Annotated in this window: 63 protein-coding genes and 1 riboswitch (1 of these 64 only partly in view); of the genes, 54 read left to right on the forward strand and 9 right to left on the reverse strand. The window is 45.6% G+C overall.

Annotated features, from left to right (window positions below; genetic code table 11):
* Positions 1–412 precede the first annotated feature (412 nt).
* From BUB85_RS02930 to grdA, 5 genes are all read left to right on the forward strand, one after another.
* Complete coding sequence (locus BUB85_RS02930; protein ID WP_073104786.1) at positions 413–1,786, forward strand: alanine/glycine:cation symporter family protein; 1,374 nt, start codon at positions 413–415, stop codon at positions 1,784–1,786.
* 11 nt (positions 1,787–1,797) lie between these two features.
* A riboswitch (glycine riboswitch) is annotated at positions 1,798–1,901 on the forward strand.
* Between the two features lie 205 nt (positions 1,902–2,106).
* Positions 2,107–2,478, forward strand: a complete 372-nt coding sequence (locus tag BUB85_RS02935) for a GrdX family protein (protein ID WP_073104790.1) — start codon at positions 2,107–2,109, stop codon at positions 2,476–2,478.
* 49 nt (positions 2,479–2,527) lie between these two features.
* On the forward strand, positions 2,528–3,811 hold the full coding sequence (locus tag BUB85_RS02940) for a glycine/sarcosine/betaine reductase component B subunit (protein ID WP_200803536.1): 1,284 nt from the start codon (positions 2,528–2,530) through the stop codon (positions 3,809–3,811).
* A 20-nt stretch (positions 3,812–3,831) separates the two neighbouring features.
* Positions 3,832–5,142 carry a glycine reductase complex selenoprotein B gene (grdB, locus tag BUB85_RS02945; protein WP_084533891.1) on the forward strand — a complete coding sequence of 437 codons (1,311 nt, stop codon included), beginning with the start codon at positions 3,832–3,834 and terminating at the stop codon, positions 5,140–5,142.
* Between the two features lie 68 nt (positions 5,143–5,210).
* Positions 5,211–5,684, forward strand: coding sequence for a glycine/sarcosine/betaine reductase complex selenoprotein A (gene grdA / locus BUB85_RS02960; protein WP_084533892.1), 474 nt, complete (start codon positions 5,211–5,213; stop codon positions 5,682–5,684).
* Between the two features lie 1,094 nt (positions 5,685–6,778).
* On the opposite strand, the gene BUB85_RS02965 is transcribed toward grdA, so the two are convergent.
* The 3 genes from BUB85_RS02965 to BUB85_RS02975 form a co-directional block, all read right to left on the reverse strand.
* A complete protein-coding gene (locus BUB85_RS02965; RefSeq protein ID WP_073104808.1) occupies positions 6,779–7,822 on the reverse strand; it encodes a PTS sugar transporter subunit IIC in 1,044 nt (347 codons plus the stop codon).
* 211 nt (positions 7,823–8,033) lie between these two features.
* Complete coding sequence (locus tag BUB85_RS02970) at positions 8,034–8,885, reverse strand: response regulator (protein WP_073104812.1); 852 nt, start codon at positions 8,883–8,885, stop codon at positions 8,034–8,036.
* Entirely contained in the window at positions 8,882–10,177 is a 1,296-nt protein-coding gene (locus BUB85_RS02975; RefSeq protein WP_073104815.1) for a sensor histidine kinase, read from the reverse strand. Before BUB85_RS02975 ends, BUB85_RS02970 begins: the two co-directional genes overlap by 4 nt.
* Positions 10,178–10,574: 397 nt before the next feature.
* On the opposite strand from BUB85_RS02975, the gene BUB85_RS02980 reads away from it, so the two are divergent.
* A complete protein-coding gene (locus BUB85_RS02980) occupies positions 10,575–11,777 on the forward strand; it encodes an FprA family A-type flavoprotein (protein ID WP_073104818.1) in 1,203 nt (400 codons plus the stop codon).
* 25 nt (positions 11,778–11,802) lie between these two features.
* Positions 11,803–12,261, forward strand: coding sequence for a YaiI/YqxD family protein (locus tag BUB85_RS02985; protein WP_073104821.1), 459 nt, complete (start codon positions 11,803–11,805; stop codon positions 12,259–12,261).
* A gap of 103 nt (positions 12,262–12,364) precedes the next feature.
* On the opposite strand, the gene BUB85_RS02990 is transcribed toward BUB85_RS02985, so the two are convergent.
* Positions 12,365–13,186: a hypothetical protein gene (locus tag BUB85_RS02990; protein ID WP_073104824.1), complete on the reverse strand. Its 822-nt coding sequence runs from the start codon at positions 13,184–13,186 to the stop codon at positions 12,365–12,367.
* A 209-nt stretch (positions 13,187–13,395) separates the two neighbouring features.
* On the opposite strand from BUB85_RS02990, the gene BUB85_RS02995 reads away from it, so the two are divergent.
* The 6 genes from BUB85_RS02995 to rsmI all read left to right on the forward strand — a co-directional run bounded on the left by BUB85_RS02995 (position 13,396) and on the right by rsmI (position 19,556).
* Positions 13,396–14,949, forward strand: a complete 1,554-nt coding sequence (locus BUB85_RS02995; RefSeq protein WP_073104827.1) for an aminotransferase class I/II-fold pyridoxal phosphate-dependent enzyme — start codon at positions 13,396–13,398, stop codon at positions 14,947–14,949.
* A complete protein-coding gene (locus BUB85_RS03000; protein WP_073104830.1) occupies positions 14,942–15,526 on the forward strand; it encodes a nucleoside/nucleotide kinase family protein in 585 nt (194 codons plus the stop codon). The genes BUB85_RS02995 and BUB85_RS03000 overlap by 8 nt, the downstream gene beginning before the upstream one ends.
* A gap of 163 nt (positions 15,527–15,689) precedes the next feature.
* Positions 15,690–16,685, forward strand: coding sequence for a DNA polymerase III subunit (locus BUB85_RS03005; protein ID WP_073104833.1), 996 nt, complete (start codon positions 15,690–15,692; stop codon positions 16,683–16,685).
* A 5-nt stretch (positions 16,686–16,690) separates the two neighbouring features.
* Positions 16,691–17,599, forward strand: coding sequence for a PSP1 domain-containing protein (locus BUB85_RS03010; protein ID WP_073104836.1), 909 nt, complete (start codon positions 16,691–16,693; stop codon positions 17,597–17,599).
* Complete coding sequence (locus tag BUB85_RS03015; protein WP_073105159.1) at positions 17,589–18,341, forward strand: tRNA1(Val) (adenine(37)-N6)-methyltransferase; 753 nt, start codon at positions 17,589–17,591, stop codon at positions 18,339–18,341. Before BUB85_RS03010 ends, BUB85_RS03015 begins: the two co-directional genes overlap by 11 nt.
* Before the next feature lie 372 nt (positions 18,342–18,713).
* Positions 18,714–19,556, forward strand: coding sequence for a 16S rRNA (cytidine(1402)-2'-O)-methyltransferase (gene rsmI / locus BUB85_RS03020; protein WP_073104839.1), 843 nt, complete (start codon positions 18,714–18,716; stop codon positions 19,554–19,556).
* 190 nt (positions 19,557–19,746) lie between these two features.
* Here the strand turns inward: rsmI and BUB85_RS03025 are convergent, their stop codons facing one another.
* On the reverse strand, positions 19,747–20,460 hold the full coding sequence (locus BUB85_RS03025) for an ABC transporter ATP-binding protein (RefSeq protein WP_073104842.1): 714 nt from the start codon (positions 20,458–20,460) through the stop codon (positions 19,747–19,749).
* Between the two features lie 292 nt (positions 20,461–20,752).
* Here BUB85_RS03025 and BUB85_RS03030 point away from each other — a divergent pair, with 292 nt between their 5' ends.
* Positions 20,753–21,169 (forward strand): HIT family protein, encoded by a 417-nt coding sequence (locus tag BUB85_RS03030; protein ID WP_073104845.1) that lies wholly within the window; start codon positions 20,753–20,755, stop codon positions 21,167–21,169.
* A gap of 77 nt (positions 21,170–21,246) precedes the next feature.
* Positions 21,247–21,786 (forward strand): RNA polymerase sigma factor, encoded by a 540-nt coding sequence (locus BUB85_RS03035; protein ID WP_073104848.1) that lies wholly within the window; start codon positions 21,247–21,249, stop codon positions 21,784–21,786.
* Positions 21,787–21,840: 54 nt separating this feature from the next.
* Here BUB85_RS03035 and BUB85_RS03040 read toward each other — a convergent pair whose 3' ends face one another.
* Positions 21,841–22,908 (reverse strand): undecaprenyldiphospho-muramoylpentapeptide beta-N-acetylglucosaminyltransferase, encoded by a 1,068-nt coding sequence (locus BUB85_RS03040; RefSeq protein WP_073104850.1) that lies wholly within the window; start codon positions 22,906–22,908, stop codon positions 21,841–21,843.
* Between the two features lie 96 nt (positions 22,909–23,004).
* Between BUB85_RS03040 and BUB85_RS03045 the strand changes: the two genes are divergently transcribed.
* Both BUB85_RS03045 and BUB85_RS03050 read left to right on the forward strand, forming a co-directional pair.
* A complete protein-coding gene (locus BUB85_RS03045; protein WP_073104853.1) occupies positions 23,005–23,868 on the forward strand; it encodes a DUF4367 domain-containing protein in 864 nt (287 codons plus the stop codon).
* Positions 23,869–23,936: 68 nt separating this feature from the next.
* Complete coding sequence (locus BUB85_RS03050) at positions 23,937–24,425, forward strand: DUF6147 family protein (protein WP_073104856.1); 489 nt, start codon at positions 23,937–23,939, stop codon at positions 24,423–24,425.
* 251 nt (positions 24,426–24,676) lie between these two features.
* Here the strand turns inward: BUB85_RS03050 and BUB85_RS03055 are convergent, their stop codons facing one another.
* Complete coding sequence (locus BUB85_RS03055; RefSeq protein WP_073104859.1) at positions 24,677–24,919, reverse strand: TIGR03905 family TSCPD domain-containing protein; 243 nt, start codon at positions 24,917–24,919, stop codon at positions 24,677–24,679.
* Between the two features lie 404 nt (positions 24,920–25,323).
* Between BUB85_RS03055 and BUB85_RS03065 the strand changes: the two genes are divergently transcribed.
* From BUB85_RS03065 to BUB85_RS03130, 14 genes are all read left to right on the forward strand, one after another.
* Positions 25,324–25,740: an RrF2 family transcriptional regulator gene (locus BUB85_RS03065; protein ID WP_073104865.1), complete on the forward strand. Its 417-nt coding sequence runs from the start codon at positions 25,324–25,326 to the stop codon at positions 25,738–25,740.
* A gap of 1 nt (position 25,741) precedes the next feature.
* On the forward strand, positions 25,742–27,109 hold the full coding sequence (locus BUB85_RS03070) for an FAD-dependent oxidoreductase (RefSeq protein WP_073104868.1): 1,368 nt from the start codon (positions 25,742–25,744) through the stop codon (positions 27,107–27,109).
* A 412-nt stretch (positions 27,110–27,521) separates the two neighbouring features.
* Entirely contained in the window at positions 27,522–28,217 is a 696-nt protein-coding gene (locus BUB85_RS03075) for a 5'-methylthioadenosine/adenosylhomocysteine nucleosidase (protein ID WP_073104871.1), read from the forward strand.
* Positions 28,218–28,349: 132 nt separating this feature from the next.
* Positions 28,350–29,069: a hypothetical protein gene (locus BUB85_RS03080; RefSeq protein ID WP_073104874.1), complete on the forward strand. Its 720-nt coding sequence runs from the start codon at positions 28,350–28,352 to the stop codon at positions 29,067–29,069.
* Positions 29,070–29,336: 267 nt separating this feature from the next.
* Positions 29,337–31,628, forward strand: a complete 2,292-nt coding sequence (locus tag BUB85_RS03085) for a hydratase (protein ID WP_073104877.1) — start codon at positions 29,337–29,339, stop codon at positions 31,626–31,628.
* Between the two features lie 267 nt (positions 31,629–31,895).
* Complete coding sequence (locus tag BUB85_RS03090) at positions 31,896–32,426, forward strand: RNA polymerase sigma factor (protein WP_073104880.1); 531 nt, start codon at positions 31,896–31,898, stop codon at positions 32,424–32,426.
* 13 nt (positions 32,427–32,439) lie between these two features.
* A complete protein-coding gene (locus BUB85_RS03095; RefSeq protein WP_073104883.1) occupies positions 32,440–34,503 on the forward strand; it encodes a beta-propeller domain-containing protein in 2,064 nt (687 codons plus the stop codon).
* Positions 34,504–34,623: 120 nt separating this feature from the next.
* Positions 34,624–35,394, forward strand: a complete 771-nt coding sequence (locus tag BUB85_RS03100) for a TatD family hydrolase (RefSeq protein ID WP_073104886.1) — start codon at positions 34,624–34,626, stop codon at positions 35,392–35,394.
* A gap of 94 nt (positions 35,395–35,488) precedes the next feature.
* Positions 35,489–36,373 (forward strand): 16S rRNA (adenine(1518)-N(6)/adenine(1519)-N(6))-dimethyltransferase RsmA, encoded by an 885-nt coding sequence (rsmA, locus tag BUB85_RS03105; protein ID WP_073104889.1) that lies wholly within the window; start codon positions 35,489–35,491, stop codon positions 36,371–36,373.
* A 20-nt stretch (positions 36,374–36,393) separates the two neighbouring features.
* Positions 36,394–36,579 carry a chorismate--pyruvate lyase gene (locus tag BUB85_RS03110; RefSeq protein WP_073104892.1) on the forward strand — a complete coding sequence of 62 codons (186 nt, stop codon included), beginning with the start codon at positions 36,394–36,396 and terminating at the stop codon, positions 36,577–36,579.
* Between the two features lie 35 nt (positions 36,580–36,614).
* Positions 36,615–37,394: a ZIP family metal transporter gene (locus BUB85_RS03115; RefSeq protein WP_073104895.1), complete on the forward strand. Its 780-nt coding sequence runs from the start codon at positions 36,615–36,617 to the stop codon at positions 37,392–37,394.
* 103 nt (positions 37,395–37,497) lie between these two features.
* Positions 37,498–37,974 (forward strand): C-GCAxxG-C-C family protein, encoded by a 477-nt coding sequence (locus BUB85_RS03120; RefSeq protein ID WP_073104898.1) that lies wholly within the window; start codon positions 37,498–37,500, stop codon positions 37,972–37,974.
* 63 nt (positions 37,975–38,037) lie between these two features.
* Positions 38,038–39,225 carry a DUF2974 domain-containing protein gene (locus BUB85_RS03125; protein ID WP_073104901.1) on the forward strand — a complete coding sequence of 396 codons (1,188 nt, stop codon included), beginning with the start codon at positions 38,038–38,040 and terminating at the stop codon, positions 39,223–39,225.
* Positions 39,226–39,310: 85 nt separating this feature from the next.
* Positions 39,311–39,886, forward strand: coding sequence for a xanthine phosphoribosyltransferase (locus BUB85_RS03130; protein WP_073104904.1), 576 nt, complete (start codon positions 39,311–39,313; stop codon positions 39,884–39,886).
* 266 nt (positions 39,887–40,152) lie between these two features.
* Here BUB85_RS03130 and BUB85_RS03135 read toward each other — a convergent pair whose 3' ends face one another.
* Positions 40,153–43,200: a mechanosensitive ion channel family protein gene (locus BUB85_RS03135; protein ID WP_073104906.1), complete on the reverse strand. Its 3,048-nt coding sequence runs from the start codon at positions 43,198–43,200 to the stop codon at positions 40,153–40,155.
* A 280-nt stretch (positions 43,201–43,480) separates the two neighbouring features.
* On the opposite strand from BUB85_RS03135, the gene BUB85_RS03140 reads away from it, so the two are divergent.
* The 4 genes from BUB85_RS03140 to BUB85_RS03155 all read left to right on the forward strand — a co-directional run bounded on the left by BUB85_RS03140 (position 43,481) and on the right by BUB85_RS03155 (position 45,749).
* The gene (locus tag BUB85_RS03140; RefSeq protein ID WP_073104908.1) at positions 43,481–44,419 is read left to right on the forward strand and encodes a DMT family transporter; all 939 of its coding nucleotides are present in this window, start codon (positions 43,481–43,483) and stop codon (positions 44,417–44,419) included.
* 167 nt (positions 44,420–44,586) lie between these two features.
* Positions 44,587–44,820: a hypothetical protein gene (locus BUB85_RS03145; protein ID WP_073104910.1), complete on the forward strand. Its 234-nt coding sequence runs from the start codon at positions 44,587–44,589 to the stop codon at positions 44,818–44,820.
* Positions 44,821–44,840: 20 nt separating this feature from the next.
* Complete coding sequence (locus BUB85_RS03150; protein WP_073104912.1) at positions 44,841–45,023, forward strand: DUF6472 family protein; 183 nt, start codon at positions 44,841–44,843, stop codon at positions 45,021–45,023.
* A 405-nt stretch (positions 45,024–45,428) separates the two neighbouring features.
* On the forward strand, positions 45,429–45,749 hold the full coding sequence (locus BUB85_RS03155) for a hypothetical protein (protein ID WP_073104914.1): 321 nt from the start codon (positions 45,429–45,431) through the stop codon (positions 45,747–45,749).
* Positions 45,750–45,860: 111 nt separating this feature from the next.
* On the opposite strand, the gene BUB85_RS03160 is transcribed toward BUB85_RS03155, so the two are convergent.
* On the reverse strand, positions 45,861–46,721 hold the full coding sequence (locus BUB85_RS03160; RefSeq protein ID WP_073104917.1) for a class I SAM-dependent methyltransferase: 861 nt from the start codon (positions 46,719–46,721) through the stop codon (positions 45,861–45,863).
* A 1,438-nt stretch (positions 46,722–48,159) separates the two neighbouring features.
* On the opposite strand from BUB85_RS03160, the gene rpsJ reads away from it, so the two are divergent.
* The 19 genes from rpsJ to rpsE all read left to right on the forward strand — a co-directional run.
* Positions 48,160–48,477: a 30S ribosomal protein S10 gene (rpsJ, locus tag BUB85_RS03165; protein WP_059067884.1), complete on the forward strand. Its 318-nt coding sequence runs from the start codon at positions 48,160–48,162 to the stop codon at positions 48,475–48,477.
* A gap of 134 nt (positions 48,478–48,611) precedes the next feature.
* Positions 48,612–49,292 (forward strand): 50S ribosomal protein L3, encoded by a 681-nt coding sequence (rplC, locus tag BUB85_RS03170; RefSeq protein ID WP_073104919.1) that lies wholly within the window; start codon positions 48,612–48,614, stop codon positions 49,290–49,292.
* Between the two features lie 27 nt (positions 49,293–49,319).
* On the forward strand, positions 49,320–49,940 hold the full coding sequence (gene rplD / locus BUB85_RS03175) for a 50S ribosomal protein L4 (RefSeq protein ID WP_073104922.1): 621 nt from the start codon (positions 49,320–49,322) through the stop codon (positions 49,938–49,940).
* Positions 49,940–50,239, forward strand: a complete 300-nt coding sequence (gene rplW, locus BUB85_RS03180; RefSeq protein ID WP_073104926.1) for a 50S ribosomal protein L23 — start codon at positions 49,940–49,942, stop codon at positions 50,237–50,239. The genes rplD and rplW overlap by 1 nt, the downstream gene beginning before the upstream one ends.
* Positions 50,240–50,447: 208 nt before the next feature.
* Positions 50,448–51,290, forward strand: coding sequence for a 50S ribosomal protein L2 (rplB, locus tag BUB85_RS03185; RefSeq protein ID WP_073104931.1), 843 nt, complete (start codon positions 50,448–50,450; stop codon positions 51,288–51,290).
* Between the two features lie 26 nt (positions 51,291–51,316).
* The gene (gene rpsS / locus BUB85_RS03190) at positions 51,317–51,598 is read left to right on the forward strand and encodes a 30S ribosomal protein S19 (RefSeq protein ID WP_073104937.1); all 282 of its coding nucleotides are present in this window, start codon (positions 51,317–51,319) and stop codon (positions 51,596–51,598) included.
* Between the two features lie 25 nt (positions 51,599–51,623).
* Positions 51,624–52,010 carry a 50S ribosomal protein L22 gene (rplV, locus tag BUB85_RS03195; protein ID WP_073104943.1) on the forward strand — a complete coding sequence of 129 codons (387 nt, stop codon included), beginning with the start codon at positions 51,624–51,626 and terminating at the stop codon, positions 52,008–52,010.
* 11 nt (positions 52,011–52,021) lie between these two features.
* Positions 52,022–52,678 carry a 30S ribosomal protein S3 gene (gene rpsC, locus BUB85_RS03200; protein WP_073104948.1) on the forward strand — a complete coding sequence of 219 codons (657 nt, stop codon included), beginning with the start codon at positions 52,022–52,024 and terminating at the stop codon, positions 52,676–52,678.
* 2 nt (positions 52,679–52,680) lie between these two features.
* On the forward strand, positions 52,681–53,118 hold the full coding sequence (gene rplP / locus BUB85_RS03205; RefSeq protein WP_073104954.1) for a 50S ribosomal protein L16: 438 nt from the start codon (positions 52,681–52,683) through the stop codon (positions 53,116–53,118).
* Positions 53,108–53,311: a 50S ribosomal protein L29 gene (gene rpmC, locus BUB85_RS03210; protein WP_073104961.1), complete on the forward strand. Its 204-nt coding sequence runs from the start codon at positions 53,108–53,110 to the stop codon at positions 53,309–53,311. The genes rplP and rpmC overlap by 11 nt, the downstream gene beginning before the upstream one ends.
* 128 nt (positions 53,312–53,439) lie before the next feature.
* Entirely contained in the window at positions 53,440–53,694 is a 255-nt protein-coding gene (rpsQ, locus tag BUB85_RS03215; RefSeq protein ID WP_408607064.1) for a 30S ribosomal protein S17, read from the forward strand.
* Positions 53,695–53,736: 42 nt separating this feature from the next.
* A complete protein-coding gene (gene rplN, locus BUB85_RS03220; protein ID WP_073104967.1) occupies positions 53,737–54,105 on the forward strand; it encodes a 50S ribosomal protein L14 in 369 nt (122 codons plus the stop codon).
* Between the two features lie 12 nt (positions 54,106–54,117).
* Entirely contained in the window at positions 54,118–54,429 is a 312-nt protein-coding gene (rplX, locus tag BUB85_RS03225; RefSeq protein ID WP_073104974.1) for a 50S ribosomal protein L24, read from the forward strand.
* 23 nt (positions 54,430–54,452) lie between these two features.
* The gene (gene rplE, locus BUB85_RS03230; protein ID WP_073105165.1) at positions 54,453–54,992 is read left to right on the forward strand and encodes a 50S ribosomal protein L5; all 540 of its coding nucleotides are present in this window, start codon (positions 54,453–54,455) and stop codon (positions 54,990–54,992) included.
* Between the two features lie 15 nt (positions 54,993–55,007).
* Positions 55,008–55,193 carry a type Z 30S ribosomal protein S14 gene (locus BUB85_RS03235; RefSeq protein ID WP_073104981.1) on the forward strand — a complete coding sequence of 62 codons (186 nt, stop codon included), beginning with the start codon at positions 55,008–55,010 and terminating at the stop codon, positions 55,191–55,193.
* A gap of 72 nt (positions 55,194–55,265) precedes the next feature.
* On the forward strand, positions 55,266–55,667 hold the full coding sequence (gene rpsH / locus BUB85_RS03240; RefSeq protein ID WP_073104986.1) for a 30S ribosomal protein S8: 402 nt from the start codon (positions 55,266–55,268) through the stop codon (positions 55,665–55,667).
* A 212-nt stretch (positions 55,668–55,879) separates the two neighbouring features.
* Positions 55,880–56,422, forward strand: a complete 543-nt coding sequence (gene rplF / locus BUB85_RS03245) for a 50S ribosomal protein L6 (protein WP_073104989.1) — start codon at positions 55,880–55,882, stop codon at positions 56,420–56,422.
* Between the two features lie 17 nt (positions 56,423–56,439).
* Positions 56,440–56,808, forward strand: coding sequence for a 50S ribosomal protein L18 (rplR, locus tag BUB85_RS03250; RefSeq protein ID WP_073104992.1), 369 nt, complete (start codon positions 56,440–56,442; stop codon positions 56,806–56,808).
* A gap of 14 nt (positions 56,809–56,822) precedes the next feature.
* Position 56,823, forward strand: partial view of a 30S ribosomal protein S5 gene (gene rpsE, locus BUB85_RS03255; protein ID WP_073104995.1) — a 1-nt sliver only. 509 nt of this gene lie beyond the right edge of the window; just 1 of its 510 coding nucleotides falls inside the window; the start codon is cut by the window's right edge — 1 of its three bases falls inside, at position 56,823; its stop codon lies off the right edge, out of view.

Genomic DNA, 56,823 nt, shown 5'->3' on the forward strand with positions numbered 1-56,823 from the left:
GAACTTAAGCAGACAATAAAAAATACATCTTCAGGGCTACTGGAAAGTTTTCGCGGACTGACAGTAACGAATGAAGATGTATCCTACATTTTTAAGTACACAACAATGTACTTGGAATAACAAGGTTATTTTAGCACAGGTGGTGGTTAAATGAAAGACGAAATAACTGAATAATCCACATTTTTTTAGGATTGGCTTCGTGGACCTATACGAAGTGCATAACAAAAGGCGTTAACAAGGAAAATGTGGATAAAGTGCTAAAAAACATACACAGTAGATGAGGGATAGACACAATTAAATTTATTCCTCAACGCTGTCACTAAAACTATTGACTTTACCACCCGAGTTCGTTATAGTATAAACATACCAAATATACTTATAGGAAAACTGAATAAAGGGGGCAATACTGATCATGGAAGTATTAAACAACATTGTTACAGCAGTCAATGGCATCTTATGGGATAAGAACATTCTGCTAGTCTTACTGGTTGGAACGGGAATTTGGTACACCTTCCAACTGAAATTTATCCAGGTTAGAGGCTTTGGAGAGGGCTGGAGACGAACTTTCGGAGGTATCTTCAAAAAAGGCGGAGATGCCGGAAAAGATGGAATGTCTCAGTTCCAGGCACTTGCAACTGCAATCGCAGCGCAGGTTGGTACTGGTAACCTTGCCGGTGCAGCTACTGCAATCGCAGTCGGCGGACCTGGCGCAATCTTCTGGATGTGGATCAGCGCGTTCTTCGGAATGGCAACGATTTACGCCGAGGCAACCATGGCACAAAAGTACAAACAGGTCGATGACTCTGGTGCAGTTACCGGTGGACCGGTTTACTACATAAAAGGTGCTTTTAAGGGAACTTTTGGAAAGGTATTAGCTGGCGTATTCGCAGTATTCATCATTTTCGCGCTTGGATTTATGGGTAATGCAGTACAGTCCAATTCAATTGCGTCCGCATTTGATACAGCCTTCCATATTCCACCGATTGTCATGGGTATTATTCTTGCAGTAATGGCATTTGCGGTATTCTCTGGTGGTATTAAAAGAATTGCAAAAGTTACAGAGACAGTTGTACCGGTTATGGCTCTTTTCTACATTATTGGAGCATTGGTCGTTATCTTCGCTAACTTTAAAAACATCCCACTCGCTTTCGAAGAAATCTTCGTTGGTGCTTTCGCTCCTCAGGCTATCGCCGGTGGTGTTGTAGGTGCTACGATCCAGAAAGCTATGAGCAAGGGTGTTGCAAGAGGTTTGTTCTCTAACGAAGCTGGTATGGGTTCTACACCACATGCACATGCAGTGGCAAAGGTAAACCATCCTGCAGAGCAGGGATTCGTTGCTATGATGGGTGTATTTATTGATACATTCGTTATCCTGAATCTTACAGCACTCGTTATTTTGACAACCCGTTCATTAACACCAGATGGTTCAATAACTGGTACAGCTCTTACACAGGCTGCATTCCAGTCCGTATTCGGAAAATTTGGACCGATCTTTATCGCAATATGTATGTTCTTCTTCGCATTCTCAACCGTTATCGGCTGGTACTTCTTTGGTGAAGCAAATGTGAAGTATTTATTCGGAACAAAAGCAGTTAAGATTTATGCAGTATTAGTTTGTGTATGTGTACTTCTCGGTACATTGGGCGAAGTTGAAATCGTCTGGAGCGCAGCTGATATGTTTAACGGATTGATGGTAATCCCGAACTTAATTGCATTACTTGCATTGACAAAAGTTGTTAAACAGGTTAATAGTGAATTTACAATTCCAAAGAGAAAGAAAAACTAAAAAAGGTAGGTTGATACTTTGTAAGAGAGAGTCGTAAGACCACCGAAGAGGAAACATTGAAGGGCCTGGTCGCCATTCAGTCGAAACTTTCAGGTAAAAGGACTACAAAGAGGACTACACTTTGAAGGGACGGAGCAGTCTACCCGACAGAGAGCGACTAAATTAGAGCACCACTATGTTCTAAATTAGTCGCTTTTTTAATCTTAGATGGCCCGGTTCAGAAACGAGCATAACAGATAGTTAATATCTGTGTGTATATTAGGAAAACCTAGAGTATATTTGGGTACGAAACAGGATTTCCGAAAAAAAGGAGCAAAAGGATGGATTTTCAGATTATAACGAACAACCCTAAGGTAAAAACTGAATTAGAAGAGACTTGCAATGTCAATTATTTCGAGATTTCTTATCGCGAGATTTTGGAAAAGGTGAGAGACATGTGCCACGGTGGTTATAAGTTATTATCGCATCCGTTGTCAGGCAGTGTAAAACCAAATGAGACTCCATACAAGTCAGTAATGGTATCTGCTCGAAAGGGCAATGCAGACTCAGAATCAATTCATATTATTGAGAACTGCATGATTGCTTTTGACAAGTTTCCCGATTTAGGCAATAAGTGGACCCCCAGCGTTTTGGATGATTTCCAGGTGATCGATTTTTATCTGATCAGCGGCGCAGTTGGTTCAGCTATTTAACAACAATGTGGCGTGAGCTACATTACACACAAAAAGGAGGAATTATATTTTGAAACTTGAGATGGGATACATTGACATTAAAGACATCCAGTTTGGCGCAGAGTCCAAAGTAGAAAATGGTGTTTTATATGTAAATGCAGATGAAGTAAAAAAATTAGTTTTAGACAATGAAGAAAAAATTAAAAACGTAACACTTGATATCGCTAAACCAGGTGAGAGCGTTCGTATCACTCCAGTAAAAGATGTCATTGAGCCACGTGTAAAGGTTGAAGGACGCGGAGGAATTTTCCCGGGCGTTATCAGCGGTGTTGACACAGTTGGATCTGGTAAGACATATGCTCTTCGTGGATCAGCAGTTGTTACAGCTGGTAAAATCGTAGGATTCCAGGAAGGTATCATCGACATGTCAGGTATTGGAGCGCAGTATACTCCATTCTCAAAATTGAACAACCTTGTTGTTGTATGTGAGCCGGTTGACGGACTGAAACAGCATGAATATGAAGAAGCAGTTCGTTTCTCAGGTTTCAGAGTAGCTTGCTATCTCGGAGAACTTGCAAGAGAACTTACTCCTGACGAGACAAAAGTATATGAGACATGCACAATCAAAGAAGGACTTGAGAAATACCCAGATCTTCCGAGAATTGCATACGTTCAGATGCTTCAGAGCCAGGGACTTCTGCATGACACATATGTATATGGCGTAGATGCTAAGAAGACTCTTTCTACTATTATGAACCCAACAGAGATCATGGACGGAGCTATTGTTTCCGGTAACTGTGTATCTGCTTGTGATAAGAACCCAACTTATGTTCACATGAACAACCCGGTTGTACATGACTTATTTGAAGAGCATGGAAAAACAATCAACTTTGTATGCCACATCCTTACAAATGAGAACGTATACCTTGCAGACAAACAGCGTTCTTCTGACTGGTCAGCTAAGCTTTGTAAGCTGTTAGACCTGGATGGAGTTCTGATTTCTCAGGAAGGATTCGGTAATCCGGATACAGACCTTATCATGAACTGTAAGAAGATTGAAGCTGAGGGTGTTAAGACAGTAATTATCACAGATGAATATGCTGGACGTGACGGAAAATCTCAGTCACTTGCTGATGCTGATGTAGCTGCAGACGCTTGTGTAACAGGCGGAAATGCAAACGAGTACATTACTCTTCCTGCAATGGACAAGGTAATCGGAACAACTGATTATGTTAACACAATCGCTGGCGGTAATGAGCACAGTCTGCATGCAGATGGAAGCATTGAAATCGAGATTCAGGCTATCACAGGCGCTACTAACGAAACAGGATTCAATAACTTAAGTGCTAGATAGTGAAGGAGGAAAACAAACGAATGAGTAAATTAAGAGTAGTTCAGTATATCAATCAGTTCTTCGCTAATATCGGTGGAGAGGAAAAAGCTGATATCGCACCAGAGATCAGAGTTGGTGAGATTATCGGACCAGGACAGGCTTTCGCAGCAGCATTTGGAGATGAAGCAGAGATCGTAGCAACAGTTATCTGTGGTGACTCTTATTTCAATGAAAACTTAGATTCAGCAAAAGCTACTATCCTTGGATGGGTAAAAGAGCAGAATGCAGATCTTTTCCTTGCAGGCCCAGCATTTAACGCAGGACGTTATGGTGTTGCTTGTGGTACGATCTGTGACGCGGTTCAGGAAGAATTAGGAATCCCGGTATTGACAGGTATGTACGAGGAGAACCCTGGTGCAGACATGTTCAAGACAAAAGTATATATCGTTCCTACAAAGAACAGTGCTGCAGGTATGAGAGGCGCAGTGAAAGTTATGGCTCCTCTTGCATTAAAGCTTGCTAAGAAAGAACCAATCGGAGCTTCCAGCCAGGAAGGTTATATGCCTAACGGAATCCGTGTTAACTTATTCGAAGAAGAGCGTGGATCTAAACGTGCTGTTAAGATGCTGTTAGCTAAATTAAATGGCAAACCTTATACAACAGAGTATCCAATGCCTTCATTTGACAGAGTTGATCCTAACCCGGCTGTAAAAGATATCAAACATGCAAAGATCGCTCTTGTAACATCTGGTGGTATCGTTCCAAAAGGAAACCCAGATCACATCGAGTCTTCAAATGCTACACACTACGGTGAGTATGATATCGCAGGCGTTATGGACTTAACAGAAGCAACATATGAGACAGCTCATGGTGGATACGATCCAGTATACGCTAATGAAGATTCCGACCGTGTACTTCCAGTTGACGTATTGAGAGATATGGAGAAAGAGGGAGAAATCGGAGAACTTCATCACTTATTCTACACAACAGTAGGTAACGGTACTGCAGTTGCATCTGCAAAAGCATTTGCTGCTGAATACAGCCAGAAGCTGCTCGCTGACGGCGTAGACGCTGTTATCTTAACCTCCACTTGAGGTACCTGTACACGTTGCGGTGCAACGATGGTAAAAGAAATAGAGAGAGCTGGTATTCCTGTAGTTCATATGTGTACAGTAACACCTATTTCTATGACAGTTGGAGCTAACAGAATTGTTCCTACAATTGCTATTCCTCATCCATTAGGAGATCCAGCATTGGAGCCAGAAGATGAGAAGAAACTTCGTCGTAAATTAGTTGAGAAAGCACTTGTTGCTCTTACAACTGAAGTTGACGGACAGACAATCTTTGAGTAATTTTGATATTTCATATCAATTTACTATATAAAACAAAAATAAAATAGGCGAAAGGAGGTATATCGATAATGGGAATGTTAGAAGGTAAAAAAGTAATCATTATTGGTGACCGTGATGGTATCCCGGGTCCAGCTATTGAAGAATGTGCTAAGACCGCAGGTGCCGAAGTGATTTTTTCGTCCACAGAGTGCTTCGTCTGAACGAGCGCTGGGGCGATGGATCTTGAAAATCAAAAGAGAGTAAAAGAATTTGCTGACCAGTATGGTCCAGAGAACATTGTAGTTCTTCTTGGAGCAGCTGAAGGTGAAGCATCAGGTCTTGCGGCTGAGACAGTTACAGCCGGCGACCCGACTTTTGCAGGTCCATTAACAGGGGTCCAGTTGGGACTCACGACTTATCACGTATGTGAACCAGAGATGAAAGCTGAATTTGACGAGGCAGTATATGAAGAGCAGATCAGCATGATGGAAATGGTATTAGACGTTGACGATATCGTTGACGAAATGAAATCTATTCGTGATGAATACTGTAAGTATCTTTAATACGAAGTAGTTACATGATTTAAACCTTTGAAAAAAGAAGTGCCGCACCTGTTTCGGGTGTGGTACTTCTTTTATAAAAATGAACGCTGTGCAGAATAGAAAATTCCGATGAGAATGAAACTATTCAGAACAGAAAGCTTCATCCAGCGAAGCTGTCTGGAAGTGTGCCCCCATTACACCTCATTGCACCCCATCGCGTCTTATCGCGTCTTATCGCGCCTCGCTGCATCCCCATCGCATCTTCAATATATCTCGTTGTTTTTCAAAGCATCTCGATGCACTTCATTGCACTCCATCGCGCCTCATTGCACCCCATCCATCCTTGATACATCACATTGCCTTTTAAAGCATCTCAGCACATCTCAATGCATCTTAACAACTTATCACACCTCGAAGCGGTATATTGGGGGAAATGCTCCAGTCTCAATGTCCAGTCTGAGGGAGAGGAGGATTGCCTCAGAAAGGGCAACATATCACTTCCCGGAAAGCTGCGAAGCTGCGGGATGCCATGGATAAGTGGTAAAGCGGATAGTGAGTCCTCCGCTTCTATGCCCTTGTTTCCTACCTTGAGAAGGAATGAACACATTTCCTTGCATAAACTGGAATTAATGTTCAGCGGCTCAGAAAAAAGCTCTGTATCGGTTTATTTTGCATGCTGACAGAACTTGACATCATCAGGCAAGGCTCGTGCTTCAGGTACAAAGAGTGCTAAGCACTAAGCTGTGGATAAGGAGTTTACACTAGTACATCGTAAACTAAATAACTACCCAGAAAGCACAGGATAGATTTTCGAGAGTGACAGCCAAAAAACGCATGCGTATTGGGCTGCACTGAGGCTCTTTGTCTAGTGCTATCGAAATATGGACAGGCTTAATGTGGTAGGTATTTAGGGGGGGGATAAGCAGCGATGGCGGCTATAGGGGGATGGGCGAGTAGTCGAGTGGATTCTGCATATCCGCGTTGACCGCAAACAAAAACCAGGCAGGATTAACCTGCCCGGCTTTAGAAAGGAATTTAACCATAAAACCATAATTAAACGATTATTTTAACTTCGCAGCAACTTTGATTACTTCGTGAACTGCGTTTTCAAAAGCTTATTCAGTAACAGCTTCAGGTACAAGTGCTACATCAGGATGAGCAGATGTCTTGACTGCTTTGTTCTTGAATACGATACTACCGACCAAACCAGCAACTGTTCCGCCGATGACTGCGAATACGAGTGCTCCGATTACTTTCAGTGGAGGGTTGAAAGCAAAAGGTGCGAGCAGTCCAGGAATCGGTGAAGCAGTGCCTGGTGCATTGTTGATGATTCCGAATGCAGCCGCTGCTATACCAGCGAAGCCACCTCCGAAAAAGTTGGAACAATAGATCGGTATCGGATTGGCAGTAATAATATCTGCCTGCGTTAAAGGCTCCAGCATAACGGAAATTACGTTGCTGCTGTCTCCTAATTTCAGCCGTTTAAAGATTATACCATTTGTAAAGGAACCGCCGACACACGCAATTGCTGCGATACCCATTGCCAGGCCGTTAAGACCAAGCATGGCGGTCAGTGCCATGGAACTCAGCGGTGAAGTACAAATCATCTTGATAATACCACCGAGGATGAAGCCCATGATAAGTGGAGACTGTTCTGCAGCTGCGGAGATTGTTCCGCCGATTGTTGCCAGGACTGCATTCACTCCAGGATTTACAAATATAACGATTGCTCTTGCAAGTGGAGCGATGATCAGCGCGCCTGCAATAATGTTTACTCCGTTAGGAAGTTTTTTCTCAATGATCGGAGCAATAAGACCAACAAGATAACCTGCGATAAAACCAGGAAGTATTCCGTATCCGCCACAGGCAACACCTGCTACGACTGCGAGAACCGGATTAGCACCCATACAGATAGGAACCATGATTGCAGCGGCTACACCGCCCATGCTTCCGGATGTAACACCAACTTCTTTGAAAAATTCGAGACCGAATAAATCACCGGTGATATAACTGTGTATCGCTTCTACAAGAAATGTTGCGATTGCCGCATTTGCCATACCTGACATTGCATCCTGACCTTTTGGCATCTTCAAACTGAATATTGAGAATGCTGCAAGGGTTAATAATAATAAGCCTACTCCAGATAAAATTGTTATCATTTTTCCACCTCATACCTTTTTGTTTTTTTGGGTTGTCATAGTTTCGTCGATCAATGGGACACGTTCACTTACAAGGGTTTTGAATCGACATATTTAAGATGATGTTATATTAAATACAAAGTTTCAAAATATTACATCAGGTTTCAAACTGGGTTTTAAGTTTGTGACATTTCAACAAAAAAAGCACCGCCCTTAGGGAGGTGCTTTTTTGTTAGTTTTTACTAAAAGCGACTAGTGAGTTGAGGAAGTTTTTAACTTTTACGTTCCCGTGACGATCACTTTTTCCACGAATATAGTCCATTTCTTTCTTTACCTGTTCAAAGTTATAAAGAGAACTTGCATATTCGATAAAGGTATCGTTCGAATAATCTTCGATTCCAAGGTTAGCCAGATTGACCATTCCGGCATTGGCTGCACGGCGTATTCGCTGCTCGACGGACTTGGGGGAATCGCTGAAGTGGCTGCACAGATCATGGAGTGTGCTGTCGCCGACGTGCTCACTGTTTACGACCAGATAATCGACCAGCGCAATAATGTCCTTGCTGCCGTTGTCACCGAGAAGACCGAGCCTTTGCAGAATCTGCTGAACCTTCTTGATGTGTCCCTGATCATCGGATTCTGTCTGGGATGCGGCGGGGGCGGCAGGTGCACTAACTGGTGTCATAAGAGACTGGAGCTGGCGGAAGGTCTGGTTCATGGTTACGCTCTGGATTACTTTGGTGAGTATCGAAACAACCTCGATTCCATTGATTGGCTTTTGAATGTAAAATTCAATTCCGAACTCGTAGGCCTTGGCGATCATATCTTTTGAAGAGACCTGGGACAGCATGATGAAAGCGATGTCCGGGTAAAGTGGCTTTATCTTCTTGACCAGAGAGATGCCGTCGATCTCTGGCATCAGGAGGTCTACCATGATGATGTCGGGACGAAGATCAGGCAGATCTTCAAACGCATCGTTTCCATTCTGGTAAGCACCGCAGACTGTACCGAGCTCCTTATCCGTGATAATTAATTTTAAAATATTCAAAATACTTTTATCGTCATCTATGAGTAAAATTCTCATACTTTTTGTTCCTCCAGTCGATTTTTATTCAAATGGATATAAAAGGTTGTCTTCCCGGGCCGAGATTCGACCCGTACACTGCCGTCAAATGCGGTCTCCACGATATCCTTTAACAGGCAGAGGCCGAGTCCGCGGTTGACTTCCCCGGTATCGTAGTTGATCTTGGTCGAGAAGCCCGGAGTGAAAATCTCTTCCATATTATCTGGTGAGATACCAGAACCGTGATCTGTGATTTGAAACAAAAGAGTATCATTCTGTTCTGACTGGGTAATCGTCATCTCGGTATGATTTTCTTTTGAAGCTTCCATGGCGTTCGTGATCAGGTTATTAAATACAGAAATCAGATAATACTGTTTATTGGTATAAATCGATTTATCACATTGGATATCGAGCGAGAGTATATGTCCCTGTGCATGGGCACTTCGAATCTGCATATCAGCGAGCAGACCGAGCATCTCAGAGACGTACATACCTTCGTCGTTCAGGTCCTCGCTCATGGCTTCGGAGATCCCACGCATGATCAGCGCATAGTCCTTTTTGATTTCATGGATATCCTTGGCAATTTCCAGTGCCGAGTGGGTGTACGCACTGTCGGGAGATTCCTCCTTCAGTTCGTTGTACAGAGTATAACAGCGGCTCATGGTGTGTTCCACGAGATCCGTGTTTTTCTGCATCCAGACAATTTCACTCTGAAGTTTTGCAATAAGCATCAGCAGTTTTTTGTAGCGTTCGGCATGTTCCTGATTCATCAAGAAAAATCCATAGGAATCAAGGCCGGTCAAAAGCAGCCAGATAAACAATGTACGGATAACCGCGGCCAGCAGGATACTCAGCTGGGTAGCGGTGCCGAAGGCTCCGGTCTGCACACGGCACAGCACTTCTACCAGATTGGACAGGTAATCCATCAGAAACAGCGGAATAAATGCCGTATTCTTCTGGAAGGTCCGGTTTGTCTTCTGCAGGAGACGAACAAAAAAGAAGAACAGGATTCCGTAAGTCAGATAGAAAAAGGATTCCGGGTAAAAATTGTGAATCTCGGACAACCGTACTCCGTCGATACACCAGGCATAAAGGACTCTGGAAAGGAATACACCCACAGCAGAGCAAAGCGTAACCGGAATGATCGGAAAATCAGGCGTGAGAAACAGAAACATCGAAAATGCGATGATTCCGATGGATATTTTAAAATTGCTGATGATGATAGTCAGATTCAGGTTGATCTGGGCAAGAAAGATAATCATCAGACTGAAAAACAGAACCCGCAACACGGATTTTTTTCTGCTTGGTTTCATGGGCCACCTCTTTTGGTATCAATATTGCGCTTGGTGCTTTGTATGTTGCAGCGTGTCGTTCGCCGTTTGTAGTATTATGTCATCCGCAGTGCTGTTCGATTCCGCGCTGCTTCATCTCACTCGCGGACATTCGCCCTATCAGAAGGTGACGACAACTGTTTACTTATGTGCAAGCACAACGTAAACACTTGCCTTCACCTTCTGGCACTGCTCTTTGCTGTCGCGTACAGTATACCATATTTCCCATATGGTTCGGGTGATTTATCAGGTTTTTCTATTAGAATTTTGTGAACTGTATTTTCATTTTTGAAGATTGTGTTATACTTAGAAAGTGTGCAGGTCATAAATCTTCAATTGATGACAGGTGACAACATAGGATTTACAGGAGGAGAATTACATGCAGTGTACAAGAAAAATAACAGAAGATATCACGTGGGTTGGATGCAATGACAGAAGGCTGGCGATGTTCGAGAATATTTTCCCGATTCCGCGTGGGGTGTCTTATAATTCTTATCTGATTATGGATGAGAAGGTGACGCTGATGGATACAGTGGACGCTTCGGCGACACAGCAGTTTATTGAGAATATTGATTACGTACTTGGTGGCCGCGCGATTGACTATCTGGTGGTGCAGCATATGGAGCCGGACCACTGCGCAAACATACTGGAGATGATGCGAAGGTTTCCGGAGATGAAGATTGTGGCAAATGCCAAGACAGAGCAGATGATTCACCAGTTTTTTGAGGTGGAGACGCAGGAGCGGATGATGACGGTCAAGGAGGGCGATACGCTGTCGACGGGAGCGCATACACTTCATTTCGTGATGGCACCGATGGTGCACTGGCCGGAGGTCATGGTGAGCTATGATGAGAAGGATAAAGTGTTGTTTGCGGCGGATGCATTTGGCACGTTTGGCGCGCTGAATGGAAACATTTTTAATGATGAGATTGATTTTGAGCGGGACTGGCTTGCGGATGCGAGAAGGTATTACACGAATATTGTGGGTAAGTACGGCGTGCAGGTGCAGGCGTTGCTGAAGAAGGCGGCAGGGTTGGATATTCAGATGATCTGCTCACTTCATGGTCCGGTGTGGAGAAGTGATCTTGATTTCTTCATTGATAAATATGATAAATGGAGCAGATATGAGCCGGAGGATCAGGCGGTCGTTATCTTTTACGGTTCGATTTACGGGCATACGGAGGCGGCGGCCAATGCATTGGCGGTGCAGCTTGCAGAGCAGGGCGTGAAAAAGATTGCGGTGTATGATGTGTCAACGACGGATGTGTCGGATATGATTGCGGAGGCATTTCGCTGCAGCCACATTGTGCTGGCATGCTCCACTTATAATGGAGGTATTTACCCGCCGATGGAGAATCTGCTGAGCGATATGAAGGCTCTGTCAGTGCAGAAGCGCACGGTTGCAGTTATGGACAACGGAACCTGGGCACCGACGGCTGGCAAACAGATTATAAAGAAGCTGGAAGAAATGAAAGAGATGACGGTTCTGGAACAGACACTTTCGATCAAGTCTGCGCTGAAGGATGAGCGCGCGGATGAGCTGGAGGCATTTGCAAAGCAGATTGTGGATAGTCTGCAGTAGAAGCTGCGGGAGAAAAGGAATCAGAATGAGAATATTAGTGGATGCAGATGCCTGCCCTGTCACGCGGATCGTGGAACGGACAGCGGCACAATACCAGATCCCGGTCGTGCTGCTGTGCGATACCAATCATGTACTTCAATCAGATTACAGTGAGGTGCGTGTGATCGGCGCGGGAGCGGACGCGGTGGATTTCGCCCTGCTTGGAATCTGTCAGGCGGGCGATATCGTGGTGACGCAGGATTACGGTGTGGCTGCGATGATTCTTGGAAAAAGAGCGTATGGCATACACCAGAGCGGGAAGTGGTATACGGATGACAACATCGATCAGATGCTGATGGAGCGTCATCTAGCCAAAAAAGAAAGAAGATCCGGGAAAAAGAAGCATACGAAGGGACCTGCGAAGCGAACCCAGGAGGACGATGAGCGATTTGAAAAATCTCTCATCCGGCTGCTGGACAAAGCGGTAGATTCAGCGGAAAACTGAAAGGGGACAGGTCAAAACAGCAATTGGGGACGTAGCAAAGTGATCACTTTGCTACGTCCCCAATTGCTGTTTTGACCTGTCCCCTTTCACTGAGAAGGCTGTTTTATTGTTCTTTGATCTCGTAACTGCATGTTTTGTACATTGTCATGGCCGCGGCCGGATCGTCATTCTCGTACTGTACGACTTCCACTTTGTGCGTTCCAGAGCTGATCGCGGTAGACTGGATATCCAGTGTTCCCTCAGATTCTGCTAACTGTGCCTTGGAGTTCAGATAGCCGTCAATATAAATATAGGAAAGACTTCCGCCGTTGATACCGGATGCGGAATAGCTGATTTCAGATAATGTCTCGGCCGCGCTGACGTAGAGTACCGGAACACTTCCATCTGCGGAGGAGCCGCTTGGCGTGGACACAGAGAAGAATCCCTCGCCGGTGTCGGCGTAGTCGCCTTCCGCAAGATCCCTGGTTACCAGAGCAGCGGAATCATCAGTGCCGTTGGTGGTGTCCGTAGTATCGGTCTTTTGGGATTTATCGGTCGTGGTGGTGGTCGTCGATTTGGACTTGGTCTCGTTGTCCTTGCTCACTTTGGTGTATACAATGTAGACTCCGACTCCGACGATGGCAACGGCCAGCAGGATGATGACCGCGCTCAGGATGGTACTTCCGATCCCCTGTTTCTCGTTCTTGATGGCCAGAAGATCGTCATAACCCTGACGCATCTCCTTTTCGCGGGAGCTGCGCACCTTGGATGGTGGAAGATTGGCATATTTTTTCTTGTGGCTGTCCGTGCTGCTGTCGTACATGTCGTCTGTATAGTAGCCTTCCTGCTGCTTGATCTTGAAACGCTTTCGGCAGTTATCACACAAGCCGTAGCTTGGGTCCTTTTTGCTGATTCTAAGTTTTTGTCCGCATCTTGGGCAATTCATATATTTTCCTCCTCAGTTATAATACTGGTAGATAAAAGCTTATGTTAAATGATTGTTTCGATTTTTTATCTCAATAATTTACATTATAACTCATAATATGACTATTTGGAATAGCTGATTTCTTATAGTTTTGTGAAATTGACAAAAACTATAATCAAAGGTAGAATTATTATAGGTATAAATAGATGCTGCCAGAGAAAGGAGTCAGGATGAAATCTTTATATGATAAGTTAGTTTCATACAGTGAATCAGACTACTATGGTTTTCATATGCCGGGGGACAAGCGGAATATGAGAATGATGGACGCGGATCTTCCTTATAATATTGATATCACTGAAATCGAAGGGTTCGACGATCTCCATCATGCGACGGGGATTTTGAAACAGGCACAGATCCGGGCGGCAAAGCTTTATAAAGCGGAGAAGACCTGTTTTCTGGTAAATGGAAGTACAGGGGGAATCCTGAGTGCGATTCTGGGGTGCACGAAAAAGGGAGATCGGATTCTGGTTGCGAGAAACTGCCACAAGTCTGTATACCACGCCATTTTCCTGAATGAGCTGATCCCGGTTTACGTCTATCCGACGTTCTATCCGGAGATGGAATTAAACGGGGAAATTGCTGTGGAAAAGGTAGAGAAAATGCTGGCGCAATACCCGGATGTGAAGGCGGTGGTCATCACTTCTCCGACATATGACGGCGTGATCTCAGATGTGGAAGGAATCGCAGCGGCGGCCCATGCGGCGGGAGTTCCATTGATTGTGGACGAGGCGCATGGCGCGCATCTGGGCTTTCATCCGTATTTCACGGACAATGCAAACACAAAGGGGGCAGATCTTGTAATCCACAGCCTGCATAAAACGCTGCCGGCGCTGACACAGACGGCACTGCTCCACATGAACGGCTCCCGGATTGACAAAAAGCGCATCCGCAGCTATCTGGATATGCTGCAGACGAGCAGCCCATCCTACGTGCTGATGTCCAGCATTGACGTCTGCATCGAGCTGCTGGAAAAGCGCGGGGATGAAGTGTTTGCCGAGTACACGAAGCTGCTGGATGCAGTGCGGGCGGAACTGGCTCAGATGAAGTGTCTGAAGCTTCTGGAGACAACACATTACGACCGATCCAAGATCGTGATCTCAGTCAAGGACACCGACTATACCAGCGGTCGGCTGTACCGGGAGCTGCTCGACACCTACCATCTGCAGATGGAGATGGTGGCCGGATCCTATATTCTGGCAATCACCACCATCGGGGATACGGAAGACGGTATGAGGCGTTTTGTCACGGCGCTGAAAGAAATCGACCAGAAGATTTATGATGATGAGGTGCTTCACAATGATGAGGTACTTCGTAATGATAAGGCGCTCTATAATGACAGGCTGGGAAATGACCAGGCTGGAAAATGCAGCACTGTGGGAACGCAGCAGACCACAGAACAGCCCCGAGCGGCGGAAAAGCCGTCACATTACGCCATCCCCAAGACTGAGGTGGTACACAGCAGTGCGGTGATGGCCAAGATGGTCAACGAGGCTGTAGTGAACGCAAGAAAGGGAACGGATGTAAAGACGTTTCCGTGGAACCAATGCGTCGGACACATTTCCACGGAGTACGCGTACCTGTATCCGCCGGGATCGCCGCTATTGGTGCCGGGCGAGCGCATTTCGCAGGAGGTAGTGGACATGCTGGAATGCTACAGGGAGCAAAAATTCCGAATAGAAGGCTTGGAGACGGAAAACTCCGTCGAGGTGTGGATAAATGAGTAAAATTTACTATATTATGGGGAAAAGTTCCTCCGGGAAGGACACGATTTTCAAGGAACTGGTCAAACGGTTTCCTGCGTGCAGGACAATCGTGCTCTACACGACGCGCCCGATTCGCGCGGGAGAGACAGAGGGTGTAGAATATCATTTTGTGGGAGAAGAGGCACTGCAGAAGCTTGAGCAGGCCGGCAGGGTAATCGAGCTGCGCGCATATAACACGAAGCACGGAATCTGGAAATACTTTACAGCGGATGACGGGCAGATCGATCTGCAGAGCGCGGACTATCTGGTAATCGGCACGCTGGAATCTTTTCGGAAAATGTGCCGGTTCTACGGTGTGGATGCGCTGGTTCCAGTGTATATCGAGGTGGAGGACGGACTTCGTCTGGAGCGCGCACTGGCGAGAGAACGGCAGCAGGAACAGCCCAAATACGCGGAAATGTGCCGAAGATTTCTGGCGGATTGTGAAGATTTTTCGGAGGAGAATATCGTTGCGGCGGGAATCGGAAAAAGATTTCAGAATGTGGATATTTCCGAGTGTTTATCAGAGATTGAGGTATATCTTCGCGGGAAAATGTGATATACTATGATAGATTATTTGTAACTGTTCAGAATCAGACAGTGCCTGTCGAAAGAGCGTTCGGAACGCTCGGAGTTTTCGGGTACTGCTTTGCCGGAGCTCTGTCCGGTACATCAGGTTCTGGACAGCGGCTCAAAACTAAAAAGGGTAACGGGTGGATGCTATGAGCGGATTTAAGGATGTTGTAGGACATAATGATATAATTCAATATATTCAAAATGCGGTGGTAAAGGATAAAGTGTCGCACGCATATATTTTAAATGGAGAGAAGGGTTCCGGTAAGAGGCTGCTGGCCAAATTATTTGCCATGAGTCTGCAGTGCAGCGACCGCGAGACGGACGGGGATGCATGCGGACGTTGTCAATCCTGCAAGCAGGCGGTGAATGACAATCAGCCTGACATTATACGGATCACACACGAGAAACCGAATACGATCAGCGTGGATGATATCCGGCAGCAGATCGTCAATGATGTGGACATTAAGCCGTACAGCAGTCCTTATAAGATCTATATTATTCCGCAGGCGGATATGATGAGTGTGCAGGCACAGAATGCACTGCTCAAGACCATTGAGGAGCCGCCGGAATATGCGGTGATTTTTCTTCTGACTGAGAACGCGGAGGTTCTGCTTCCGACCATCACGTCCCGCTGTGTTATGCTGAAGCTTCGCAACATCAAGGATACGCTTGTGAAGAAGTACCTGATGGAGCAGATGGAGATCCCGGATTACAAGGCGGAGATCTGCGTCGCATTTGCCCAGGGGAACATGGGGCGCGCGATCATGCTGGCGACCTCTGATCATTTTAACGAGATCAAGGAGGAGGCGATTCAGCTTCTCAAATATATCAATGAGATGGAGCTGACGGAGATCGTGAATGCGATCAAGAAAATCCAGGAATATAAGCTGGATGTCAGCGATTATTTTGATATCATTGCAATCTGGTACAGGGACGTACTGATTTATAAGGCGACGAGGAATGTGGACCGGGTCGTGTTCTCGGATCAGTTGAAATTCATCAAAGAGCAGGCACGTAAGAGCTCCTACGAGGGGATTGAGCTGATTCTTGAGAGTCTGGAGACGGCAAAGGCCCGCCTGAAGGCAAATGTAAACTTCGATCTGGTGATGGAGTTACTGTTATTGACAATAAAGGAGAACTAGGACATATGACAAAAGTAATTGGGGTGAGATTCCGGACTGCGGGGAAAATTTATTTTTTTGCGCCGGGGAATCTTCATATTAAGCACGGTGATCATGTCATCGTGGAGACTGCCCGCGGAATTGAGTTCGGCAATGTTGTGATGGGACCGAAGGAAGTGAAGGATGAGGAGGTCATCCAGCCGCTGAAGTCCGTGATCCGGATTGCTACGGAGAAGGATAAGAGAACCGAAGAAAAGAACCGGGAAAAAGAGAAAGAAGCGTTTAAAATCTGCCTGGAGAAGATTCGCAAGCATGGGCTTGAGATGAAGCTGATCGATGCGGAATATACATTTGATAATAACAAAGTACTGTTTTACTTTACCGCAGACGGAAGAATTGATTTCCGCGAACTGGTGAAGGATCTGGCAGCAGTGTTCAGAACGAGAATCGAGCTGCGTCAGATCGGTGTGCGTGATGAGACAAAGATCCGCGGCGGAATCGGAATCTGCGGAAGACCGCTCTGCTGTCACACTTATCTTTCGGAGTTTGCAGCAGTGTCGATCAAGATGGCAAAGGAGCAGAATCTGTCTCTGAATCCGACGAAGATCAGTGGAGTCTGCGGAAGATTGATGTGCTGTCTGACCAACGAGGAAGAGACGTATGAGGAATTGAACAGTCAGCTGCCGGCGGTCGGCGATTCGGTGACTACCGCGGACGGACTTCGCGGAACAGTTCGCTCACTGAGTATTCTGCGCAAGCAGGTCAGCGTGATTGTGACGCTGGAGAATGACGAAAAAGAAGTGCGGGATTATCAGGTGGAGGAGTTGAAGTTCAAGCCGAGACGTAAAAAGGCGAAGGTTTCCAAGGAAGAGATGAAAAAGCTGGCGAAGCTTGAAAAAGACGGAGGAGAATCGAAACTCGATGATGTCAAATAATCTGAGGCCGGGGGAGAGACTGGATGATCTGCAGATCAGGGGATACGGGATCATTCAGGATCCGGCGAGATTCTGTTTCGGGATCGATGCGGTGCTGCTGTCCTCCTTTGCGAAGGTAAAGGCGGGCGAGCGCGTGCTGGATCTCGGAACGGGAACCGGAATTATACCGATTCTTCTGGAGGCAAAAACTCCGGGAGAGCATTTTACAGGACTGGAAATCCAGCCGGAGAGCGCGGATATGGCGCGACGCAGTGTGGCACACAACCATCTGCAGGACAAGATAGAGATCGTAGAAGGTGATATCAGAGAGGCGGCGAGGATTTTTGAACCTGCCTTTTTTGATGTTATCACGACAAATCCACCTTACATGATTGGGCAGCACGGGCTGGTGAGCAGTTCTGATGCCAAACGGATCGCGCGCCATGAGGTGCTGTGTGATCTGGATGATGTGCTGCGGGAGAGCGCCCGCATGCTTCATCCTGGTAAGGGGCGGTTTTATATGGTTCATCGTCCGTTTCGTCTGGCGGAGATCATGAGTAAGATGAGCAGCTATGGTATTGAGCCGAAGCGGATGCGGCTGGTGCATCCTTATGTGGATAAGGAACCGAACATGGTTCTGCTCGAGGGGATGCGCGGCGGGAAACCGAGGATCACCGTGGAAGCGCCACTGATCGTGTATGAGAAGGACGGCAGTTATACGCGGGAGGTGCGGGAAATGTACGGGCTGGATGCGGAGAAATAGCCGGATCAGCGTTCATGAGACGCAGAGCTGGGTGACGAGACCGCAGGCATGAGGTGCTGAGCTGGGTGACGTGGCAGCAGGCATGAGGCGCAGAGCCGGGAGACGAGGCAGCAGGCATGAGGTGCTGAGCTGGGGAGACGAGGCAGAATGTGGAGGTCTGTTCTGATGATGGGGACAGGTCGGCGGGCATAGGCGAATAGTGGCAGAAGATGTTAGTGTAAAAAGCAAGTATGAAAAGCAAGTATGAAAAGCAAGTTTAAAAAGAAAGTGGAAAAGTAAGTGAAAAGAGCAAGCATAAAGAGCAAGCAAAAAAAGTAAGTGCAAAATACAAGTGCGGAAATTTCGGAAAGCGGAAAATGGGAGGGAATCAACATGGCAGGAATCTTATATTTATGTGCGACACCGATCGGCAATCTGGAGGATATGACATTTCGTGCGGTGCGTGTGCTGCAGGAGGTGGATCTGATTGCGGCGGAGGATACCAGAAACAGCATCAAGCTGCTGAATCATTTCGAGATTAAGACTCCCATGACCAGCTATCATGAGTACAATAAGTTCGAGAAGGGCGAGAAGCTGGTGGAAAAGCTGCGCGATGGAACCAATATTGCACTGATTACCGACGCCGGAACGCCGGGGATCTCGGATCCGGGAGAGGAGCTTGTGAGGATGTGCTATGAGGCGGGAATCGAAGTGACCTCCCTTCCCGGTGCATGCGCCTGTGTCACGGCACTGACGCTGTCCGGTCTGTCGACCAGACGGTTCGCGTTCGAGGCATTTCTCCCCACGGAGAAAAAAGAGCGCCAGAAGGTACTGAACGAACTGAAGGATGAGACCCGCACCACGATTCTCTACGAGGCACCGCACAGACTGGTGCGGACGTTGAATTTACTGCTTGCACAGCTTGGGAACAGGAGGCTGACCGTGTGCCGGGAACTGACAAAAAAACATGAGACTGCATTTGCAACGACTCTGGAGGAGGCATATGCCTACTATGAGGAGCATGCGCCGAAGGGGGAGTGCGTGCTGGTGCTGGAGGGCAGAAGCCGTCAGGACATCGAGAGCGAGGAACAGGCAAAGTGGGAAGAGATGCCGCTGGAAGATCACATGGAGCACTATGAGAAACAGGGGATCAACCGCAAAGAAGCCATGAAAAAAGTCGCGCTGGACAGAGGAATTTCGAAGCGGGATGTGTATCAGGCACTGCTGGAGAAGTAAGGACTGCAAAAACGGTGTGATATATGGAAAGACAGGTTCATGAAATGTCTTCCGGGAGTCAGATATTGTAATCTGATTCGTGGAGGACGGCTCATGAACCTGTCTTGTTGTCTGCGGCTGCAGTTTTTGAGGTTCTGCCCGGCAGTTAAAGAAAATATTCGTAATTGACTCCGAGACTTGCCTGATGCGGCTAAATGTTTCCGTCTGCGTCGACAGGGCTGATCTTCTGATAGTCGGTCAGATTTGCCTTATCGCGGATATCTGTGATCTCACCGTCCTTCATGAGAACGATGGTGGTACCGTACTTCACAGCTTCTTCATAGTTGTTGGTGACATAAAGGATCGTCATATCCAGTTCCTCGTGCATCCGCCTCAGATCTGAGAGCATCTGTACGCGCAGCATCTCATTCTGGCGGGAGAAGTCCTCGTCGATCAGAAATACCTTTGGGTGGCAGACCAGTGCACGACCGAGTGCGACTCTCTGACGGTCGATCTCGGAGAGCTTACGCACCTTCTTGCTCATCAATTCGGAAATACCGAGGAAGACGGCAGCCTTCTTTACCCGAAATTCAATCTCGGGGCGCGGCAGTTTGCGCAGCTTCAATCCCAGAGCAATGTTCTCGTGAACATTCAGTTCTTTGTACAGCTTATAATTCTGAAAGGCCATGGCCAGCGGACGGTCTCGGGGGGGAATATTGCTCAGCAGCTCGTCATCCAGCCAGATCTCACCGGAAGTAATGGACTCTAATCCACCGATCATACGGAGAATCGTAGATTTCCCGCAGCCGTGAGGGCCATAAAAGGTGACCAGCTCCTTGTCCTTGATTTTAAGTGACACATCCTTTACGGATACAAATCCGTTGGGGTAGATCTTTCCCAGGTTCTTTAACGTTATGTCAGCCATAACACATTCCTCGCAATCTATTTTGATGATATTATTTATTATGCGTGATTTTATCGTATATATTTGCAGTCCTATAATCTTACAAATATAGTATCACATATGATGGATTTAGACAAAGGATTTTATGGGACGGCAGAGGAATCAGGCAGAGTGTATACAACGAATCAAAGGTAAAATAGCAACAATTTGTTACGTTTGCCGGAGGCGGAGGCGGTTACCTATTGCCCGTAACTGGAAAATAATGTAAAATGAGAGCACGTAAATGAGTAGAAGCAGGAAAGAAGGTACTGTTATGAAAGATGAGAATTGTATTTTTTGTAAGCTTGCAGGGGGGGATATCCCCACGGCGACATTATATGAGGATGAGGAGTTTCGCGTGATTCTGGATGCCAATCCGGCGTCAAAAGGCCATGCTCTTATTATCCCGAAGGAGCATTATGCCAATCTGTATGAACTGGATGATGAAGTGGCGGGAAAGGCAATGATCCTCGCGAAAAAAATGATCAAAAAAATGACCAGGGCTCTCGGGTGTGATGGCTACAATGTGGTGCAGAACAACGGAGAGACCGCAGGACAGACGGTATTCCATTTTCACATGCATCTGATTCCGCGCTATGAGGGAGACAACGTCGGGCTTGGCTGGCATATGAGTGAGCTGTCTGACGAGGATCGAGACGAGATTCTGGAGAAAGCCTCTAAAGTGGAGTAACATTTTGCAGCACCGGCTGCAAAGAGCAGCGATAGAAACACTATAAAAAACTATAAAACTGAACCCGGAGAAAAGCGTTGACTGGAAATCAAGAGTTTGACGAGTTATATTATAAGTACAGAAATCTCGTCCTGAATGTAGCATTCGACTATTTGCATGACCGCGACCTGGCAAATGATATTGCCCAAAACACATTTCTTCAGCTGTTTATCTTCTATGACAAGATGGAACACAATAACATCAAGTCATGGCTGTATACAACAGCAAAGCACTTTGCACTGAATTATCAGAAAAAGTATTCCAGAGAAGTTGTAGAGCTGGATGAAACGATTGCGGAAAAGAGCCTGATGTATCCGGATGTGGAGATCATCGTGCAGGAGAAGGAAACAGAACTTGCGCGCGAGAATCTTCACACGGAGATATTTGTAAATATGCTCAATAAAAACGAGCGCTGGTATGAGGCGATGTCGCTGGTTTACCTGGCGAAAGTTCCGCAGGCAAAGGTTGCTGAAGAAATGGAGATCAGTCTGGAAAGCCTGCAGAGCATGCTTCACAGAGCGAGGTCATGGATACAAAAGAATTATAGCATCGAATACGAAGAGACGCGTCGGGAATAGAAAAACAGGTGTCTTTTCGACACCTGTTTTTCTGATGTGTTGCACACGGCAACGTTATTTGGACGCCGCTTCTTCGATCAGAGCGATGATCGTGTCGATCGAGTTCTGCTGGCTGGAGCCATTCATAGCTTCAATAAAGGTATTGCGGTTGTCGTAGAGCCTGAATACATTTTCCAGGAGAGACTCTTTTGTGAGTTCTTCCTCCTCGATGACCATGCTGAAGCCCTGACGCTCAAAGGAGCGGGCATTGAGGATCTGATCACCGCGACTGGCGTTTGCGGAAAGCGGAATCAGGAGATTCGGCTTATGTAATGCAAGCAGCTCGCAGATGGCGTTGGCTCCGGCCCTGGAGATGACGATGTCCGCGAGGGCGAAGATGTTGCGAAGCTCAGCTTTGACATACTCGAACTGTACATAGCCCTTGAGGCCATTTAGAGACTCGTCCAGTTTGCCTTTGCCGCAGAGATGAACAACGTGAAATTTTTCAAGAAGCTCGGGCAGCGCAAGGCGGACGGCGTTGTTGACAACGACAGAGCCAAGACTTCCACCGATGACAAGGATGACTGGTTTGTCTTCCGTGAACCCGCAGAATTTGCTGGCGGCCTTTGTATCACCTGTCAGGAGCTCCTGGCGAATCGGGGAACCGGTGAGAACAGCCTTCTCGGCAGGAAGGTGCTCGATCGTCTCAGGAAAGTTACAGCATACCTTTGATGCAGAGGGCATGGCAAGTTTGTTGGCAAGCCCCGGTGTCATATCAGATTCATGAATGATCGTGGGAACTTTGTTCCGCTTCCCGGCAATCACGACGGGAACGGAGACGAAGCCTCCTTTTGAAAATATAACGTCAGGTTTTAACTTCCTGATGAGTTTGTTGGCTTCGCTGAAGCCCTTTAAAACACGGAAAGGATCGGTGAAATTCTGAACGCTGAAATACCGACGGAGCTTTCCGGAAGAAATACCATGATAAGGAATGCCAAATGGCTCAATCAGTTCCTTCTCAATTCCTTTGTAAGAACCGATGTATTCGATTTCATAACCAAGTTCTTTCAAACGGGGAATCAGTGCGATGTTAGGGGTGACATGGCCGGCAGTACCGCCGCCGGTAAGTATGATTTTTTTCATATAAAACCTCCACAAGTGTACTCAATACATATGTTTCATATTAAACTGATTTAGGAAAATGTCAAGATAATAAGCGCAAAAACAAGAGGTGCAGACATGAAAAAGTACGAAAGAAGATCAATGGAAGAAGAGATGCATCGGGAGGCTGAGCAGATTGAAAAAGAAGTTTTCTCCGATGAAAAAAAGGAGAGGATTGAGGCAACACCCGAGATGGATGCTGCGCTTTTGGCGAAGATTCAGGCATATGAACAGAAAAAGAAAGCGCGGGAGCGGGATTCTAATATAGAAGATGTTCTTTCGGATGAGGATAAAGAGGCACTGCGGATCGGCCGGGAAATGCTGGAGAAGAAAAATGCGCGGAAAAAGGTGCGGAAGATGCCGCGGCGGCGGAAAGTATCGATTGCGCTGGTCGCGGTGATGGTTCTTGTGTTTGCGTTTGGGATGACGAGTCTGGGGAGCAAGTCTTATTTGAAGGCGTTGTGGGAGCGGATGATTGGGAGCCAGAAGGTTGAAGTGACGAATGTGGAGGATATGGATAGTAAGGAAATAGAAGATGAAAATGTATTAGATATTTATAAGGAAATTAAAAGAAAGTTAGGATTCAGTCCTGTGCAATTAATTAAAAAACCGAAGGATATGATAGTTGATAATTATGAAATAGATGAATATTCAAAACAGGCAAAAATATTATATGTATATAAAGGTTCTGTTGTTACATATAGTATTTATGCAAATCAGAGGGATTCTTCATTGAGTCAAAAAAAAGACGATAAATTAATAAATACCTTTATTGAAGAAAGTGAGTATGCAACAATTGATGTGGAAGAGTATAAAATTCCAAATAAAGAACAAAAACGATATGTGGCAAAATTTGAATATAAAGGGATAAAATATCAGCTTATAGGTATTATGGAGAAAAGCGAATTTATAAATATTTTAAAAGAATTAAAATATTTATAAAAAAAACGAAAGTTTTTCTTTCTAAGATTGTTTACTTAGTATAGGGAATACAAAAGAGGAGGAATAAAATGAAAAGAATTATTTCATTATTGTGTGCAGTTGCGATTTTGGGAGGCATTACCTTTGTAAGTGGGAGTAAGGTCATAGCAGCGGACACAGACTATGTGGATGGTTCGTATCTGACAGAACAAGAAGAATCCTATGGTAGTAGCAGAAATGCACTGACAAGAGGAGAGTTTTTGTCAACAGGAGATTGCTCCATTAGTAAAGCTGGTAGAGGGCGAGTTTACGTGTATGGATCAACAACAGCCAATTCAACTGTTGATTATATTTCAGTTACTATGTCGGTAGAACAGTATAATGAAAAAGATAATGCATGGCATCAAATAGATTATTGGGATACAGAGAAAACAAACACGTATTTTGTAAGTACATCCAAAAGTATAGTTGTAGAACGTGGATACTATTATCGAGTACATGCGATGCATTACACTAAAATGAACGGGGTAGAAGGTGACTTTGGAGACTCCGTAACAGACGGAATCATGATTCCATAACAAATAAAACATTTCATCATTCCCGGGGGCCTGTGCAGGCTGCTGTAAACACACACCCGCAGCGCACGCATGGAAACTATTAACTAAGAAATTAGATTAAAGGACACCTGCACGAGAGAAACGACCACAAACCGCTCGCAAGAGCAAAAAGTCGCTGCGGTTACAGCAGTTTGCAGAGGCCCTCGGGGATAATAATAAGAGTAACCAGTAAATTAAAAGCAAAAAGAAGCCTATATAAAAAAACAACCGGTTTATTTGCCGGTTGCTTTTTTTAATGCCTGCGCTAACTGATCAGGACAGGATGTTCCTTTGAATCCGCACTGGATGCCGTCGATTTTCGCGATGGCTTCGTCCACGTTCATGCCTTCGATGAGACGGGCAACACCCTGAGCGTTACCGGCACAGCCGCCAACAAACTCCACGGATTTGATCGTGTCGCCGTCCAGCTCGAAATTTATTAGCTTAGAACAGACGCCTTGTGGATGATACTGCATGGTTATTTCCTCCTTCTGTCAAAAATTGCAGCCGTTCGCGGACAAGCAGCGAAGAGGATTGCGAGTGTCCGTTTCCTCTGTTGTACAGAAAATTCTGTACAACAGAACAGATTTTACAGAATATATTTTCAAAAAGCCAACAGACTGTTATGTTGGGCAAATGATTTTTCTAAAGTATCTAATCTCGTACTGTCTTTTATAATTACATTTTTTACAATTCCCATATCTGTGTTTAATTATCCACTGTTTCGGCAGCAGCTTTATATCTATCATATGTAGAAGTATATCCGCATTCTATTGTTTCAAGGAAAATATATTGTTTTTGCTTGACAAATCAAACTGTATCTGATATTGTTACAGATACAAACTGTAACAGAAAAAATTACAGAAAGGAGAGGAACAAAATGGACGGCATATATAATATCGGTGTTCATGCGCTGGTATACTTGAATCATAAAAACTGCAATTTATCGAGCGAGGAACTGGCTGGGAATATCTGTACGAATGCTGCGCGGGTAAGAAAAGTCATGGCGAAGCTGAAAAAGTCAGGTTTGGTCGAGACGAAGTCAGGTGTTGACGGAGGGTATCGTTTTAGCAAAGAGGCGAAGGAGGTTTCGCTGGCTAAGGTAGCAGAGGCGCTTGAAGTGCGGTTCGTGGAGGCATCATGGTATAGCGGGGACATGGATATGGAGTGCCTGGTGGCCTCCGGGATGTCTGAGATTATGGAAGATATTTATCAGGAACTAGATAAACAGTGTAAGAAGAAGTTAGAAACTATTACGATTCAGGATATTGATAATCAGATTTTTGGAGGGAAATGATATGAAAAAATACGATCACATTATGATAGGTTTTGGAAAAGGCAGCAAGACTCTGGCCGGGGCACTTGCGTCAAGAGGCGAGAATGTTGCAATCATAGAAAAATCAGAAAAAATGTTTGGAGGAACCTGCATCAATGTAGCCTGCATTCCGACAAAATTTCTGGAAAATCAGGCACGCATTTCAAAACAATCTGGCGGCAGCCAGGAAGAAAAATCGGCTCGTTATAAAAAAGCAATACAGGACAAAAGAGAGCTTACCGCAAGACTGCGGGAAAAGAATTATCAAAAGGGCATTTCCCAGGGCGTAGACGTCATTCTGGGAAAGGCGGCATTTTTGGATTCACATCAGATTCAGGTCACGAATCAGCAGGAATCATTTGTTCTGTACGGAGAACATATTTATATCAATACGGGGGCGGCGCCATTCATCCCGGAGATAGAGGGAATCAAAGCGAGCGAACATGTCTACACGAGTGAAACCATGATGGAATTGGAAGAACTTCCGAAAGAGCTTGTGATTATCGGAGGTGGATATATTGGTCTGGAGTTCGCATCGTATTATACCAATTTTGGTTCTAAAGTGACGATTATTCAGGATGGAAATCGTTTTATTCCGAGAGAGGATGAAGAAATTGCACAGGTGGTGTATCAGAATCTGACAGACAGGGGAATTGATATTTTATTTGAAACGCAGGTGCAGTCCATTGCAGATGAGGGCGGCAGCGCAATCGTGAGCATCAGGAATAAGCAGGGTGAAACAACGCTCAGAGCGGAGGCCGTTCTTGTCGCGACGGGGAGAAGACCTAATATAAAGAGTCTGAATCTTGCAAATGCAGGAGTAGAGGTGACAGAGCGTGGAGCAGTCTCGGTCAATGAATATCTGCAGACTTCTATGCCGCATATATGGGCAATGGGAGATGTGACGGGAGGACTTCAGTTTACTTATATTTCGCTGGATGACAGTCGTATCGTGAAATCACAGCTTCTTGGTGATGGAAGCAGAAGCACGAAAAACAGGGGAGAAGTGCCTTATACCGTGTTTCTTGATCCACCGCTTTCCAGAGTGGGACTGACAGAAAAACAGGCTTTGGATAAGGGATGTGCAATCAAGACTGCAAAGCTTCCGGTTATGGCAATTCCCAAAGCACAGGTGCTGCAGAAACCAGAGGGAATGATGAAAGTGATTGTTGAACAGGATACGGACCGGATTCTGGGTGCACACTTATTTGCAGTAGAGTCGTATGAACTGATTAACTTAATTAAGCTGGCAATGGATCAAAACATTCCATATCAGGTGCTGCGGGATTCCATCTACACGCACCCGACGATGAGCGAGTCCCTCAACGATCTGTTCGGCATGATTTCGTGAGCGTAAGAGAGCCAAGCGCGTGCATTTGGCGAATGACGATCATGAATTTGTACTTCAATTCATGATTTAATGTACGCGACAGCAAACAGCAGTGCCAGCAGGTAAATACTTGTCGCTGCCTGCTGATAGGGTGAAAGCCCGTAAGTGAGATGAAGCAGAGCGGAATCGAACGGCACTGCGGCAGATCCAGAGGTGAAATTTATGCAGTCCCTTCTCATGCGGGTGGTAGAAATGCAGCAGGATTCGTGCTATACTTGAGCATGTAAGAGAAAAAAGAGTATAAGAACAAAAAGAGTATAAAGACAAAAAGAGCGTAAAGACAAAAAGAGCGTAAAAATAAAAGGCGTAAAAATAAAAGGCATAAAACTATAAGACACAACAAAAGCAACAGGACTAGAAGGAGCAAAAACAAATGATAGGAATTATCGGAGCAATGGAAGAAGAAGTAGCAGATTTAAAAAAGATGATGATCGTGCACGACACGGTGGAGCAGGCATCTATGACGTTTTTTCGCGGCATGCTCTGCGAGCGTGAGGTTGTGATCGTGCAGAGCGGCATCGGCAAGGTGAATGCGGCAATCTGCGCGCAGATTCTGATTGACAAGTTTGGGGTAGACACACTGATCAACACCGGCGTGGCGGGCTCGCTGAATGCGGAGATCAACATTGGAGACATGGTGATTTCTTCGGACGCGGTGCATCATGACATGGATACCTCAGTGTTTGGGGATCCGGTGGGACAGGTCCCGCGGATGGATACATTTGCATTCCCGGCGGATGAGGCACTGGTGGAGCTGACGCGGGTGGTGAATGAGGAAGTGAATCCGGATATCGGAACGTTTGTGGGACGTGTGGTCAGTGGGGATCAGTTCATCTCATCCCAAGAGAAGAAGGAGCAGCTCGTGCGGCTGTTCGGCGGATACTGCGCCGAGATGGAAGGGGCGGCAATTGCACATACGGCCTATGTGAACGATGTTTCGTATGTCATCATTCGTGCCATTTCGGACAAAGCCGACAACAGCTCACACATGGATTATCCGGAGTTCGCACGTCGCGCAATCGACCATTCTATGCGGCTTCTCGTGAGCCTGATTCCGAGAATTTCTTAAGGTATCTCGACATTTTCCGGGAGCCGCGGCTGCCCGGGAGTCGTTTTTTGGAGAACGATAATCGAACCGGACCGACCTCATCTGCGATATACTGTATGTAAATTTATAGCAGATGAAGGAGGTCCTTTTTTAATGGTACAATTTTTAGCAGAGTCGAATTTGATGATTTACCTGATGGTGCTGACCGGAGTGGTGGGGGTATTAACGAAGTTTATTCTCCACATTACGCTGCGGCGTCTGGTCAAGGCATCCGCCAACATGGCAAAGAGCACGCATCGCCTGATTAAGCTGGTGAGAGCGAAGTACGAGCACGCCTGTATGGTTTACGACAGGGTGGAGAACACGGAGAGCTTCGTGGAGAAGTATATTTCCGAATACCGGGCAGCAGGCCTGCGCCTGCACACGCTGAGACAGCTGGAGCGGCAGACGATCGTTTTCTGTGGGATTCTTGGAGCGATCGGTACATTTGCCAGATTTTATTACATAGGCGGGTTCGGTGAGAGCGTTTACCAGATGGGTGCCATGACGCTGGTGGAGATGATGGCGCTGTTTGTGCTGTGTCAGATGACGGATGAGAAGTACAAGCTGGAGACCATCAAGGTCTACATGATGGATTATCTGGAAAATGTATGTGCCCATCGTTTCCAGAAAATCAAAAAGAGCGAGAAGGAAAAGATAAGTGTCATCAGCCCGGAGGCAATACCGGCGCAGGAAAACAAGGAACCTCTTCCCATCAGCATCGAGGGGGAGCCGAAGCTGGCCGTGCACGAAGCAGGGCGCGTTCATGCGGATGAGCAGCCGGCACTGAAAGAAGATGCGATCCGTCAGATTCTTGAAGAGTTTTTAGCCTGATTGTCTGTGGAAATACTCCTGCTTTACAAACGCACTTTAGTTTGATAAACTGTAGGCAGTGGAAGTGAAAAGAATATCTGAAACAGAGAATAGAGTTAGTCAGAGAAGACACCGGAACGGGCGGTGGGACAGGCGTTGTGCTGCCCCGGCAAACCTGAAAGTTCCAGTGTCTTTTTCTCTGGAATTGTTCGGATACACTTTTCCCCATTGCATTATCAAAGCGGAAAAGATATAATAATTACTTATAAGATAAGAAGGAGGAATATGATGGTTAAATTATATGATAATGGTGTGTATCTGTTGAACGGCACCGAGATAATTGAAGATACAGCGGACGGCGTACAGCAGCTGGCTGCAAAGGGTGTAGGTACAGCGAGGGAAGAGGCGGCGAAAAATTCGATGGCCTACAATATTCTGGCGGCACATAACACCTCGGGCAATATGGATAGATTACAGATCAAGTTCGATAAGATGACGTCCCACGATATCACTTTTGTCGGAATCATCCAGACGGCGAGAGCTTCCGGACTGGAGCGATTTCCGATTCCTTACGTTTTGACAAACTGCCACAATTCATTGTGTGCGGTCGGCGGAACGATCAATGAGGATGACCACATGTTTGGTCTTACCTGTGCGAAAAAATATGGCGGAATTTATGTGCCGCCTCATCAGGCGGTGATCCATCAGTTTGCCCGTGAGATGCTGGCGGGCGGCGGCAGGATGATTCTTGGATCTGACAGCCATACCCGTTACGGTGCACTCGGTACGATGGCGATGGGCGAGGGCGGACCGGAGCTTGTAAAACAGCTGCTGAATAAGACCTATGACATCAAGATGCCGGGCGTGATCGGAATCTATCTGGACGGGGAACCGGCAGTCGGTGTGGGCCCACAGGACGTGGCGCTGGCAATCATCGGGGCGACTTTCGGATGCGGTTATGTGAACAATAAGGTAATGGAATTTGTGGGACCTGGTGTGGAGAAGCTTTCCGCTGACTTCCGTATCGGAGTCGATGTTATGACGACAGAGACTACCTGCCTCTCTTCTATATGGAAGACAGACGAGAAGATCAAAGAGTTCTACGACATTCACGGAAGAGTCGAGGAGTACAAGGAACTGAATCCTGGCGCGGTGACCTATTACGATGGCATGGTTTATGTAAATTTGAGCGAGATCAAACCGATGATCGCGATGCCGTTCCACCCGAGCAACGTCTATACCATCGACGAGGTGAATGCGAACCTGAAGGATGTGCTGCATGACGTGGAGCAGAAAGCTCTGGTCAGCCTGGACGGACAGGTGGATTACTCTCTGCAGGACAAGATCGTAAATGGAAAATTATATGTGGAGCAGGGGATTATCGCCGGATGTGCCGGTGGTGGATTTGAGAATATCTGCGCGGCGGCGGACATTATCCGCGGCAAAAATATCGGATCGGATGAATTTACATTCAGCGTATATCCGGCCAGCACACCGATCTATATGGAGTTGGTGAAAAATGGTGCAGTTGCGGATCTGATGGCAGCAGGTACGATCGTGAAGACTGCGTTCTGCGGACCGTGCTTTGGCGCCGGAGATACACCTGCCAACAATGCGTTCAGCATTCGCCATTCGACCAGAAACTTCCCGAACCGCGAGGGCTCGAAGCTGCAGAATGGCCAGATTTCATCGGTTGCACTGATGGATGCACGTTCCATCGCAGCGACGGCGGCAAACAAGGGATTCTTGACCTCCGCAGCGGATCTGGATGTGCAGTACAAGGGACCGAAGTATCATTTTGACAAGAGCATTTATGAAAATCGTGTATTTGACAGTCATGGTGTGGCAGATCCGGGCGTGGAAGTAAAATTCGGACCAAACATCAAGGACTGGCCGGCGATGTCCGCATTGCCGGAGAACCTGATTGTCAAAGTGGTTTCCGAGATTCATGATCCGGTTACGACGACAGACGAGCTGATTCCTTCCGGAGAGACTTCTTCTTATCGTTCCAATCCGTTGGGACTGGCTGAATTTGCGCTGTCCCGCAAGGATCCGTCTTATGTCGGAAAGGCAAAGGCAATCCAGAAGGCACAGAAGGCCATCGAGGCAGGAACATGTCCGATGGATGCTGTGGAAGAATTAAAACCGATTATGAGCAAGATCAATGAGGTTTATCCGGAGGTCGGAGAAGGAAATCTGGGAGTCGGAAGTGCAATTTTTGCAGTGAAGCCGGGAGACGGCTCTGCGCGTGAGCAGGCAGCGTCCTGCCAGAAAGTACTCGGCGGATGGGCGAACATCGCCAATGAGTATGCGACGAAGCGTTACCGGTCAAATCTGATCAACTGGGGGATGCTGCCGTTCATCACAGACGAGGATGACAAGGCGCTGTCCTTCAAAAACGGAGATTTCGTGTTTGTTCCAGAAGTAAGAAAAGCCGTGGAAGAGAAGGCGGACGTGATCAAAGCGTACGTTGTGAAGGAAGACGGATTAAAAGAGATGGATCTGAAGCTCGGCGACCTGACGGATGCGGAGAGAGAGATCATTCTCAAAGGATGTCTGATTAATTACTATCGCGGATAGATGTGGCACTGGTGTGATTAAAAAGTAATGTTTATAGAGAGGAGTGGTGGTGTGGATACGCATCATCACTTCTCTCGCTATAAAAAGAACTTTGTTTTACCGCCTTTAAGCAGTCCTCCAGGTTCAGGAGCACAGAGCGTCAGGAGACGGCCAGGCGTGCGCTGCGGACGAAAAAGTTTGAAAAAGTAAAAATAAATGCAACACCTGGAGTGATTTTGGACTCTAATAATAAAAGAGGATAAAACGTGAGGGGAAGGAGGAATGCCGATGTTTGACTATGAGAGTAGTTCGGAGCAGGTGCTTGTGAAGCGGGCGAAGCGTGGGGATCGGAAAGCTTTTGCAAAATTGTATGAGAAGATTTATATTGATCTGTACCGTTTTGCTTTCTATACGCTGTGCGGTCCGCAGGATGCGGAGGATGTGGTGAGTGAAGCGGTGATTGCGGCGTTTGAGAATATCGGGAAACTGAAGAAGACGGAGAGTTTCCGCAGTTGGATGTTTACGATCGTGGCGAATAAGTGCCGGAAGAAAATCCGTGGGTATCAGGAGGCGCGTGATCGGGAGTCCGGGGATGCGGGTGACATGCCGGAGATAGGGCAGGAGCCGGATCTGGCGGGGAATCATGATGTACATATGGCTTTTTCGAAGCTTGGGGAGGAGGAGAAGCTGATCATCTCAATGACGGTACTGGGCGGTTATAACAGCCGGGAGGTCGGGCAGATGATGAATCTGAATGACAATACGGTGCGCTCTAAGCGGAGCCGTGCACTGGAAAAAATGAGGCAGTTTCTGGCATAGTGGAGGTGAGTATATGAATCAGAATGAAGAATTACACAATGAAGATCAGGGAATTGATGCGATCAAAGAACTTCAGGAGAATATCCAGGCGGAGGACGTCCCGGTTCCGGAGTCTTTGAAGCCGGAGAATATCGAACTGATTCTCGAGCCGAAGAGGACGAAGAAATGGAAGAATGTGTATGCTTATGCGGCAGCTGCGGCGTGTGTGTGCCTTGTGGCAGGCGTTGCGGCGGTCGGCGGTCTGGGGAATAAGAACACGGATGGTCAGAACCAGGTGGCTTCTGGCAGGGCAGGAAAGTCAGCGGAGGAGAGCACGTCTTCAGCGGACGCAGAAGGGGAAACGACTGCGGATGGTGACGCATCACAGATCGAGACTGCTTCGGGTTATGATAAGATATATGAGTATCTTCAGAAGCAGAACGATAACAGCGCGAATGGAAAAGCAGCCATGTATGCGGAGAATGCCACCGCAGCGACAGCAGACTCTTCCGCGGCCACGACAGAAGCGGGGCAGTCTTCCAGTGGAGCGGTGCAGTCATCGGAGATGATTTCCGGAGCGGATTATTCTGAGACGAATGTGCGGGAAGATGGCGTCGGGGAAGGCGACATTGTGAAAACGGATGGGAAATATCTGTACGTTCTGACTGGTGGAAAGGTACGGATCGTGGATATTCAGCAGCAGGACATGAAGGATACGGCGCAGATTACTGCGGGAGAGAACGTGCAGATTTCCAATATTTATCTTCAGGATGGAAAGCTGTTTACGTTCTATTCAGAGACGAAAACTACAGATGGGAAGGATCTTGATTATGGCAGTTCCTATCAGGAGTATACTACCGTGAAGACTTATGATGTCGGCAATCCGGCAAAACCGAAGGAGATTGGTGCCATTACACAGAGCGGCAGCTATTATACCATGCGCGCGGTGGGCGACTATATCTATCTGTTCAGTGAATTTTATGCAAGAGGAGGCGCAAAGGATGATATCGACGCGTATGTGCCAAAGATTCAGGGGGAGTCCATCTTGAGCGATAACATCCTTCTGCCTCCGTACGATGTGGGGAGCCAGTATATGGTTGTGTCCACATTTGACCAGAGCAGACCGGATGAGGTTCTGGACAGCAAGGGGATTTTTTCACGGGGCGGACTCTGTTATGTGAGTTCGGAGAATATCTACATGTGCGAGAGTCTGTATGATTCGAGTCAGGATTATGATCAGACGGCGATCCGTAAGATTGGCTTTAAGGATGGACATCTGACGGCTGTGGGCCAGACGAAGGTGGACGGTGTGCTGAACGATTCATTCAGTCTGGATGAATACGAGGGAAATCTGCGCCTTGTGACAACGATCACACCGACGCGGAATGATGAGACGATTGTTCTGTTTGGAGATTCTGCATCGGACAGTGCCGTGGAGGAAGAAAACAGCAAAGAAACGAACGCGCTTTATGTTTTAGACAAGAAGCTGGGGCAGCTGAGCAGACTCGATAACATCGCAGAGGGAGAAACCGTGTATTCTGCAAGATTTATGGGAGATACGGGATATTTTGTGACTTATAAGCAGATGGATCCCCTCTTTTCGGTGGATCTGTCAGACCCCGGTAATCCAGAGATTATCGGAGAACTGAAGATACCGGGATTCTCGGAATATCTTCACCCTTATGGTGAGAATCTGCTTCTGGGAATCGGAATGGATGTGGATGAGACCGGAACCACGACAAATGGAGTGAAGATCTCCATGTTCAACATCGAGGATGCAGCGAATGTCAGCGAGGAACAGAAGTCTGTGCTGGAGAATATGTATTCATCGGATGTGTTTTACGATTACAAGGCAGTTCTGATTGACGCAGAACGGAATCTGATTGGATTTTCAGCCTATGGAAACGGTGCGCATTATCTGGTGTATGCATATGACAGGCAGGCCGGTTTTACCTGTAAGCTGGACCGGGAGATCAGCAATACATCCGGCAGTATCCGGGGCGTCTATGTAGATGATACGCTCTATATCATCGAGGGAAATGCGGTGGAGGCATATGATCTCACAACATTTGATAAGTTGGACGATATTGTGTTATAGTAAGAAAGAGTGGATCGCGGCCTGAACATTGGATCGCGGCAGTTTTACCAACATAGAAGATTACCAACATAGCGGGACTTAGACCCGGCCTAATACTTAGATACCAGGAGGAACAGATCAATGATAATCGACACACACGCGCACTATGACGATGAACAATTTGATACAGACAGGGAGACTCTGATGGATTCCATGAAGAAGAATGATGTTGGAATTATCATTAATTCCGGTGCATCGCTGGAGTCCTGCAGGAGTACGATCCGTCTCACGGAGCAGTATCCGTTTGTATATGGTTCTCTGGGGATTCACCCGGATCAGGTGGGTGAACTGAATGAGGAGAGCTTCTCGTGGCTGAGAGAACAGTGCGGGCGTGAAAAGATTGTGGCGGTCGGTGAAATCGGCTTGGATTATTATTGGGATAAGGAACACCATGACCTGCAAAAGCAGTGGTTTGTCCGTCAGCTTGAGCTTGCAGGGGAGCTGAATCTTCCAGTCGTGATCCACAGCAGAGAGGCGGCTGCGGACACAATGGAAACTATGAAAAAACATGGCATGGGGCTTGGCGGGACGATCCACTGCTACTCATACTCGGTGGAGATGGCGCGGGAGTATGTGAAGATGGGGTTCCACATCGGAGTCGGAGGAGTCGTTACATTTAAGAATGCGAAAAAGCTGAAAGAGGTAGTTGCGGAAATTCCGCTGGAGCGGATCGTTCTGGAGACGGACTGCCCGTATCTTGCCCCGGTTCCAAACAGGGGGAAGAGAAATTCTTCACTGAATATAAAATATGTAGCGGAAGAGATTGCCCGTATCAAGAATATCGGTTATGATGTAGTGGTGGAACAGACAGAGCAGAATGCGAGAAGTCTGTATCGGCTGGATGCGGAATAAATAATGATAACGGTTCAGAGCCAGACTATAAAATATGCAGTTTTATTATCTGGTTTGGAACCGTTACAGATAACAGGAATTAACAGGAGCGTGTATGAGAGAACCAACTTTGGGGAATCCCCAGAACACAATAGCAGTATTGCAAAAATATAATTTTTCATTTCAGAAGAAATTTGGACAAAACTTTCTGATAGACAGTCACGTGCTGGACAAGATCATTGATTCTGCAGAGATCACAAAAGATGATTTCGTGCTGGAGATTGGGCCGGGAATCGGAACTATGACACAGTATCTGGCATGTGCGGCCGGCCAGGTTGTGGCGGTGGAGATTGACAAGGCACTGATTCCCATTCTTGAGGACACATTGTCCTCATATGAGAATGTATCGATCATCAACAATGACGTGCTGAAAGTGGATATCGCGAAACTGGCGCGGGAGGAGAATGAAAACAGACCAATCAAGGTAGTGGCAAATCTGCCCTACTACATCACTACGCCGATTATCATGGGTCTGTTTGAGAGCCATGTTCCGATTAAGAGCATCACGGTTATGGTGCAGAAGGAAGTGGCGGACCGGATGCAGGTGGGTCCCGGAACGAAGGATTATGGTGCCCTCTCTCTGGCGGTACAGTATTATGCGAAACCGTATATTGTGGCCAATGTTCCGCCGAACTGTTTTATGCCGAGACCGAAGGTCGGATCGGCGGTGATCCGACTGGATCGCTACGAGGAGTCACCGGTGCAGGTGACAGATGAAGGGCTGATGTTCCGGATTATCCGCGCATCGTTCAACCAGAGAAGAAAGACGCTGGCAAATGGCTTGAAAAATTCGGCAGAGCTTGATTTTACCAAAGAACAGATACAGGCAGCGATTGAGAAACTTGGAAAACCCGCCAGTGTGCGCGGAGAGACCTTGACGCTGGAGGAGTTTGCGGAGCTTGCGAACATTCTGCATCAGTCTGCGGAGACGCTGCAATAGCTCGCAGGGAGGGAGACAATATGTTTACGTGTACATATAAAGTGGTGCAGATCGATGGCGATTATGCGTATTTGCAGCAGACAGGCACTCCGGATGCAGAGCCCAAACTGGTGGCCCGGGCATTGCTGCCGCCGGAGATAGAGGAAGGCTGCTATTTGTTGTATGAATGGCTGCAATATCAGATTGTTGACGAGCCACTTGCATAAGATAATATAGAAGTTGATATACTAGGAGACATAATATGGATAATATTTACATAGGATTACTGATTCCACTTTTAGGAACCGTGCTTGGCGCGGCGATGGTATTTCTTTTGAAGAATGATTTGGGAGATAAACTGAAGAAATCGCTGCTTGGATTTGCATCGGGGGTGATGATTGCGGCATCAGTATGGTCGCTGATCATTCCGGCGATTGATATGGCTGAGGAACAGAACCAGATTGCATGGGTTCCCGCTGCAGTGGGATTTTTGTTTGGAATAGCATTTTTGCTGGTGCTGGATATGATTATTCCCCATTTGCACACGACAGATGACCAGCCGGAGGGAATCAAGGCAAACTTAAGGAAATCTACAATGCTGGTGCTGGCGGTGACGCTGCATAACATTCCGGAAGGGATGGCGGTCGGTGTTGTGTTTGCCGGTGTGATAATTGGAAACACAGGAATTTCCATGGCTGGGGCCATCGCTCTGGCGGTTGGTATTGCAATCCAGAATTTCCCGGAGGGCGCAATTATCTCGATGCCTTTGCGAAGCGAGGGGCTCTCGAGAAAAAAAGCGTTTATGTATGGTGCTCTGTCGGGCGTGGTAGAGCCGGTTGCAGCTGTGATCACAATCCTGCTGGCAGACCTGATAGTTCCGATTCTTCCCTACCTGCTTTCTTTCGCAGCGGGAGCCATGATATACGTTGTAGTTGAGGAACTGATTCCTGAGTCACAGAGCGGGAAACACTCGAACATTGGCACCATCGGTGTTGCAATTGGATTTACGATGATGATGATTCTGGATGTGGCACTGGGATAAAGTACCAGATTTTAAAGGTACTGCTCCAACGTTTACAAGAAAAAGGCAGAGTGGACTGTAAGTGTCCGCTCTGCCGGGTACAATAGAAAAGAGGTAGAGGTACATGACGATAGACATTGAAAATAGTGTGCGCGCACAGGAGGCAATGAATCTGTTTCTCGAAGGCTACAATTGCGCACAGGCGGTGACTCTGGCTTTTCAGGATATGTATGAGGCCGATCCGCAAACTATGGTGAGAATGAGCTCCTCCTTTGGAGCGGGGATGGGAAGACTGCGGGAGGTCTGCGGAGCCGTGAGCGGAATGTTCATAGTTGCGGGGCTGCTGTATGGGTATGATGATCCGAAGGCAAAGGAAGAAAAGAAAAAACATTATGAAAGGATCCAGGAACTGGCGGGAAGTATGACCCGGGAGAACGGGTCAATTGTCTGCCGTGAGCTGCTGGGTCTTGGCAAAGGCAAGGACGTTCCGACTCCGGAAGAGAGAAGCCCGGAGTATTATAAAAAGCGCCCATGCAGGGAGTTGATCGGCATGGCAGCGGCTGTGATGGAGCAGTACATTAGGGAAAATCCACCAGAGTAGGAAGTGTGATGTGTTCCGGAACGGTTGCGGAAGTAACCCCGAATGCTCTGGAAGGAGGTAGCTATGGGAACGATATTGGATTACATGGACTGGCGTGGCGATCTGTCGTTTCGTCAGTCTGAATTTAATGAAGTGGATAATTTGATTCTGGCGATGCTCTCTTATGTTGAGCTTGACGGAATTGTCCCCGGAGTAGGGAAAAATGCATTTGTCACTGTAGAGCAGGCTGCACAGAGGTATTTTGAGGAACATACAGCAGAGGAAATCCGTGCTGAGATTTCGTTTACACATCTGTCGCCGTTTGTGCTCAGGAAGATGGGAGAGTGCCGCCGTTTTAAGAACGCGAAGCTGTCCAAGTATGTGAATCAGATCGATGAACGGCTCCAAAAGCAGTTTTCCGCGCTTCATATTGAATTGGATGACAAGAGCATATATGTTGCATTCCGTGGGACGGATGATACAATCATCGGATGGCAGGAAGATTTTAACATGAGCTTCATGACGGTTCCGTCGCAGACTGCTGCGGTGGATTATCTGAAAGCAACATTGAGAACTTTTGGAAAGAAGTACCGCGTAGGCGGGCACTCCAAGGGAGGAAATCTGGCGGTATATGCAGCTGTGATGAGCAGTAAACATGTGCGCAGCAAGATTCGGGAAATCTATAATAACGATGGCCCGGGTTTTACGAAAGCGTTTGTTGCGATGCCGGAGTACGAGGAAATCCTGCCGCGGATCTATTCTTTTGTACCGGAATCATCGGTCATCGGTATGCTTTTGGAACACAGGGAGGAGCGCAAGATTGTGGCGAGCGCTGAGACTGGGATCATGCAGCATGACGGTCTGACCTGGCAGGTGCTGGGGAATCATTTTGAATATAAAACGGAACGTACCAGGGAAAGTGTTCTTTTGGATGAAACACTGAAAAGCTGGCTGAGCGGGCTGGATGCATCGCAGCGTGAGTCCTGCATTAATTCGTTGTTTAGTGTACTGAGTGCAAATGGTGATGAAACATTGACGGATATTGCAAATGGTGGAATCAAGAGCCTGGGGGCAATCATGAAGTCTATTACTACCATGGACGAAAAGACGAAATCCATCATTAGTGAGCTGATCCGTATGCTTCGAAAGGAATACGGCAAAGAGGTTGTAACGCCTATCATAGAAAAGCTGGTTCCCAAAAGAGGGGGAGTCTCAAGAAAAAGCAGATGGGGAGAAAACAAAAATGGTCCGGACAACGGGGAGAAATCATAAATGTGGTCTTGTATATCTGTTCAAATACGATTATAATAAATGAAAATCACAAAAAACCGCACAAAAGAGGGAGAGGACGGCATTTATGAAGTTATTACAGGAGCGTATTCGCAGAGATGGAATAGTGAAGGATGGAAATGTATTGAAGGTGGACAACTTTCTCAATCATCAGATGGATATAGAGTTATTTAATGAGATGGGGAAGGAATTTAAACGCTTGTTTGAGGTAAACCGGATTGACAAGATCCTCACGATAGAAGCTTCGGGAATTGGGATTGCCTGTATTGTGGCGCAGTATTTCAACGTTCCGGTGGTATTTGCAAAGAAGAGCCAGAGCATCAACATCGACGGCGAGGTCTATGCAACCAAGATCGAATCATTTACACATAAAAAGGTTTACGACGTTATCGTGTCTAAAAAGTATATTTCTCCGGGGGAACACATCCTGATTATTGACGATTTTCTCGCGAATGGCTGTGCGGTTGCCGGACTGATCGATATCATCCAGAATGCAGGAGCCATTGTGGAAGGCGTGGGGATCGCAGTGGAAAAAGGATTTCAGCAGGGGGGACAGCTGCTTCGGGACAAAGGCGTCAGAGTGGAGTCACTTGCGATTATAGAGAGTATGGATGCGGCAGCGGGAACGATAGAATTTAGATAATGATTACCAGAAGACGGATGACGGTTTGTTGTCTGTCTTTTTTGTGCTTTACGCATCTGGGCATGGGCAATAAAACAGACCATATATTTTACCGAAGCTTCGAAATGAAGTGGCTGATAAAATGTATGGTCTGCGTTGGTGGATACTTCGGGTGATCTGCCGATATCCATGGGTTACATATTTACAGATATTCTTGTGAACATTATAGAGCTGTTCTGCTTAATGCTGCAGTATTTGTTGCATTTTTACAAACATCCCTGGCAACATTACTGTGGTTTGATATCTTTTGTCTTTTCTTTCTGGTCCGCTACAAAATTAGATGCTGTCATTTTTTCATAATCAGAAGCCGTTCCGTGGAGAGCCGGCTGGTTCACAACCACCTGCGGGAACGGAATGTTGATATGATTACGGTCAAAAATCAGCTTGATCTCCCGGTTCATATCGCGGGTGAGCTGGACACGCTTTAATTCCTGACATTGTGCGAGGATTCGAATCACAACGCACGAATCGGCAAGCGACACAACGCCGCGGTAGAATGGTCCGGACTCAATTTCAGGAAGACGCTCTTTCATAAGTGGCAGTTCACGTTTCAAAACGCTTTCCACCCGCTCCAGAGATTCGTTATACTCAATTCCCACGTCACAGAAGGCGTAGGAGTACTTTTTGGTCATGTTCACGACACCGGTGATATCTGAGTTATTGAAAATCTTAATGTCCTGGCTAAAATCTTCGATCTTCGTAGAGCGGATACCGATTTCCAGAACCGTTCCGCGGAAAGTTCCGATGGTTACAATGTCGCCGACCCGGAACTCGCCTTCAAAAACAATGAAGATTCCTGCGAGGATATCGCTGATCAGCGACTGTGCACCAAGGCCGACGACCAGAGACATCAGACCGGCTGAGGCAAGCAGCGTGGAGGTCTTAATTCCCACAAAGTTCAGGCAGTAGAACACGGCGCCGATCACAGACATGTATTTGATGAAATTGCAGGCCAGTCTGGCAACTGTCTCAGCTCGCGCTCCCATATTATCTACCAGAAGCGAGATGAGCTTCATTGTGACATTGGCAAGGATAATCGTTTCCAGCATAATAATGGCAATGTATGTGAGAGAGAAGATATTTGGTACTTTTTCCCAGTGCTTATGCAGGATATAGGAAATTACGGAGGTGCTGTCGTATGTATCCGCATTGAGGTACATGTACAGCAGAAGGTAAATGCCGAGCAATGCGGTAAACAGCGACATAACACGCCGGATTTTCTGCTCGGCGGAGAGATCGCTCCAAAGCGATTTGCTGCTCCAACGGCTTAAAACAGATTCAACACGGTATACCTTTCCACTTCCGGTTACAACGTCGAACATGCCTTTTGGCTCTTTGCGGGGCTGATCACTTTCGTCTTCAGGCTCATGCTGAAGCACCTTGCGTGGGTCTCCGATCAGGGAGAGGAGCGCAATGAACAAAAGAACAAAAAATCCGGTGCCGGTAATCAGCAGCGCAATCACCAGACGGCCTGAGGTGACGGCGGTTACCGGAACGACGATATAGATATAGTCGTCGTTGTACTGCATGGAGGAAAGAGAGCACTTCACGCCATCCAGTGTCTGATACCCGATATAGCTGTCGGATAGAGCATTCTTGTTCAGCCCGATTTTAGAAGCGGAACGTCCAATCCAGTCAGAATCCGGATAATATACGATTTTCTTTGTTTTTGAATCGACAGCCATTGTAAATCCATTGTTTTCCACGGCAATGTTTTGAAGCACATGCTCTGTCTGCACGGCACGCAGTCTGTTCTGCAGGCGTTCCGGCGAGATGGCGAGCTGAACCATGCCTTTGGCATCCTGGCGTTTGACGCCAATATACTGAATAAAGAGGTGCTCGGAGGAATCATCCGCCCGTGCCTCCTGGACCAGAGCGTCCTGATGGCCTTTTACCACATTCCAGAATGCATAAGATTGAGAAGAATCATCCTGACTGAGAACATAATCCTTGTTGATACCATTTGTGGCAACGCTGGCACCATCTCCGTTGAATACATAAATGTATTTGATCTGCGCCCGGTTGGCAATGGTCTGAAGCTTATCATCATCTATGAGCGAAGGATCTTTTCCGAGAATGTAAGCAATGTTGACAGCGCGCTGCTCATACTCTGCATTGTATTCCGCTGTCAGCTCCTCCAGCAATACCTGATTGGAATCAAATATCTCTTTAATGTCCGCTTTTTTGCTGGAATAATGCGCAAACTGTGTGGACAGTGCAGACAAAGACTGGAGATAGAAGGAGGCCCCCAGCATAATAAGCAGGCAGAGCAGGAAGAAGTGGGCGATCCGTCCACCTATGGTGCGGTTGAGATAGATTTTGCCTCCGAGATGAATGTACTCCATCTCCTCGTGGCTATCCATATATCGCTGATCCTGTTCGACGCGGATAAAATGAATGTAGATGATGACAATCACGGAAACCAGAAAGAATACCAGCACACCAAGCCAAACCAGTTTCATAATGGAGTCCTGAATCATGGATTTGGGGCGTACGGCAATAAGCTGGTAGCGCGGGTCAGCGGTACTTGTACGGCTCTCGCAATAAAAGTCTTTTCCGCCACTGGCTGCCCATCCTGCATAACCATCCTCCATGACAATGGGATCCACATCGGCTTCTGTCAGCGTTTTCCCGATGAGGCTTGCTTTGGGATGATAGGCGATGGTCTGATCGTCCACGTTGACGGCGATGATATAACCTTTGAGACCAACTTTGATTGTGTCCAGTGAATGGGAGAGTGAGGTGATCTCCTCCTGTTTGGCCTGGAGAGATCTGATATCGCGCGCACCGACGAGACGATACCCCGCGTCGATCTGCGAGACGTAGTAGCGCGTACTTTCAATCGTTGTCGCCTTTAGTGTAAGCAGGAAATCAGAAAGCTGGGAATTGGTGTTGAAATTTAGATTTTTTCCATTGTAGGCGGCGATGACATTGTGGTCGTCGTCGAGAACATACATCTCGGTCAGATCCCACTGCTTCGCCATGGCCTCCATATCCTGAATCTCATCGATGTTGAATTTGTAATAATAGGCTACTGTATCGACTTTAGCCTGAGAAAATGCGTCATATTTCGCAAGATCATCCTCCGCCTGCGCCACGTAAGATGTCAGTCTCTCTTCAGCGATGTCCAGCTTGCCGGCAGAATTTTCTTTCTGCTGAGAGATTGAGAAACGTGTCTGAGCATAGAGTAGAATAAAGAAGACCAGAATAAGACCGATGAATTCAAGAAAAATATCAAATGCTAATCGCTTTATGCGTTCTTTTTTACCGTACATAAAGTCCCCTCCTATTTTTGGCAAAATTGTAAAATCATTATAACAATTGTACCTATTTTATCGTGAAAAATCAACAATTATCGACAGGGATCAGTTCATTTTTGTGAAAATGTGTTATACTAATGAGCACGCTGATGCGTGTAAGAGAATGAATGTTCTGAAGCTGCGAAGCTGCTGGATGTTCACGGGCAGGCAGCAAAGTGGATTGCGAATGTCCGATTTACTTGTCTGTGTTAGGCTGTGGCATTTCTGAAATATACAAAAGAAAGATGGATAAAAGATGAAAAGTAAAGAAAAATATATGCAGAAGACGCTGGTGGTGTGGTTTGGGGCGTTGATATGCTGCGCATTGTGGGGGAGCGCATTTCCTTGTATTAAGATTGGATATGAACTGTTTGGAATCTCGTCGGGGGATACGGCTTCCCAGATTTTGTTTGCGGGCTGCAGGTTTACGCTTGCGGGGATTCTCGCGATTCTTTTGGGCAGTATTTTGAGCAGAAAGCCGCTGATTCCCCGGAAAGAGTCCTGGGGGAAAATATGCAGACTCAGTATGCTGCAAACTGTTTTGCAGTATCTGTTTTTTTACGTGGGGCTGGCACATACCAGCGGTGTGAAGGCTTCTATAATAGGGGGAGTCAATGTGTTTATTGCCATTCTTGTGGCGAGTCTTCTCTTCCGTCAGGAGAAGCTGACAGGACAGAAGGTTCTGGGATGTGTGATTGGATTCGCGGGGGTGGTGCTGATCAATTTGACGAAGGATGGAATAGATATGAGCATGAGTTTCACTGGAGAGGGCTTTATCTTCCTGTCAACCATTGCGTATGCATTCTCTTCGGTGTTTCTGAAACGGTATTCGGAACATGAAAATCCTGTAGTACTCAGCGGGTATCAGTTTGTTCTGGGAGGGGTTATCATGAGCATCTGCGGCGCGCTTGCAGGCGGGAGCGTGCGTGGCTTCAGCCCGGCTTCGGTGGGCATTCTGATTTATCTGGCACTGATCTCTGCGGTGGCGTACTCGCTGTGGGGGATCCTGCTCCAGTACAACCCGGTTTCCAAGGTGGCTGTCTTCGGCTTTATGAATCCTGTATTTGGTGTGATCCTGTCGGCGATTCTGCTTGGGGAGGCCCAGCAGGCAGCGGGATTCAAGAGCGTGATTTCACTGGTGCTTGTCTGCATCGGTATTTATATAGTGAATTATGTCAGAAAAGAAAAACAATAAGTTGGTTTAAGCCGTCAAATGCTGTATAATATTTCATATGAAGTGAAGAACGGGCCGTTCCGAAGGCGGAGTTGGCGAAGCGCTTGAACGGCGTGAGCCCGATGTGCGGCTTTGCTTAAAATGGGAACCTGTAAAAGCAAATACAATTCAAGGAGGAAAAGAGAAGCATGGAAAATCTAAAAAAAGTATTTAAAATGGTGGAGATGTTTTTTAATCGTGACTGGACTTTCTGGGAGAAGGTTCTGATGGTCGCAGACTGCATTTTGTTTGGAATACTGCTGGGGGCGATCTGGTCTCCCAAGCGTGAGAAATCCACGGCGTTCGGCAGCTTTAACAGTGGCAATGGATGCGGGAATATAGCTGATAAAAAAGCGGATGCTGATGACGAGAACGAGGAATAGTAGACAGGGTCGGGGAGAAGATGAGCAGAGTATCGAAATGTGAGGATTGTGCAAACTACGAGTATGATGAGGAGTGCGAATACTATGTCTGCCAGCAGAACCTGGATGAGGATGAGATGATGCGCTTTGTGCAGGGAGATTTTACAGAATGTCCTTATTATCAGACGAGTGATGAATATAAAATTGTGCGCAGTCAAATGTAAAGCTGAGAGAAGTCCGCGAGTGAGATGAAGCAGAGCGGAATCGAACGGCACTGCGGATGACATGATATAAGGGGCTGTCGCACTAAGTAATTAGTGGGCAGCTCCTTTTAGCGTCTTTCATAGCTCGTTTTGAAGCTCCGGACGCAATTGTGTAGACCCGTAAATTTGAAAAAAGCATTTGAGGAATAATAAAAAACGCCTTGCAATTTTATTTCTCTAAACCATCTCTTATATTTTTAAATTATGCTATTGACTTTACACCGAGTGTATAGTTTATACTTGAATAAGGTCGGATATGCCGTAGGCCAAATTCAAACAGGAAGATAGAAGTATGAAAGCAAGTTGCAGTAGTTTTACCTGCCGATCATCAGATGGAAAATATTTGTACAGAAAGAAGGAATCTCTTTGATTGATTTATTAAAGGATTTATTAAAAACATTCGTTTACGGCACACTTGAATTTTTTGCGGATATAACAATTTCAAACGGTACACGAGGGTTTATTGAGAAGGATAAAGACTCATCCTCAAAATGGAAAAGGATATTTCAAAGAATATGTTTTTTGATAACTTTACTTTTCATAGGATTCTTTTTGGTTTTGGGGCTTTTGGGATTTAAGCACAAAAACCTTGGCGAAGCATTAATAGCGGTATTAATAGCAATAGGAATAAGTTTCTGTCTTATTGTTGTGAAAATTGATGTAAAAGATAAAGGAAGGAAAAAATAATGAAATTATGTTTGAGGAAATTTGCAAGAAATAAAGAGCTGCACACCGCTGAATTTAATCAGCTGGTGCGACAGCCCCTAAAATATAACGTTCCAGAGCAGTCACTCTGAATTATCTGGACTCCCAGCGTCCGGATGCACCACAGGGGAGAACAAGCCCGTTTGAGCTGACGGGAAGTCCGATCTCCTGGGAGTCTACGGTACCGTTGTGTTTCTTCAGTTCGGTGGCCAGCATGTAAGTGAGAACTGCTGGTGCGAGTCCGGTCGTGTAGGAATTGACCAGGAAGAACAACGGATCGTCAGACAGTATGTTTGCACACAGTTTAATAAGAGGATGAATGGCATCCTCGATCTTCCAGATCTCACCCTTCGGGCCGCGTCCGTAGGACGGCGGATCCATGATGATGGCATCGTAGGTATTGCCGCGGCGGATCTCCCGCTCTACGAATTTCACACAGTCGTCTACCAGCCAGCGGATCGGAGCCTCGCCGAGGCCGGAGGACACTGCATTCTCTTTTGCCCAGTTTACCATGCCCTTGGAGGCGTCCACGTGAGTGACATTCGCACCAGCTGCAGCTGCTGCAAGCGTTGCTCCGCCTGTGTATGCGAACAGGTTCAATACTTTGACCGGGCGTCCGGCATTCTTGATTTTTTTGGAAAACCAGTCCCAGTTGGTTGCCTGCTCCGGGAAAAGTCCGGTGTGTTTGAAGTTAAAAGGCTTCAGGTTGAAGGTGAGATCCTTGTACTGGATCTGCCACTGCTGCGGAAGGTCGAAAAACTCCCATTCGCCGCCGCCCTTTTTGCTGCGGTGGTAATGTCCGTTCGGATGTTTCCACCCTTTTTCTTCCTTCGGCGTATCCCAGATCACCTGCGGATCCGGACGAATCAGGAGATAGTCACCCCAGCGTTCCAATTTTTCTCCGTTAGATGAATCTATTACTTCATAATCATTCCATTCATTTGCTACCCACATAAAATGTTCCTTTCTGTTGCTGGTAAAATGTACAGCAGTAATATTCTTACATTATTATATACGTTGTTTGCGCTTATACCCGATGCAGTCAAAACGGATATTCGCAATCCGCTTTGCTACTTGCTCATAACCTCATAGCAGTTATGCTACTTGTCGGCAGGAGTTTGAACTCCTACTGACACAAGCAAGTCCCCATCTCCCCCCCCACTTAGTGTTCTTCACACTTGAAGTGGGGGATTTTCTTGATGAGGTTAAAATGTCAACTGCGGTCGCGGGCATCTGCGGAGTACCAAGGTTCCTCCACCTGCGGCGGACCTCTTCCAGGTACGAGTTTAATATACATTTTCGCACAGAAAGTCGGGATTGTAAAGCACTGGAGGCAAGAAACGTTCATAGAGCAGCACTGGAGGGCAAGAAACGATCATGGAGCAGCACTGGAGAGCAAGAAACGTTCATAGAGCAGCACCGGAGGGCGAGAAACGTCCATATTAGCAGCGGACGTTGGCGGAGAAGTCTTACGGCAAAACGAAAAAAGCCATCGCCAATGCGACAGCTTCTTTCGTTTTGGTATGTCATTGAGAGGTTTTCTCGTTGCCACGCAGTTTGTATGTATATACAAATCTGGGGAATTTCCTTTTTAAAACAGATGCATCCGAAAAAAATCGTAAGTATCTGCACACGTATCAGAGTTTACCTCTGACACATGCTATAGGATGTATATATTAATTGGAGTTATCTCTGCAAGGCGGTTCTTGGGGAAAACTGTCGGCAGAGATTTAACTGCAATAGCAACCAATTGGTCAGGGCGGGGGAATGTGCCACCCGCAGCTTATAAATAAAAAAGACGGTTTCCGCATTGGAAACCGCCTTTGGTTTTTATAAGTTGAACATAATATACCACCGGAAAAGTGATGTGTCAATAGGAAAAGAGAAAATTATAAAATACATTGCAAAGTTGGCATAAAATCGCAGACTCGCCGGGGACGTGCCACAGCCAGCCAGATAAAATGTACCACAAGGTTTGCGGGTGAACCCGGAATATGTTATATTAATGAAGCTGAACACAAACACATAACCTTTTGACCCTGGTCTGGTATTATAATATAGAAGAAAGACAAACAAAAAGGATTGTACTGAAAAAAATACAATATTTCAAAAAAAAGGCTTGAAATAAAATTCCATATCTTATATACTAATAGGGCTGTGACATGATAGCGTTGAAGCGTGAGGTTGCTGCAAGACGAAGAATACTTTGGACTGCAGGTTTTCCGTGGAGCGAATGTCAAGTTAGGAAACTGGCGACAAGTCACTGTACGAATCAATAACGTCCACTGAAATGTGGAAACAACGTGTGAGTTACTCACGACACACACGGGAGAGTGTACAGTCACCGCTTGTCGTACTGATGTTAAAGTACGAAAAGGAGGCGACTTTTTTTATGGCAAGTCAAGTAATGAGAATCACATTGAAGGCATATGATCACCAACTGGTAGATGCATCTGCAAAGAAAATCATCGAAACTGTAAAGAAGAACGGAGCACAGGTGAGTGGACCTGTACCACTTCCAACTAAGAAGGAAGTAGTTACAATTCTGAGAGCGGTACACAAGTACAAAGACTCAAGAGAACAGTTCGAGCAGAGAACTCATAAGAGACTTATCGACATTATGACACCAACACAGAAGACTGTTGATGCATTATCCAGATTGGAAATGCCGGCTGGTGTATATATCGATATCAAAATGAAGAACAAATAAACCTGGAGCACTTGGTGAATCGAACTTCATTGCTCTCTAAAATGAGAGTAACACATTAAACAGACAGTAAGATCCTATATGTAGGATGATCGCAGAACAACGCGATCCGCTGTATATTACAGGAGGTAGTAATAATGAAGAAAGCTATTTTAGCTACGAAAGTCGGAATGACTCAAATCTTCAACGAAGACGGAGTATTGACTCCGGTAACCGTATTACAGGCTGGTCCTTGTGTGGTAACACAGGTTAAAACAGTTGAGAATGACGGCTATAGCGCAGTTCAGGTTGGTTTTGTTGACAAGAAAGAAAAGATTGTTAACACAGACAAGAACGGCAAAAAAGAAATCACACACAGACACGGTGTGACAAAAGCTGAAAAAGGACACTTTGATAAAGCTGGTGTTTCAGGAAAGAGATTTGTAAAAGAGTTCAAGTTTGACAATGCCGAGGAATACACACTGGCTCAGGAGATCAAAGCTGACATCTTTGCAGCAGGCGACAAGATTGACGCAACTGCAGTATCCAAAGGTAAAGGCTTCCAGGGCGCAATCAAGCGTCATAACCAGAGCAGAGGACCTATGACTCATGGTTCTAAATTCCATCGTCATGCAGGTTCCAATGGTTCTGCATCAGATCCGAGTAAAGTATTCAAGGGTAAAAAGATGCCGGGACACATGGGAAGCAAACAAATCACAATTCAAAATCTTGAAATTGTTAGAGTAGATGCCGAGAAAAACTTACTCTTAGTAAAAGGTGCAGTACCTGGCCCTAAGAAATCTTTAGTAACAATTAAAGAATCAGTAAAGGCAAACTAGTCTTACTAGGAAAGGAGGAACACACAGATGGCAAACGTATCTGTTTATAATATCGAAGGTAAAGAAGTTGGAACCATGGACTTAAACGATGCTGTATTTGGTGTTGAAGTTAACGAGCACTTAGTACACATGGCAGTAGTCAGCCAGCTCGCGAATAAACGTCAGGGAACACAGAAAGCGAAAACTCGTTCAGAAGTTTCCGGCGGCGGAAGAAAACCATGGAGACAGAAAGGAACCGGTCATGCTAGACAGGGATCCACAAGATCTCCACAGTGGACAGGCGGTGGAGTTGTATTTGCTCCAACACCAAGAGACTATTCTTTCAAATTGAACAAAAAAGAAAAGAGAGCTGCTCTCAAATCAGTTCTTACTTCTAAAGTGGCAGAGAATAAATTCATCGTGGTTGACGAGATCAACTTTGATGAGGTCAAGACAAAGAATTTCCAGAATGTATTAAACAACTTAGAGGTATCTAAAGCATTAGTAGTATTAGAGGATGGAAACACAAACGCTGAGATTTCTGCAAGAAATATCGCTGATGTGAAGACAGCTCACACGAATACGATCAATGTATTTGATGTCTTAAAATACAACACAGTAATCGTAACGAAAGCTGCTGTTGCAACTATCGAGGAGGTGTACGCATAATGGCAAATATTCAATATTATGATGTAATCCTTAAACCAGTAGTTACAGAGAAGAGCATGAATCTGATGGCTGACAAGAAATATACTTTCTTAGTTCATACAGAGGCAACAAAATCTCAGGTAAAAGAAGCTGTAGAAAAAATGTTCCAGGGAACAAAAGTAAAAAACGTTAACACGATGAATCTTGACGGCAAGAACAAGAGACGTGGAACGACAACAGGAAAGACAGCCAAGACAAAGAAAGCGATCGTTCAGCTGACAGAAGACAGCGCAGAGATCGAGATCTTTGAGGGATTATAAGACTTGCTGAAGGCAAGCAAAGCGCAGGCTGAAGCTTAGTCGGATCCCGTTCGGAGAACTTGGCGAGGTATTATCGAGCCTAGTGAAGCGAACATCCGCGCGAAAGCGCGCATATGATTGACTTTGAAAAACGAAATCAATCAAGAGTAACCAATAATACGGAAAGAAACCGTGACAATAAACAATCAACACGAAAGGAGTGACAATAATGGGAATTAAAACATATCGCCCATATACACCTTCCAGAAGACAGATGACAGGCTCTGATTTCTCTGAAATCACAAAAACTACTCCGGAGAAGTCTTTACTGGCATCAAAGAGCAGAACAGCCGGTCGTAATAATCAAGGTAAAATCACTGTAAGACACCGCGGAGGCGGCGCAAAGAGAAAATATAGAATCGTAGACTTTAAGAGAAAGAAAGACGGAGTTGTTGCAAAAGTAATCGGTATCGAGTATGATCCGAACAGAACAGCAAACATCGCTCTTATCAGCTACGCAGATGGTGAGAAAGCTTACATCCTCGCACCAGAAGGCTTAAAAGACGGAATGACAGTTATGAATGGTTCAGGAGTCGAGGTTAAAGTCGGAAACTGCTTACCACTTTCAGAGATTCCGGTAGGTACTCAGATCCACAACATCGAGCTTTACCCAGGAAAAGGCGGACAGTTGGTTCGTTCAGCAGGTAACAGCGCACAGTTGATGGCAAAAGAAGGAAACTATGCAACACTCAGACTTCCATCAGGAGAGATGAGAATGGTTCCGATCATCTGCAGAGCATCCATCGGTGTAATCGGAAACGGTGATCACAACCTGATCAACCTCGGTAAAGCTGGTCGTACACGTCACATGGGATTCCGCCCGACAGTACGTGGTTCTGTTATGAACCCGAATGACCATCCACACGGTGGTGGTGAGGGTAAAGCAGGAATCGGTCGTCCAGGTCCATGTACACCATGGGGTAAACCGGCACTCGGTCTTAAGACCCGTAAGAAAAACAAACAGTCTAACAAGATGATCGTTAGAAGAAGAGATGGTAAAGGTATCAAATAAATCAGTTTACAAGGAGGTTAGAACCTATGGCTCGCTCACTTAAAAAAGGACCATTTGCAGACGAAAGTTTACTGAAAAAAGTAGACGCTATGAACGCTGCAGGTGATAAATCAGTTATTAAGACATGGTCTCGTCGTTCTACAATCTTCCCGAGTTTCGTTGGACACACACTTGCTGTCCACGACGGAAGAAAACATGTGCCGGTATACGTTACAGAGGACATGGTTGGACACAAACTCGGAGAGTTTGTTGTAACAAGAACATACAGAGGTCACGGAAAAGACGAAAAGAAATCAAGAGTAAGATAATACATTTTGAAAGGAGGGTTCATCCATGGCAAAAGGACATAGATCCCAAATCAAGAGAGAAAGAAACGCTGTTAAAGATACAAGACCTTCAGCGAAAATCTCTTATGCTAGAATCTCAGTACAGAAAGCATGCTTCGTTTTAGATGCAATCAGAGGTAAGGATGTGCAGACAGCACTTGGTATTTTAGCTTACAATCCAAGATACGCTTCAAGTGTGATAGAGAAATTATTGAAATCAGCAATCGCAAACGCTGAAAACAACAACGGTATGAATGTTGAGAACCTTTATATTGAAGAGTGTTTTGCAAATAAGGGACCAACAATGAAGAGAATTAAACCAAGAGCACAGGGTAGAGCTTATAGAATCGAAAAGAGAATGAGCCACATCACTGTCGTGCTGAATGAAAGATAAGGAGGGACATAATGGGACAGAAAGTTAATCCTCATGGCTTAAGAGTCGGTGTTATTAATGACTGGGATTCTAAATGGTACGCAGAAGACAAATTTGCAGATTATTTAGTAGAAGACCATGCAATCAGAACATTTCTTAAGAAGAAATTATATAGCGCTGGTGTTTCAAAGATCGAGATCGAAAGAGCATCAGACAGAGTTAAAATCATCATCTACACAGCAAAACCTGGTGTCGTAATCGGTAAGGGCGGTTCAGAGATCGAGAAAGTGAAAGCTGAATTAGCACAGTTTACAGACAAGAAGTTAGTTGTAGATATCAAAGAAATCAAAAGACCGGATAAAGATGCTCAGTTAGTAGCAGAGAATATCGCTACTCAGCTTGAAAATCGTATTTCTTTCAGACGTGCAATGAAATCCTGCATGTCAAGAACTATGAAATCAGGAGCTTATGGTGTGAAGACATGCGTTTCAGGACGTCTCGGCGGAGCTGATATGGCTCGTACAGAGTTCTACAGCGAGGGAACTATTCCGCTTCAGACATTAAGAGCTGACATTGACTATGGATTCGCTGAAGCAAACACAACTTACGGTAAAGTTGGTGTTAAGGTATGGATCTACAAAGGCGAAATTCTTCCAACTAAAGCAACTAAGGAAGGGAGCGGTAAATAATTATGTTAATGCCTAAAAGAGTAAAACGTCGTAAACAATTCCGTGGTTCTATGAAGGGTAAAGCTCTCAGAGGAAACACGATTTCAAATGGTGAATATGGTATCGTTGCAACGGAGCCGTGCTGGATCCGCTCAAATCAGATCGAGGCAGCCCGTGTAGCTATGACTCGTTACGTAAAACGTGGTGGTCAGGTTTGGATCAAAATATTCCCAGATAAACCAGTAACACATAAACCTCTTGAAACTCGTATGGGTAAAGGTAAAGGTGCGTTAGAGTACTGGGTAGCCGTAGTGAAACCGGGACGTGTAATGTTCGAGATCGCCGGAGTACCAGAGGAAACAGCTAGAGAAGCACTTCGTCTTGCAATGCACAAATTACCTTGCAAATGCAAAATCGTTTCTAAAGCACAGTTAGAAGGCGGTGATAACAGTGAAAATTAAGACATTTGTACAGGAATTAAAAGGCAAATCCGTTGAGGAATTGAATGAAGAATTAGTAGCTGCTAAGAAGGAATTATTCAACCTGAGATTCCAGAATGCGACTAATCAGTTAGAAAATACAAGCAGAATTAAAGAAGTAAGAAAAAATATCGCTAGAATCCAGACTGCAATTACTGAGGCTGGCAGAGACTAAGCGTGATTGTCGAAGTATTTAACGAGGCCGGCACGATAGTCGTTCTTGGAGTTTAACAAAGCTTTTTGAGTTTAGCGAGAAGAACTTCCCTGGTGCTGCTCATGAATCAAGAGAAAGGAGATTTATCCGTGGAAAGAAATTTAAGAAAAACCCGTACAGGTAAGGTTGTAAGCAACAAAATGGATAAAACAATCGTAGTTGCAGTAGTTGACCACGTAAAGCATCCTCTTTATAAGAAAATTATTAAAAAGACTTATAAATTGAAAGCTCACGATGAAGCAAACGAATGCAACATTGGAGATACAGTAAAAGTTATGGAGACAAGACCGTTGTCAAAAGACAAAAGATGGAGACTTGTTGAAGTTATGGAAAAAGCAAAATAAAGTTTATGTTATTAAGCAAATATTTGAAGGAGGTTTACCTGCATGATACAACAAGAAAGTAGACTTAAAGTAGCAGACAATACAGGTGCTAAAGAATTACTTTGTATCCGTGTTATGGGCGGTTCTACAAGAAGATACGCCAGCATCGGAGACGTTATCGTTGCCACTGTTAAAGATGCAACACCAGGCGGCGTTGTTAAAAAAGGTGATGTCGTTAAAGCTGTAGTTGTACGTACTGTAAAAGGTGCCCGTCGTAAAGATGGTTCTTACATCAGATTCGACGAGAATGCTGCTGTAATTATAAAAGATGACAACAATCCAAGAGGAACTCGTATTTTTGGACCAGTAGCAAGAGAGCTTCGTGATAAACATTTTATGAAAATTGTTTCATTAGCTCCAGAAGTACTATAAGGAGGTGCCTAGATGTCAACAATGAAAATTAAAAAAGGTGATATGGTTAAAGTAATCGCCGGCAAAGACAAAGATAAAGAAGGCAAAGTTATTGCTGTAGATAAAAAAGCAAACAAAGTCTTAGTGGAAGGTGTCAACATGCTGACAAAACATACAAAACCAAGTATGGCAAATCAGAATGGCGGAATCATCCACCAGGAAGGTCCTATCGATGCTTCTAACGTAATGTACATTCACAAAGGTCAGGCTACAAGAGTCGGATTTAAGATGGATGGAGACAAAAAAGTACGTGTTGCAAAGAAAACAGGAGACGTTATAGATTAATTTGAGGAAGGAGGTCCATGACTTTGAGTAGACTGAAAGAAACATATCAGAATGAGATCGTTGACGCAATGATCAAAAAATTTGGATATAAAAATATTATGGAAGTGCCAAAGATTGATAAGATCGTTATCAATATGGGTGTTGGCGAAGCAAAAGAAAACAAAAAAGTTTTAGAGTCGGCTGTTGCTGATCTTGAGAAAATCACAGGACAGAAAGCGGTTCTGACAAAAGCTAAAAACTCTGTAGCTAACTTCAAACTTAGAGAAGGTATGGAAATTGGCTGTAAAGTTACTTTAAGAGGCGAGAGAATGTATGAGTTCGCTGATCGTCTGATCAACCTTGCACTGCCTCGTGTACGTGACTTCAGAGGAGTTAACCCGAACGCATTTGACGGAAGAGGAAACTACGCTCTCGGAATTAAAGAGCAGCTGATCTTCCCGGAAATCGAGTACGATAAGGTTGACAAAGTAAGAGGTATGGATATTATTTTTGTTACAACTGCAAAAACAGACGAAGAGGCACGTGAATTATTAAGATTATTCAACATGCCATTCACAAAGTAAAACAGGAGGTAAATCATGGCTAAAACATCTATGAAAATTAAACAAAAACGTCCAGCTAAATTCTCTACAAGAGAATACAGCCGTTGCAGAATCTGCGGACGTCCACATGCATATTTAAGAAAATATGGAATCTGTCGTATTTGCTTCCGTGAGTTAGCATATAAAGGACAAATCCCAGGAGTACGCAAGGCTAGTTGGTAAACAGGCCCTTTACACCGAGAGAAAGTACTTTTCACGGTGCAGCAACAAGGACAAAGAAGGAGGAATAAATTCATGACTATGAGTGATCCAATCGCAGATATGCTTACAAGAATCCGTAATGCAAACACTGCTAAACATGATACAGTGGATGTTCCTGCATCAAAGATGAAAATCGCAATCGCGAACATTTTGTTAGATGAAGGATATATTCAGAAATATGACGTCGTAGAAGATGGTAACTTCAAGACAATCAGAATCGCATTGAAATACGGTGCTGATAAGAATGAAAAAGTTATTTCAGGTCTTAAGAGAATCTCTAAACCGGGACTTCGTGTATACGCAAGCAACGAAGATCTTCCTAAGGTATTAGGCGGACTCGGAACAGCAATCATCTCAACGAACCAGGGCGTAATCACAGACAAAGAGGCTAGAAAGCTGAATGTCGGTGGAGAGGTACTCTGCTTCGTTTGGTAGGCACTGAACACTTGACGAGGTCAAGCGTCAGCGCTGTCCGAGTCTGGTGAGAAGGCCGTTCTTGGATCTTGGCGAGGCATTGTCGAGCTTAGAGAGAAGAACATCCTTGTGAAATGCAAGGTTGACTAAAAGACAAAGATAGATATTACACAAGCAACTGAAAACAGAGCAGACAAGCATCTGCTCCGAAAATCTAAGTTAGGAGGTACGGTATGTCACGTATAGGAAGACTGCCAATCACAATTCCTGCAGGAGTTACTGTAGAGATTGATGAAAATAACAAAACGACCGTGAAAGGTCCTAAGGGAACTCTTGTAAAAGAGCTCGCGCCAGAGATGGAAATCAAACAGGAAGGAACAGAAATTACTGTTTCAAGACCAAATGATTTAAAGAGAATGAAATCATTACACGGTCTTACAAGAACACTGCTCAATAACATGATCATTGGTGTTACAAACGGATACGAGAAAGTTCTGGAAGTAAACGGAGTAGGTTACAGAGCAGCAAAGCAGGGTAAGAAGTTAACATTGAGCCTTGGTTATTCTCATCCAGTAGAGATGGAAGATCCAGAAGGACTGGAGACAGTTCTCGAGGGACAGAACAAAATCACTGTTAAAGGTATCGATAAAGAAAAAGTAGGCCAATACGCAGCGGAAATCAGAGATAAGAGAAGACCGGAGCCATACAAGGGCAAAGGTATTAAATATGCTGATGAAGTTATCAGACGTAAAGTTGGTAAGACTGGTAAAAAATAATTAAGGAGAGTGTGAAAATGGTTAGCAAAAAATCAAGAACTAAAGTTCGTATTAACAAGCATAGAAAATTACGTAACCGTTTCAGCGGTACTGCTGAAAGACCACGTTTAGCTGTGTTCAGAAGCAATAACCACATGTATGCTCAAATTATTGACGATACAGTTGGAAATACACTAGTTTCAGCTTCTACTCTTCAGAAAGAAGTAAAAGCAGAAGTAGAAAAAACTAACAACGTTGATGCAGCAGCATACTTGGGTAAGGTAATTGCAGAGAAAGCAAAAGAAAAAGGAATTACAGATGTTGTCTTTGATAGAGGCGGCTTTATATATCAGGGTAAAATCAAAGCATTAGCAGACGCAGCAAGAGAAGCTGGTCTTAATTTCTAGAAGGGAGAACACATA

The sequence above is a fragment of the Hespellia stercorisuis DSM 15480 genome, from assembly GCF_900142165.1.
GTDB lineage: Bacteria > Bacillota > Clostridia > Lachnospirales > Lachnospiraceae > Hespellia > Hespellia stercorisuis.

Excerpts from the sequence above, each read along its gene's own strand:
- rplX (WP_073104974.1), top strand. The coding sequence starts at position 54,118 with ATGTCAACAATGAAAATTAAAAAAGGTGATATGGTTAAAGTAATCGCC.
- BUB85_RS03080 (WP_073104874.1), top strand. The coding sequence starts at position 28,350 with ATGGTACAATTTTTAGCAGAGTCGAATTTGATGATTTACCTGATGGTG.
- rplD (WP_073104922.1), top strand. The coding sequence starts at position 49,320 with ATGGCAAACGTATCTGTTTATAATATCGAAGGTAAAGAAGTTGGAACC.
- BUB85_RS03235 (WP_073104981.1), top strand. The coding sequence starts at position 55,008 with ATGGCTAAAACATCTATGAAAATTAAACAAAAACGTCCAGCTAAATTC.
- BUB85_RS02980 (WP_073104818.1), top strand. The coding sequence starts at position 10,575 with ATGCAGTGTACAAGAAAAATAACAGAAGATATCACGTGGGTTGGATGC.
- BUB85_RS03150 (WP_073104912.1), top strand. The coding sequence starts at position 44,841 with ATGAGCAGAGTATCGAAATGTGAGGATTGTGCAAACTACGAGTATGAT.
- BUB85_RS02990 (WP_073104824.1), bottom strand. The coding sequence starts at position 13,186 with ATGAATTGCCCAAGATGCGGACAAAAACTTAGAATCAGCAAAAAGGAC.
- rplF (WP_073104989.1), top strand. The coding sequence starts at position 55,880 with ATGTCACGTATAGGAAGACTGCCAATCACAATTCCTGCAGGAGTTACT.
- rpsJ (WP_059067884.1), top strand. The coding sequence starts at position 48,160 with ATGGCAAGTCAAGTAATGAGAATCACATTGAAGGCATATGATCACCAA.
- BUB85_RS03055 (WP_073104859.1), bottom strand. The coding sequence starts at position 24,919 with ATGCAGTATCATCCACAAGGCGTCTGTTCTAAGCTAATAAATTTCGAG.
- rplC (WP_073104919.1), top strand. The coding sequence starts at position 48,612 with ATGAAGAAAGCTATTTTAGCTACGAAAGTCGGAATGACTCAAATCTTC.
- BUB85_RS03100 (WP_073104886.1), top strand. The coding sequence starts at position 34,624 with ATGATAATCGACACACACGCGCACTATGACGATGAACAATTTGATACA.
- BUB85_RS02970 (WP_073104812.1), bottom strand. The coding sequence starts at position 8,885 with ATGAGAATTTTACTCATAGATGACGATAAAAGTATTTTGAATATTTTA.
- BUB85_RS02985 (WP_073104821.1), top strand. The coding sequence starts at position 11,803 with ATGAGAATATTAGTGGATGCAGATGCCTGCCCTGTCACGCGGATCGTG.
- BUB85_RS03030 (WP_073104845.1), top strand. The coding sequence starts at position 20,753 with ATGAAAGATGAGAATTGTATTTTTTGTAAGCTTGCAGGGGGGGATATC.
- BUB85_RS03000 (WP_073104830.1), top strand. The coding sequence starts at position 14,942 with ATGAGTAAAATTTACTATATTATGGGGAAAAGTTCCTCCGGGAAGGAC.
- rplB (WP_073104931.1), top strand. The coding sequence starts at position 50,448 with ATGGGAATTAAAACATATCGCCCATATACACCTTCCAGAAGACAGATG.
- BUB85_RS03085 (WP_073104877.1), top strand. The coding sequence starts at position 29,337 with ATGGTTAAATTATATGATAATGGTGTGTATCTGTTGAACGGCACCGAG.
- rplR (WP_073104992.1), top strand. The coding sequence starts at position 56,440 with ATGGTTAGCAAAAAATCAAGAACTAAAGTTCGTATTAACAAGCATAGA.
- BUB85_RS03045 (WP_073104853.1), top strand. The coding sequence starts at position 23,005 with ATGAAAAAGTACGAAAGAAGATCAATGGAAGAAGAGATGCATCGGGAG.
- BUB85_RS03160 (WP_073104917.1), bottom strand. The coding sequence starts at position 46,721 with ATGTGGGTAGCAAATGAATGGAATGATTATGAAGTAATAGATTCATCT.
- BUB85_RS03025 (WP_073104842.1), bottom strand. The coding sequence starts at position 20,460 with ATGGCTGACATAACGTTAAAGAACCTGGGAAAGATCTACCCCAACGGA.
- BUB85_RS03120 (WP_073104898.1), top strand. The coding sequence starts at position 37,498 with ATGACGATAGACATTGAAAATAGTGTGCGCGCACAGGAGGCAATGAAT.
- BUB85_RS03005 (WP_073104833.1), top strand. The coding sequence starts at position 15,690 with ATGAGCGGATTTAAGGATGTTGTAGGACATAATGATATAATTCAATAT.
- BUB85_RS03145 (WP_073104910.1), top strand. The coding sequence starts at position 44,587 with ATGGAAAATCTAAAAAAAGTATTTAAAATGGTGGAGATGTTTTTTAAT.
- BUB85_RS02935 (WP_073104790.1), top strand. The coding sequence starts at position 2,107 with ATGGATTTTCAGATTATAACGAACAACCCTAAGGTAAAAACTGAATTA.
- BUB85_RS03110 (WP_073104892.1), top strand. The coding sequence starts at position 36,394 with ATGTTTACGTGTACATATAAAGTGGTGCAGATCGATGGCGATTATGCG.
- BUB85_RS03010 (WP_073104836.1), top strand. The coding sequence starts at position 16,691 with ATGACAAAAGTAATTGGGGTGAGATTCCGGACTGCGGGGAAAATTTAT.
- BUB85_RS03090 (WP_073104880.1), top strand. The coding sequence starts at position 31,896 with ATGTTTGACTATGAGAGTAGTTCGGAGCAGGTGCTTGTGAAGCGGGCG.
- rplW (WP_073104926.1), top strand. The coding sequence starts at position 49,940 with ATGGCAAATATTCAATATTATGATGTAATCCTTAAACCAGTAGTTACA.
- BUB85_RS03140 (WP_073104908.1), top strand. The coding sequence starts at position 43,481 with ATGAAAAGTAAAGAAAAATATATGCAGAAGACGCTGGTGGTGTGGTTT.
- BUB85_RS02995 (WP_073104827.1), top strand. The coding sequence starts at position 13,396 with ATGAAATCTTTATATGATAAGTTAGTTTCATACAGTGAATCAGACTAC.
- rpsS (WP_073104937.1), top strand. The coding sequence starts at position 51,317 with ATGGCTCGCTCACTTAAAAAAGGACCATTTGCAGACGAAAGTTTACTG.
- rplN (WP_073104967.1), top strand. The coding sequence starts at position 53,737 with ATGATACAACAAGAAAGTAGACTTAAAGTAGCAGACAATACAGGTGCT.
- BUB85_RS03115 (WP_073104895.1), top strand. The coding sequence starts at position 36,615 with ATGGATAATATTTACATAGGATTACTGATTCCACTTTTAGGAACCGTG.
- BUB85_RS03065 (WP_073104865.1), top strand. The coding sequence starts at position 25,324 with ATGGACGGCATATATAATATCGGTGTTCATGCGCTGGTATACTTGAAT.
- BUB85_RS03135 (WP_073104906.1), bottom strand. The coding sequence starts at position 43,200 with ATGTACGGTAAAAAAGAACGCATAAAGCGATTAGCATTTGATATTTTT.
- BUB85_RS03040 (WP_073104850.1), bottom strand. The coding sequence starts at position 22,908 with ATGAAAAAAATCATACTTACCGGCGGCGGTACTGCCGGCCATGTCACC.
- BUB85_RS03095 (WP_073104883.1), top strand. The coding sequence starts at position 32,440 with ATGAATCAGAATGAAGAATTACACAATGAAGATCAGGGAATTGATGCG.
- rpsH (WP_073104986.1), top strand. The coding sequence starts at position 55,266 with ATGACTATGAGTGATCCAATCGCAGATATGCTTACAAGAATCCGTAAT.
- rplV (WP_073104943.1), top strand. The coding sequence starts at position 51,624 with ATGGCAAAAGGACATAGATCCCAAATCAAGAGAGAAAGAAACGCTGTT.
- rsmA (WP_073104889.1), top strand. The coding sequence starts at position 35,489 with ATGAGAGAACCAACTTTGGGGAATCCCCAGAACACAATAGCAGTATTG.
- BUB85_RS02975 (WP_073104815.1), bottom strand. The coding sequence starts at position 10,177 with ATGAAACCAAGCAGAAAAAAATCCGTGTTGCGGGTTCTGTTTTTCAGT.
- BUB85_RS03075 (WP_073104871.1), top strand. The coding sequence starts at position 27,522 with ATGATAGGAATTATCGGAGCAATGGAAGAAGAAGTAGCAGATTTAAAA.
- BUB85_RS02930 (WP_073104786.1), top strand. The coding sequence starts at position 413 with ATGGAAGTATTAAACAACATTGTTACAGCAGTCAATGGCATCTTATGG.
- BUB85_RS03015 (WP_073105159.1), top strand. The coding sequence starts at position 17,589 with ATGTCAAATAATCTGAGGCCGGGGGAGAGACTGGATGATCTGCAGATC.
- BUB85_RS03070 (WP_073104868.1), top strand. The coding sequence starts at position 25,742 with ATGAAAAAATACGATCACATTATGATAGGTTTTGGAAAAGGCAGCAAG.
- rsmI (WP_073104839.1), top strand. The coding sequence starts at position 18,714 with ATGGCAGGAATCTTATATTTATGTGCGACACCGATCGGCAATCTGGAG.
- BUB85_RS03130 (WP_073104904.1), top strand. The coding sequence starts at position 39,311 with ATGAAGTTATTACAGGAGCGTATTCGCAGAGATGGAATAGTGAAGGAT.
- BUB85_RS03125 (WP_073104901.1), top strand. The coding sequence starts at position 38,038 with ATGGGAACGATATTGGATTACATGGACTGGCGTGGCGATCTGTCGTTT.
- BUB85_RS03050 (WP_073104856.1), top strand. The coding sequence starts at position 23,937 with ATGAAAAGAATTATTTCATTATTGTGTGCAGTTGCGATTTTGGGAGGC.
- rpsC (WP_073104948.1), top strand. The coding sequence starts at position 52,022 with ATGGGACAGAAAGTTAATCCTCATGGCTTAAGAGTCGGTGTTATTAAT.
- BUB85_RS02965 (WP_073104808.1), bottom strand. The coding sequence starts at position 7,822 with ATGATAACAATTTTATCTGGAGTAGGCTTATTATTATTAACCCTTGCA.
- rplP (WP_073104954.1), top strand. The coding sequence starts at position 52,681 with ATGTTAATGCCTAAAAGAGTAAAACGTCGTAAACAATTCCGTGGTTCT.